We start from the raw sequence: 57,671 nt of genomic DNA, 5'->3' as shown, positions 1-57,671 counted from the left end.
CAGCCCGATTAGAATCAATCCTAATGCATGCGCAATGTGATACTGCACACCTACCTCGTATACCTTCAGCTTATCCGGTGTTATTTTACTTTTCAGCGCATGTGCGCCGAACGCGCCAATAGCGACCGCGAGCACCATCAGAATACAACCGAGCAACACAAATGTTTGCATATGAATCTCTCACCTCATTTTTAAATTCGTACGTTTAGCATATCATGATTGTATGGGGGAGGGAATTATTCTCCTATGTTTCATCCCTTTAGACAGACGCACATTCCATTATTTTTGCCTGCGCAATAATTTCCGATTGATTTACCGTTGCCAGTGGAGTAAGGTAGTTTGGAACATCTTCAGGAGGCATCTACGTGAAATTCATTCAATCTACCGCCACAGAATGGCAGGGCTGGACCCGAAATATTCGTCTATTCTTTCTAGCAAATATGTTATATCAAATCGGTACGGGCATGTTCTCGGTACTCTATAATTTGTACATCCACGAGCTCGGTTACCCCGACGCCATGAGTGGTAAAATCGTCAGTATGCAATCGCTCGCAACGGCATTGTGCTTCATTCCTATTGGTTTGTTCGGTGATCGCGCCAGCCGCAAACGGTTGCTCGTCATTGGCGCTTTATGCAGCGGTGTCGTACTGGCTGGCCGCTCCTTATTTGAAACAGAGAGCAGTTTACTTACGATGGCCGTTCTGACAGGCTTATTTGCTGCTATCTTTCAGGTACTCGCCATACCTTTCCTTGCCGAAAATATAGCTAAAGCAGATCGGCTGCGCATATTCAGCATATATTCAGCGTTTGTGCTCGCCTCACAGGTTGCTGGCAGCCTTGGTGGTGGCGTCATAGCGGATGTTATGCAAGCAGCAGGAATAAATAAACTGCTCTCGTTTAAAATTGTTTTGCTCGTGGGTAGTATCGCGACTTTAGCAGCGTTTCTGCCTTTGCAAGCGATTAGGGAAGCAGCACGTACCCAGAAGGCTAGCGCTGAAGCATCTAACGAGCCGACCACTTCACACCAAGCAGCTCATTCAAATGGAGAAATTTCATTTATTATGAAGTTTGCCTCCATACAGCTTTTGATTGGTATCGGATCTGGACTTGTCGTTCCATATTTAAATTTATATTTCACCAATCGTTTCTCGATATCGCTTAGTGCGATGAGCTTATTACTTTCATTAGGTCAAGTCATGACCATTATCTCTATGCTCATTGGCCCGTCGCTCGCTAATCGAGTCGGACAAGTGAAAGCAATCGTTATTTTCCAAACGCTTTCGCTGCCATTCCTGCTATTAACAGGTTTTACGAATCTACTACTCGTGGCTTCTATTAGCTTTCTATTCAGACAAGCACTTATGAATGCGGCTAATCCGCTGCAATCGGCTATTCTAATCGATCGGGTCTCTGCAAAAAAGCAAAGTTTAGCTAATTCCTGCATGCAGACTGCCTTTATGCTAGGGTGGGCGACAATGGGACCGATTCATTCTCATCTCATTGCTACCTATGGCTATTATTGGGGATATGCCATTACGTTCAGCATAACTGGAGCACTTTATGTCACCGCATCTATGCTTTTCTTTATGCTATTTCGCGAGAAGCGGTCAACAGCGTTAAGATAATTTAAAAAAGATACGTAAAGACCCGAGAGACGAACACTTTATAAAAAAGTGTCTATCTTTCGGGTCTTAGATCATTTAAGACTAGTCAATCAGCCTCTTATGCACTATTACTTCAAAAAAAATGCTGCAATTTCTGCGATCTCCGCTCGTGTAATTGTATTTTTCGGACGAAGTGTTCCATCCTCATAACCTTTAATAACACCAGCCTTAACTAAGGCTGCGGCTGCTTCCTGTGCCCAGACTGAAATCTTACCTCCGTCTGCAAATTTCGGTTCAGCAGTGCCCGAAGCTACGACTAGCTTATCCTTCATTCCTCTGTACAAAATAACGAATGCTTCTTCTCTTGTCATATCTTGATTCGGTCTAAACGTGCCGTCTTCAAAGCCATTGATGATTCCTGCATCCGACAATTCGGTCACATACTTCGTATACCACTTATCGGAGCCTACATCTGTGAAAGACGGCGAATTCCCGGTGGAAGTTTTGAGTCCCATCAATCTATATACGACAGCTGCATACTCTGCCCTGTTCATATGATTATTCGGCTTGAATGTCCCGTCTGGGTAACCTGTAATAATCTGTTGCTCCGCAAGCTTCGCAATAGCTTCTTTCGCCCAATGCAATTTTGTATCTGTGAAGCTAGGTTTTTCAGTAGGTTCAGTAGGATCAATCGGCTTCACTTCTGTTCCTCCATTGCCGCCGTTGTTTCCACCCTCGTTCCCGCCAGAAGGAACATCACCAGTCGCAAAGCTCCAAATATCAGATAGTGTATAGCCGCTGTTAGCATCTTCCGCCACTACATACCATTGATAATAATGGTCAGCAGCTAGTCCTTCCCATACAGCTGATGCTTCGCTTCCGCTTGCCACTTTCGTCGCCTGTCCAATCTTCTGATCGGTATAAACCTTAACGCCGAAATAATCGGTAGCTACACGTTTCACCATGGTCGTAAGATCAACATCCAAGTCAAATTCGTCTTTCCTCGGGAATTCATTCGGATCATAATAATTATAATCATTCAAATAAGGGGAATACGTCTTCATATGCACCTGATTGTTCTGCAAGTCAAACTGCATTAGCCTAATATAGCCAAGTCCGCCTTTCTCTGCTCCTTGGTAATCGGCTAGCATTTGATATACTTTACGATCTGGAACACCGTCACCATTGTCATCAATTTCGTCTACCAAAGTCTCTGCATCATGGTAATGACCTGACAAGGTCGCAATCACATTCTTATTTGGAACAACCACACGTTCAAAAATTTTGTCTGCTATAGGAGCTCGATTATTGGATACGAGCATATACTCATGAAAAGCTAATATAGCTTTCCGATCCGGATGATCCTGCACCACTTGATTAATCCAATCGATCTGCTCATCATCAATATTCCAACCCATATATACGATGATGAAATCTACGCCTCCAGCAGAAATTAAATCAAAGTGTCCGCGATTGTTCTGATAGGACCCGCCGTAAGTTGGCTGGTTTTTAAACCGATCCTCGCCATAATGCTTCCAATAATAAGAGTAGTCTCCTGTTTGATGAGAGACGTCATGATTGCCAGCTAATACACCGTAAGGTATGCCGGAATCATCAAGTACCTTCATGCTTTTATTCGCATTTTGCCATTGGAATTCTTGATCCGCCTTATCGACAATATCACCAGTATGGATAACATACTTAATGTTCATTGCCTCTTGCTGCTCAACAATCCATTCCACATTTTTCTGATAAATTTCCGGATAGCTCTCTGAATAGTATTGCGTATCAGACATCCAAATGAAAGAAAAGTCATAGCTGTCCTGCTTCACAGGCAGCTCATCCTGCACCATAACGTTAATGGTTCCGCCGTTGTTATACTCACCTGCTTTTACGGTTGCCCCTAAATCGAAGTCTTCTTCTCCTGCAACTTTATAATCGAGCAATGCCCAGCGACTGTCCTTCATGCTCCAAGCGTATATGCTTACCTTTCTGCCCTCCAGTGAATTACCTTTCCACTGAATATCGACACGATCAGTTGCCTTCACTGTCTCATCCAGTTGAATGGTGAAGCGATGATACGGGAAGCCGTCAGCAGAATCATTTACAAGGTATTCGCCATCTGCCGCTTGAATCTTACTATAGTCCGCCCCATCCATAACGTCATCGCCGTCTGGCTTAATTTGCTTCGGAGGCTCGATATCCGATACTCCTTTATAAGCCGCAAAGCCTGACTTACTGGTTGCGTCATAATTAAAACCTTTCATGAAGGTTAGATTCATGATATCTTCCGACGGGTCGCTTGCCTTGACCGTCAGCTTAACGCTGTTGCTTCCCGACAGAATATCACCCTTTAGAGGTGAAACCAACTGCGGCTTATCTGGATTCTCATTAGGAACAATGAAGCGAATCGTTTTTTCTGCCTTATTTCCGGCTTTGTCCGTTGCTTCAATAACGAACAGATGCTCTCCGCCAGTTAGTTTTCCAGATGTTGTCTCATAAGGAAATTCGATAACTGAACCATCAAGTGTTGCCTTAGTGGAAGCTAATCCTGCAAGTACATCGGTTACATTCGCAGCAAGCTTAATCGTACCGCGATAAGTCTTGCCATCTTCCACGCTCGGTACAATAACGGGAGCCGTGTTATCGACAGTCACCTTAGCGCTAACCTCTTTGCTTCCATCCTTCACTGCAATGGTATGAACACCGTCCGCCAGCGCTTTCGTATCCCAATCACTTGCTTTCGCATGCATTTTGTCTGCTGTTAGCGGGAATTTAAAATCAATAAATTTTGGCTTCGTAATAGAAGAGTCACCAATTTTAATATCCTTGTTCTTATCTGAATAAGCTGGATCATAAATGGTTGTGCCATCAGATAAGACGAGACGGACATTTCTCACCTGGAAATCGTCTCTGTTCTCCTCTGGACGATCATCGAAAGGTCCCGTCTTCGTTCCCGCTCGAATGGCAATTGCATTAACACCTTCCTTCAGTCTTGCGCTATCGATGGAGTAGCTTAACGTTTCATACGTATTGATAGGATCCATAAAGGTATAGAGGATTTCATCGCCAACCGTTACCGCATTTTTAAAATAGTAATTCACCTCAGCCGCTTCGAATGCAAAGTACGCATCATTCTCCAGTGCCCGGTAAGAATTATCCAACTGGTTTCCGTCAACCGTCAGTTGCAGTGAATCCGTATCTGCGCTCTCTGCTGTGCCTTTCAGTACATAAGTGCCGGAAACCACATCGTCATTTTTCACATTCAAGCGAAGCTCAGAGCGATCAGGTCCACCCGTTACGGATACACGCTTTACGCTAGACTTGCTTGTATGCGTACCATCAGATGCTTCAAAATAATAGTCAACATAAGTTTTGGCTATTAGATTCGGAGATGCCAGCATGTAATGGTACATCGTATCGCTATAATCTTGATACAAATAGTGTTTGGTATACTCCGCATCCATGTTCGTCTTGAAATAAACGGATACAGATTTGATATTCCGATCATCTTGCGCATCCGCAATTAATTCCAAATGGCTTGATTGGTCGATCTTCTCCTGGCCCGTTACATCTGTAATCGTTGGAGCAATCGTATCCTCTTGCACATCGATCGGCTCAGAAGGTACTTGAGCCTTGTCTACTTTGCCCGGTGTCGCATTTTCCACACCTACATTGTATTTGATCAAAGTTGTTGAGCCGTTTACTGGGTATTTATAGAAAATACCCTTGCCTGCAGCAACGTCCATTTTATTGGAACCGTCATAATAAACAGAAGCGATTTCCTTATGTGTATTCGTACCAACTACTACGCCTCTCTTGCTTCCATTTGCCATACCATCGCTGTAAATTTTGACGATATCTTTGTTCTCAACAAGCTGCGTTCCATATGATGCGTTAAAGTCTGCGACCGTCTGGTTTTTGTTTGCACTGTTGATTACCCAAAATACCATCGTGCTTTGAGCGGGTATCCGAATATCCTCTCTATCCGTCGGCCAAATGACATCTGCATCCGGACCGGAATCGGGGTAACGATAATAAATTTTATAATCACTGAAATTGATTTCCTTATTCGTATTATTATAAAGTTCGATAAATTCACCGTCATCACTTGAAAGACGATTAACACTATCCGGTACTAGCTCTGTTATGAGCAGCGGCGGTACTTTTGACGAATCAAAAGCAGGCAGTCCCTCCATACCCACTGTATAAGTAGAAGTCGTAACCGTATTGTCCTTGTCCTTCGCCTGAATATAGTACTGCAGCTCCGGCTCAACCATAGCTGATTTTCCGATCAAACCTTCAAAGTTGAAGCCGCCAGCAGAAGAACTCATGCTAGAAGCGGTAAAAAACTGCTGCGAAATCGTTTTGTAAAAAAGCGTTGCCGTTACTGGATCATTTTTGTCACCGTTTTGGCTCTCATCATTAAGGATTTCAGCCATAATCGCAAGATCACTTTGCACGCTTGCTGACATCACTGGAATATGATTAATAACCGGAGGAGCGTTAAAAGTAGGCAGCGTTATTTGCTCGGAAGTAATGCTTCCCGGTGTTGCTGGCAGTGTGCCTGCACCTTCCATCATCATCATTTCCGTTGACCCTATCGACGTTGGGATTTTATAGAAGATTCCTTTATTCTCTTGGGTTTGAGCATCCGTCTGATAGGTTGCCTGAGATATTAATATTCCGGAGGCATCCTTAATAGCTAGAGACCTCGGTCCCGCGTTGGACATACCTCCGCTGATAATAATGCCTTCACTGTCTTTCACCGCCTCAAATCGGAATAAATCCGAATTTACAATAAGGTCAGTGCTGTAGTTCTTGTTAAAATCAGCAGCAGTCTGACTGCCATTTTTAGCATTCATTACCCATAGAACGATAGCTTTGCCAGGAGGAATAAGTATGTCCTCTTTCGTGGAAAGCGGCCATGCTGTCGTTACTTTATCATTCACATAATGGATACCGTAATCTTTGAAATTAATAGTATCCTGTGAATTATTATATACTTCCACAAATTCATATCCATCTGCCCCGCCAACATTGGCACTGTCCGGTACTAGCTCCGTTATCAATAGCTTTGGCGTCGTCACTGTTAGACCTTCCATAGCTGCTGCAGATTCCGCCATCGGAACTGTACCGAACAGCAGACTGCATAGTAATAACCATACTATGGTTTTCTTGTTTCCTCTCCTCATTACGCACCTCTTCTGTCAGATATTGTTATGTACAAAGGAGAATTTTATCATCGGATTATACGAGTAAAATTAAAATCATATAAAGATTGGGTAAATGTGACAGCAAAATAATAAAATAAGAAACAAAAAGAGACTGTCTCAAAAGGTCAGAAATGACCGTAGGACAGCCCCTTTTATGGGATTGGTATAATAATCGCCGTTTGGAAGTGGAGTATTGGAGCTGCTTCAAGATTGAGGCTTGCTCGGTTTTAAATGATAACGGTAGGCTGATGGCGGTACCCCATAGTGTGCTTTAAAAAGCTTGCTGAAATGATAAATGTCCGTGAACCCAAGCATATCAGCGATCTCTGAAATGGATAAAGGGGTTTCCGTCAGCAATGTCACGGCTCGTTCCAGCCGCAGGCGGGTTATGTTTTCTTTTAAGGAGTAGCCGGTGTTTAACTTGAAAATATGACTGATATAACGAGAGTTCAAGGTGAATGCCTCTGCTAGTTCGTTATAATCGATTCGCTGATCGATTCGGTCTTTCACATAATTCATTACACCTTGGATGATTTTCTGTTGACGAAGCTTGGCTTCACTCCATTCCATCTGAGAAGCATGTGCCTTATATAAGAGTAAAAGGATATGCTTCATTAAAGAATGGAACTCTTCCTCGACCCAAATGTCCTTCCGTTCTAGAATGTTCAATAGTTGATTCAATTGTTGCTCGAACCCAAAAGAGTCCTGTACCTGAGTCATCCTGGGGGGTAACTCCTCGGAACGAAAAGCCTGATGGGTGAGTGAATGGGATACGCTAAAATGATGGTAGATAACGGTGAGCCGATCTTCGAGATTTTGTGTGGCATAAATACGATCGCCAGGACGGGTTAGGAAACAAGTACCTTTGTTTACTGAAAAGCATTCGTCATTAATATGCATTGTGCCGGTGCCTGAAATGACGTACCAAAGATCCCAATCCTGTGGAAGAAGACGGGGATGCCAAGACCAGCCTGGCTCACATTTGACCTTCCCTGAGTTATAACAGGGCTTGATTAACGCGTGGTGGAGAAAATCAAACGGTGGTTGTATCTTCATATTCCGGGCCCCGTTTCAACTTAATTTCCATCATTTTAACAGATTACGAAATAGTTCGATATGCATTTAGATACAAATTATATATGACTTGGGATATTTGGTTTGGAAACCTCAAATGGTATATTTGGCATATAGAAGGTTCATAAAAGGAGTCGATATAAACGATGAAATGGCAAACAGAGGAAGAGATTTCTAAGTTCATGTACATGTACGACAACACATACACACCTCTTCAATCTATTTATGATTTTTCGGATAATCAGGTAGTTGAGTACAAAGAAACTGGATTTTTTGCTATTGATTCTCTGTTTAGCTCTAAGGAAGTTTCAGATGCATCTGAAGCACTAAAGAGCATATTGTTGAAAGATACTAAGGGAGCTAAATTACAATTTGCTAAGCCGCAAGACCAACTGCATACTGACCTCGATAGGGAGCTAGCCATTCGTAAGATTTATGATCTCGTAGAAGTAGAGGAAGCCATGCAGGCGATTGCCTATCACCCCACCTTATTGAGGATCTTGGAGAAAATATTAGGTGAAAAACCAGTTCTTGTTCAGAACATGGCATTGATGAAACCGCCCCATGGAGGTGGTGAAAAACCATGGCATCAGGATATGGCATATGGACCTCTTGCTTTTAACAAGTCAGTAATAGGAGTGTGGATCGCAATAGATGAAGCAACGATTGACAACGGATGTATGCACGTCATTCCGAAGTCACAAAAGGAAGGGTTCGTTCCACATTATGCCGAGAGGGATTGGCAGCTCTGTGATAGCAGTGTGCAGGTAGATAAAGATGTCGCGGTGCCCTTATCACCCGGTGGAACGATGTTTTTCCATGGTCTGATTCATCATGGCACGCCATCCAATCAGTCACCGAAGGGTCGCCGTGCACTGCAATTTCATTATTCTCCGGAATCAGCAGTAAAGATGTCGGCGCAGGAATATAAACGCGCCTTCACCAACGAAATGACTGATGCGCAATGCTAAATTAGTATAATTCATGTTTCAATTAAAAGGAGAAGGACCCCTTGGCCCTTCTCCAGCATGACGATGTTTGATTAGACACTCTTTGTTCGAGGCTCGAATTCGATTATAATCTCCGCACGACCTATCAAGAAATATTCTGCTTGATATCCACTCATGTTAATCGCATAAAATCTTATTTCGCTAATCTTCCCGCATGTAATCTTTTCAAAAAATCATTTAATTTTTCCGTACACAAGAGCATCGCAATGGCAAATATAATAATAAACCACGGAAAGATACTAATAGTTATATTTGAAGCTAGCAAGCCCAGAAAAGGAGGCACTAACGTACTACCCGTATAAGCAGCTGCCATTTGAAAACCCATGATAGACTGAGCATTCTTTTTCCCAAATCTTGCAGGCGTTTCATGCAGCATACACGGAAATATCGGGGCTAATCCGAGTCCTACAATCATAAAGCCGACAAGCGAGAGGATAGGTGGGAACGGTAACACAAGTACTACTGTTCCGACTAAAGCGATAATCTGACCGTACCTAATCAGCATGCGACTACTCATTTTAAACGTGATAAATCCGGTAATCATTCGACCAACTGTAATTCCTACAAAGAACCAAGAAACCCATTGTGCTGCTGTGGCTGCAGGCAAGTTTTTTATTTGAACAAGAAAGCTGCTTCCCCATAATCCCATGCTTGCTTCAATTCCACAGTAAAATAAGAAGGTTAGCATTGCGAGTTTAACCCCTTTGACTTGCCATGGCTTTGTTGTCTCAGAATTTTGCTCTAATTCTTGATTAAGCAACTCATTTTGAGCTTCAACATTTATTACATGACTACTTCTAGCAACTTTATCCCATAAAGGAAGAGAAACGAATAGTATGATGACTAGAATAAATTGAATACCCGCTACAATGAGATAACCATGTCTCCAAAGGTTTTGACCCGAAATAGACGAAGCCATAATAATTGGACCAAGGGTAGCTCCTACTCCCCAAAAACAGTGAAGCCAGCTCATATGATGAGCTTTGTAATGAGTAGCAACATAGTTATTTAATCCTGCATCTACGCTTCCCGCACCTATACCAAGTGGAATGGCGAACATTATTAACCAGATTATTGAAGGAGACCATGCAAACCCAAGTAAAGCTCCTGCTGTCATTATACAGCTCACAAGTGTTACTTTCCCCGTGCCAAAACGTTGCAGTACTGTACCACTTAACAAGCTCGACACAATCGTACTGCCTGCAATAACCATGGAGAGAATGCCAGCAGTTCCTAATGAAGCATTCAGATCCTCTCTCATCACAGGCCATGCCGATCCGAGCAATGAATCTGGCAAGCCTAAACTAATAAAAGCCAAATAAATAATAATTAAAAAGAAAGTTGCCATAGCTATTATTCTCCTTGGTGTTCATCATCTTTTCGTTTGTGAAATCCGTCCCTGCTATGATCATAACAACTTATTAAACATCTTTAATAAGTCATTATGATCATAGCAGGAATAAGTCTTACTGACAAGATAATATGTATAATGCATTACTATCGATATAACATATATTACCTAATTCATTTAATCGTCCATTAACAAATAAGCTTTATACTGACTGTAATGCTTCGCACTATACAATAAATACAGAAATAGAAAGGATGCATGTCATGGGAATTCATACGTATTTTCAATCACTTAACGATCTCGAACGTATCATTCGTTGTCCAGGTAAATTCAAGTTTGAAGAGCACAGTGTATCCGCTCATTCTTGGAAGGTTGTTCAGTACGCCAAAACATTAGCAGATATTGAAGAAAGCAACGGCGTCGCGATAGATTGGAAGAAGCTTTACGAAATTACGAGCAGTCATGATTATGGTGAAATATTTATTGGAGATATTAAAACACCTGTAAAGCATTACTCACTAGAACTGCGCGGCATGCTGCAGCAAGTAGAGGAAGGTATGATTGCTCTTTTTATAGAGGAGAATATTCCTGAGGAGTTTAAGTCTATTTTCCGCAGACAACTGCGCGAAGGCAAGGACGATTCCGTCGAAGGTCTAATTCTTGAAGTGGCCGATAAGCTTGATCAAGTTTATGAGGCGCTAACTGAATTGCAAAGAGGCAACACAGAGAAGGAATTTATCGTTATGTATCGCGAAGCGCTCGTCAAAATCAAAAAAATAAAGCTTCATTGTGTAGATTATTTTCTTGCGCATATTTTACCAGACATCGTTAAGGATAGCTCCAATTGCCCTGTCGATATCCAAAAGATTACGAAAGAAGCGTTAGAGCTGTAATCTTAGCTTTGGCTTCAACCATTTATAACCTCATAACTAAATCCCCTTTTTCGTGCAACTAGTCAGAAATCGTTGAATGGCTTTACTCCTCCCTGTTTTTCACCTTCTTCGCGTGAAGCGCTCCCCTATGTTTTATTTCATTATTAGGATTTTATCCTCAGGTGGTGTTCACCATAGAGAAGGCGAACTGTGGCAGTGCCCAATCACAATTCGCCCTCTTAATTCCTAGAATCAATATATCCTTCTCTTTTGCTGACTCAGTTCCCGCTAGAGATCGCCTTTTTCACTTCATTTCGTTTCATAAGGGTGTTAATCGTAGATGTAATACCAATCTCGTATGGGGTCATAGGGATCGGTCCAACAAGCCGCTCGTATTTTTCACCACTTAATATGAATGGTTCCTCTGTTAAATACAGCATTTCGACGACCTCCTTCATAACAGATGAAAGTAGTCCAATTAGTGATAAGCCCATTTTGCCAAGAGGTATGACTGGTTTTGACGTACCTGCTGCCCTCTGAGCTATCTCTACAAAATGTCGGCCAGAGATCACACCTGATCCTGGAATATGCCAATTTTGCTCGTACGCATCCTCCCTAATGGCCAACTCTACAATCATAATTGCGGCATCCGGTAAATATACAAACTCGCGAGCAACCTTCATTGTTCCAATAAACACCGTCGGCTTGGCAGCAGCAATCCCATCTAAAGTTGACCCCAAATAGGATGCTTGGTTAGCTGATGGGCCATAATAGTCTGGTAGACGAACAATCATTTTACGCGCCTTATTCCATCTTGGGCTAAATACCATTTGCTCGTACTGTAGTCGAACCTTGCCTTTTTTCGTGTGCGGATTCTTAGGGTGATCCTCCGATGCGTGATCAGTAGTTCTCCTACCATAGGGATAAATGCCATCCACAACGATGATTTTTGCACCAAGCTGATTCGCTGCCTCCATAACTGCCTCTCCCATAGGAATCAGCTTTGTATGCATGTCATTGTAAGGCACATTCGCACAGTTAAAAATAACCTCGTGGCCTTCGCAAGCAGATATCAGTTCCTTTATATTAAACACATCTCCAACTTTAAGCGATAAATGCTTAGGATAGCCCAAATCCATTGAAAGTTGATCCAGCTTTTGATAAGAGCGCCCGAATGCCGTAGTCTCGATTCCTCTCTTCAGAAGCTCCTCTACAATAGGAGCTCCAGTCCCCCCGGTAGCACCTAATACAATTGCTTTTTTCATTCTTAATCAAACTCCTCTCATTTTGTAATTGATTAATCACTAACTGAACATTTCACCTATTTATTGATTGATCAATTACAATGATGTATATAAGAGCCGAAATATCAGCTCTAATACATTAGTTCCGGCAAAGACAGAGCCATGGAAACATTGCATAACATACCTCTAGCCAAAAATATAATGGTCTTCTCCTTGGGATTTTCAAGACCAGCTTGCTGGAATGCGTTATACACTAACTGCTGCACCTCACGGTATCCATTTTGCATGACCTCGACAATAGCTTCATCTTTTATCGTCTGAGCCTGCATTTGCAGAAGGGTTTCATTCTGATACGATTTCATTATCTGTATATAGACCTCGACAAGTTCCTTCTCAAGCTGATCAGGTCCCGCTGTCTCGATAACGCTGCGGAATGCTTCAACGATACGGGTCCATGATACTTCTAAAGCTTCCTTTAACAGAATCTCCTTCGTTGCAAAAAACCGAAAAACATACGGCTGTGAAATTTGAGCTCGTTCAGCAACCTTTGCCGTTGTGGCGCGATAATATCCAATTTCAGCGAAAACTTCAATCGCAGCAGCAATAATATCTGTACGTCGGTTAACTGACGCTGCTGTGTTTTTTTCCATTGTATCTTCCACCTTTAAGGTACCCATTTAGTTAGTAATTGATCAATCACTAACTAAAACGATAATAACTTATCACTCGTCGGATTGCAATATTTATTTTATTTAGGATACGCTAGCTATTGGATGGAATAGGCGGATTGGGATTCCTCTGTCTTCTCTATACGTGCTTAATGGTATACGATATGATTATATATTATAAATGATATGGATTCTCACTAGTAAAAATAATGCAATGGAGTCCGTTACGGGGTGTAGTTATGGAATGGCCTGAAACCATTAAAATATGGAACCAGACGCCGGTTAAAGTACTCGACATTCGGCATTTGGTAATGAAGGCAGGAGAAGAGCTGCAAGATTACCGCCTTCCAGCTAGTGCTTTTATTTTCGCTAACCAGGGCGAGGCCAGATTGAGTCTTGATGGAATGGAAACCGTATCAGCCAATTTTCAAGTCCTGCATGGCGGCAAGGGCGCATCGCTGAATATCCGCTGTTTGAATCGTCCATTTGACTATTATCTGATTTTATATAAACCTGTTGATGGCTTATCCGGTCAATCTATGCGCAGACGAGTGGAGCGACTGGCTCCTTTTGGGCGACAATATACATTTCAAACAAAACAACCATTATCTTTGCTTGTTCTTCTAGAGTCTTTGTATCAGAAGTGGACGACAGGTGAGGATCTAGACAGACTGCAAGTGACAGGACTGTTCTATCAATTTGTGTATGAGCAGTTTCGTCAGCTGTTACTCGCCGATGCTGAGGCCTCTGCACCAGATTTGGCTACACATATCGCTCAATATATTCATGCGCATTATCGTGAGACGATTTCCATGGAGATGATGGCTAGTTTATTTCATTACAGTGCACATTACCTCTCCAGGGTGTTTAAACGCAAATATAAGTGCAGCCCAATTGAATATCTCATTCAGACTCGGATGAATCGGGCTAAATTTTTGCTGAATAAAACGGATGTGACCATTCGCGATATTGCTGACAGTGTCGGGTATACAGATATGTATTACTTTAGCCGCCTTTTCAAAAAGCAGACCGGTGTAACACCCGCGCAGTTTAAAATGTATAATCTCGGGCTAAAAAGTTCAATTCGTACGAATGATATGCCCGAATCGTTCATTGCTCCGCCAGCAGAAGAAGGTTATATTGTTAATAGTGATAATCATTATCAACAAGATACTTGGAGAGTGAATGAAATGAATTTTGGTTTTAAGCCTTCCTTTGCTGTGACGCTCTTGTTTAGCCTATCTCTGCTGCTGGCAGCTTGCGGTGGTGCAGGTTCAGATGTGCAACAGGCTGCAGACAGCACTAATAAACAGCAAAATAATAACACGGATACGTTGCCGGCAGAGACAAGATTGTATAAAGATGCGCTGGGACGGCAGGTGGATATTCCGGTTAAACCGAGCAAGGCTGTCGTTATTACATACGGCGGTTATTTGCTTCCACTTGGACTAGAGCCGGTAGGAGCCGACCAAGGTACACTTGATAAATATCCAGATGAAATGGCAAAGGTCGATAGCATCGGCGATGGACTTGGCAATGTAGAGGCTATATCTGCACTTCAGCCAGACGTGATTATACTGCCAGACTATCATAGTGCAGAAATCTATGAAACTTATCAAACAATAGCCCCGACGGTTGCCGTAGCATGGGGCGGTGATCCCGACGTGGTGAATACGCTGCGTGCGATTGGCGATGTCATGAACCGAAAGCAAGAGGCAGAAGCGTGGATTTCTACATTTGAGGAGAAGCTTCAGCGTGTCCGAGATGAGCTCCATATTAATATTAAAGAAGGTACAACGGCAATTACGTTTATCCTTCATAAGGGAGAAGTGCTTTTGGGAGGCAAGGGTGGTACTTTGGGTAAACTAATCTATGAGGATTTTGGTTTCCAAATGCCAGAACAGTTCGAGAAATTTGCAGATGGCGGCGCTGCTTTGTCGATGGAATCTTTGGCTGATCGACCTGCCGACTATTTCTTCACACAGATGACAGACGAAGAGATGGTAGAGATGACGAAACTGTTCCAAGAGCCTCTCTATAAGGCGATTCCCGCAGTAAAAAATAATCACATTATTAACGTAACCCGTGATAAATGGAATTATGGACCTTACCTGGTGGATGAAGCGGTTGATGCGCTAATCGAACAGGTGGAACAGTCACAGAAATAAGATACTTATCCATATGAAGCGAAAAAATGTAGTGTAATTGCTTAAACAAATATAAAGCCAACTTGACGCGAAGGATTTGCGTTGAAGTTGGCTTTTTATCGTGTGATTTAATTTTCAACTTGTTTAGTATTCCGCACTGGCTGCTATTCCATTCACCAGGCACGTCTACACATCATAACATGAGCATGAGGTAAAATAACCTTTTGTATTGGAAAGGATAAGGGTAAATTGACCATGGAATTTAAGCTAGCTGCCGTAGGAGATATTTTAATGATGGGCTCTCTCCTAACGTCAGCCAAACAATTAAATGAAAACAAATACGCATTTGAACCCATATTTCAAAACGTCGCTCCATTGTTAAAGCAAGCCGATTTGGTGATCGGCAATCTAGAGACACCGCTTGCAGGAACAGAAGTTCATTATACACAGTCGAACCCTCGCACAGGCTTCTCGATGTTCAACTGTCCAGATGATTTAGCTTCCGCTTTAAAAAAAACCGGTTTCAACGTTTTGACTACAGCCAACAATCACTGTATGGATCGCGGTAGGAAAGGCCTCGTTCGCACGCTGCAGGTTCTCGACAAGCTTGAGCTTGCACACACTGGCACGTATGCATCCGATCCGCGGAACGAGAACCATCTAATTCTAGATGTAAAAGGCATCAAAGGTCGGAATAGTCAGCTATTCGAAAGGAACAAACAAAATCCCTTTGTCTCCTGATGAAGCTTGGATGGTAAACCAAATCGATCCTACAAATCACAAAAAAGTCGCCGATCATATACGCAGGCTTGCTCGCAAGGTCGATGTTGTCGTGGTTTGCCTCCATATAGGAAAGGAATGCCGTCATGTTCCCCTGAAGCAATCGCAGCGGTTAGTGAACTTATTGCTTGCTAACGGTGCCCATATTATTTTGGGCCATCATCCTCACGTCATACAACCGGCCTCTCCCACCAAGGATGACCGCTTTGCCATCTATTCGCTTGGCAATTTTATCGCTACACGCCTATACCGTAATCCGGCTACCAACTGCGGTGTCATTGTCCAGTTAACAGTTAAAAAAGAAACGGACGGAAAGGTTAAAGTGACTGAAACCAGTTATACTCCTACCTGGTCCACACGACTTAAAACAGCGAACGGAGTGAAATACCGAATTCTGCAGATTCATCAAGCGCTGTCGAAGCCAGTTCCCGGTCAATCCGCCACTGATCATAAATTGATGCGTAATGTTTGGAAGCGTATCAGACCGCTCTTGATCGAGAAAAAATCCACAACATGAGCAAAATGGACCCTCTTTCTAACTACACTCGTAACAAAAGCAGCCCGCCCTCTGATGAGGAACGAGCTGCTTTTTAAGTTTCAACATTACAATTACAATTTAAACATTTATCGGCAGGCAGCTTTTATGCACGGGGCCGGCCTGTCGACTCCCGTACGATCAGCTTCGTTGGCAGCAGCAGTTCGGTGAATGGCTGATCCGGCTCGCTCATTCGCTCCATCAGCCTCTCAACAGCTTTTGCAGCGTATAATTTCAAGTCGATATCTACCGTTGTAGTCGGAGGTGTAGAGATTTGGGATAAATACCCGTTGTCGAAGCTGATGATAGACATATCATCGGGCACTTTCATACCGAGCTGCTGCATAGCAGAGGTTAGAAAATAACCAAGGCCGTCGTTCACACAAAACCACGCTGTAGGCTGACGCTCAAGCCCCCTCGTATAATTGGAAATAAACGCATGGTCCTCTATCGCTTGAGAGCAAATCCATTCTTCCTTAACCGACAGCTCGAATTCCCTCATCGCCATCCGAAAGCCATCCAGTCGCTCTTGATAACTTGGAGAGAAAGAGGTATCGCCGACAAAGCCGATCTCGCGATGCCCGTGATGCGCCAGATGCCGTACGGCTTCATAAGCAGCGAATCGGTTATTTGTCAGAATGCTGTCCACCTGTAGATTCGGATGATGATGGTCAATCATAACAGCAGGAATTCCTGTGTCTAGCATCATTTTCGTATAGGCCGTTGTGATATGAGACAAGATAATAATCCCGTCAACAGATCGGTTTAGGAGAAAAGGAGGAAGTCTTTTCTCATCAATTGCTACGCGGTCAATGGATTGAATTACGAGCTCATACCCTTGCTGCTTAGCTTCCTTCTCTATGATTAAATAAATTTCACCGAAAAAGCTTTGCATACTGAAAGCAAAGTCAGACGCGATAAGCGCTATGGATCCCTTAAGTTTAGGTTGTTCCCCGAGAATGGCGCCTGACTTCTTCGTCTTTGTATAAGAATAGCCCATCCGGTGCGCCGTATCCATAATCAACTTCCGTGTAGCTTCGCTTACGCCGTCCTTGCCGGAGAGCGCTTGGGAAACGGAGTTTTTGGACAGCTTCAGCTCATCCGCGATTTGCTGCATGGTAACTTTATCTTTCATTCCGAGCATCCTTTCCCGCTGCATCCATTTATACGGTCATTATGCCCTTAATTGTAACGTTACAAGATTATAAAGTAAACAGGGATCGGAAAAAAACCTATGTTTCCCTGTAGTTGTTACTTGACATAGCATTACAAAACGTTAATAATTAGTGACATAACCACTTAGTATTTAATTTTGTAACGTTACAAAAAGAGTGACTGTAAATGCACATTTTGTTATCTTATTTAACATCTAAGGAGGATTTACGTACATGAAGAAGCTAGTATCTACGCTTTTGGTTACTGTCATGGCAGGCGCTATGCTTGGAGCTTGCGCGAAAGGCGGCGGCAACACAGGAACCGGCAGCGCTGCATCAGACGTTACGACGATTGAATTTTGGGCTGCCCCTCACCCGACGCAGCAGGCTTATTGGAAAGAGCTTGCGAGCGCCTACATGGCAGAGAATCCGAAGGTCAAAATCAATGTAAGTGCGATTAAAGAATCACCAAGCTCCGAAGCGAGCATTCAATCGGCCATCGCAGGCAAGAGCGCTCCGACTATTTCTGAGAATATTAACCGGGGTTTTGCCGCTCAATTAGCCAACAGCAAAGCGCTCGTGCCGCTTGAGACTTTGGCGGGCTACGACGAAGTTGTCACTAACCGAAACATGAAAGCTACAATCGAGCCTTGGAAGTTTTCTGACGGCCATCAATACGTAATGCCCATTTACTCGGTTCCCATGCTCTTCGGCTGGCGCATCGATATCTTGAAGGAGGCGGGCATTGACACGCTTCCAAAAACCTACAGCGAGATGCTGGAGCTGACAAAGAACTTAAAAGCGAAATTCCCGGACAAGTATGTATGGGCGAAGCCTGATCTTGCCGATTCAACGTTCTGGAAACGTTGGTTCGACTTCTATATGCTGTATGATGCGGCTTCGAACGGCAACAAGCTGGTAGAGAACAACAAGTTTGTTGGCGATGATAAGGCGGGCATTGAAGTGCTTACCTTCATGGACAATCTTCGCAAAGAGAAGGGTATCTTGACGCAAACGGTCACAGATCCTTTCGAGAATGGCGTGGGTGTATTTACTGACTTGGGTCCTTGGACGTTCAGCTTGTGGGAAGAGAAATATCCGAACATGAAAATTAATGAAACGTTCGCACTCACGATGCCTCCTGTACCGGATGGTATAGATCCCGCAGCAAGCAAGACTTTTGCCGACACGAAAGGACTCGTCATCTTCGCGCAAGCGACAGAAGCCGAGCAGAAAGCGGCATTCGAATTCATTAAATGGGTGTATTCCGATGCGAAGAACGATGCGAAATGGTTCGAGCAAACGAAGCTTCCTCCTGCCCGCGACGATCTGACAAGCAATGAATCGTTCAAAAGCATTTTAGAAGCGAATCCAGATTTGAAACCTTATGCAGAAAATGTACCTAATGCGGTGCCTCCAATGGACAACGCTAAATATGTCGACCTACAAACGCTGATCGGCCAGGAAGCGTTTAATAAAGTTGTACGCGGCGAGCTTGCTCCAGAGCAGGCTTGGACGAATTTGAAAAAAGCCATTGAAGGCGCCCTTCAGTAAAGGGAGATTATTCCATGGATCAGAAAAACAATCGGTTGGGCTGGTTATTCACCAGTCCCTACCTTATTTATTCACTCATTTTCTTCTTCGGGCCGTTGATTTGGTCCTTCTACCTGGCCTTCACGGATTGGGATCTCATTGCGCCGGAGTTTAAAATGGTCGGCTTCGACAACTTTATGAACGCACTCAAGTCACCTGCTGTGCATTCTTCGTTCTGGGTCACATACAAATTTATGCTCATCTTTGTCCCGCTCGTTACGGTGATGGCGATGTGTGTAGCGGTTGTTGTACACAGTTTACCGCGGATGCGAAGCTTGTTTCTCATCGGATTTTTCTTGCCGTACCTGTCATCGGGGGTCGTATCGTCCCTCATCGTAAAAGGGCTTCTGTCGTATACGAGCCCTATTAATACCATGCTTCGCAAGTTCGGCATTACGATCGACTGGCTGGGCTCTCCGATGTCAGCTTTATTCGTGGTCGGCATGATTCTGGCTTGGAAATTCACAGGCTACTATGCGCTCATCTTAACGTCCGGACTGTCGAGCATAGACAATGAAGTCTATGAAGCAGCCGCCATAGATGGTGTAACGGACAATCAGCGCTTCTGGCGCGTGACGCTTCCGCTCATGTACCCAGCGCTCTACACGACGCTTATTCTGTCATTCGGCGTCACCTTCGGTATTTTCACCGAGGTGTATCAACTGACAGGAGGCGGACCGAATTTTGCAACGAATACGTGGCAAATGGAGATCTTCAAGCAGGCATTCATTAATCTGAAGGCCGGCTATGCATCAGCGGTTGCTTTGCTCGCATCAGTAGCGACGTTCATCTCAATCTTTATTATTCGAAAACTGCTAGAACTGTGGGGGAAACGTAATGGTTGGGTCTAATCGCAATAGAACAAGCCGATTGGCGTTCCGCTATGGCTTAGCAGTCATTCTTCTGATCTTGATGGTCTATCCGTACCTGTATATGATCTTGCACTCGTTCGCGGATTGGAGTCAGGTGGACCGCAAGTTGCTGCCAAACTCCTTCTCGCTAAAATCGTACGAGTGGCTGTTCTCAGGCGGGGAGACGGGTATGTCCCGTCCATGGCTCACCGCATTAATGAATAGTGTTATCGTCTCGGTTTCTTCTACCGGTTTGATGATGATGTCCGGCATTATGGTTGCTTATGCCTTGTCGAAGCTCAATTTCCGGGGACGCGATACCGTGAACAATTTTGTGCTGTTCCATATGTTTTTCCCAGCGATTATATTGCTGATTCCGACGTTCCTGGTCGTGCAGCGCGTCGGCTTGTACGATACCTACTTGGGGATGATTATTCCGAAGGCCGTCAGTCTGTGGGCGATCTTCATGTATACTAACTTCTTCAAAGCAATTCCATCTGTCTTTATTGAAGCAGCTAAGCTCGACGGCGCCACCGATTTCAAAATCATGTATCGGGTCTTGCTTCCGATGTCGCGTTCGATTACGACCGTCATCTTCCTGTTCCTACTGATGGAGCGTTGGACGGAGCTGCTTTGGGATATGATTATCGTGCGCAGCGACCATATGTTGACCTTGAATGTACTGCTTTCTCAAATGTTCGGCCCGTATGCCACCTATCCAGGTCCTCTGTATGCCGCATCGGTGCTGTTGACATTCCCGATTATCGTGCTGTTTTTTATTTTCGGGAAGAAGTTCCAAGATGGCATGCAATTTAACTTAAAATAACTCGGCAAACGTCTAAAGGAGAAGAGGTTATGAGTTTCGTCAGTACAGATGTAAAAACATGCGCCGAGCTGCTCGGTGCCTATCAAGCTTCGGGAAAGGTTGCTCGCGAGGCGCAGAAGATCCATTTTGTCGGTACAAGCGTAGAGGGTAAGGACGTTTACAATATTTCTGCTCCGTTCATGGATGAAGGGGTTCCCGTCATTGCCGGCCGGGTGGAATCGCGTGACAGCGAGCATTCCGAAATTATGTTTTTCATAGAACAAGGTGGCGAGTGGATTCCCCGCGAAGGGGCGCCGGTGCTCCGCCTTCAGGATCCGTTCTTCACACGCATCGCAGGCCAGCTTGTGCTGGGAGGTGTAGAAATATTCCCGCATCCCGAGAATTCAAACATGCTGAAATGGCGCACCGTATTCTACCGAGGCGAGGGAATTGCTTCATTGAAGCCTTTCTTCAAAGGGCCAGACGGTATGAAGGACATACGTCTCGTGGAACTTAGGGACGGTTCGATAGGCGTATTCACCCGTCCCCAAGGCGATAAGGGAGGACGTGGCAAAATCGGCTATACGAACGTTGCTTCACTTGATGCATTGAGCGTTGAGCTCATTGACGCTGCACCGCTGCTCGGCGGTCAGTTCATCGATGCTGAATGGGGCGGAGCGAATGAAGCGCATCTGCTGGTGAATGGCTTGGTCGGTGTCCTTGGACATATCGCTTGTTATGATGATAGCGGCGACCGCCATTATTATCCGATGGCATTTGTCTTCAATCCAGAGGACGGCAAGTTCTCTGATATCGAGTTGATCGCCGTACGGGCAGACTTTCTGCCGGGGCCGTCGAAGCGTCCGGATCTGCAGGATGTCGTGTTCAGCGGAGGCCTCGTTCGTCATGCAGCGGAAGGCGTGGCAGTTCTCTATGCAGGCATTAGTGATGCCGATGCGCAGAAGCTAACGATTGCTGATCCTTTCCGCAAATTCGAAAACTAAATGTTTATAAAGGGAGTTATCTAATCCGTTATGAAAGTATATCGCTACGAAGAAAATCCTTTGATCACACCTGCAGATGTAGTCCCTCACCATGAGCAGTTCGAAGTTATCGGCGCGTTCAACGCCGGCATCGCTGTCTATGGGGATGAGATTATTATGCTGCTTCGCGTTGCGGAGCGTCCGATCAGCCCTGACCCCGAGAAGGTGCTGGCGCCGGTCTTCAACACGGATACGCAAGAACTTGACCTGATTGAGCTGCGCCTGGATGACGAGCGTTATGATTTCTCTGATCCGCGGGTCATTCGCAACAAGTCGCAGAGCGCGACTTTCGAATATTTGACGTCCCTCTCCTACCTGCGAATTGCCCGCAGCAAGGATGGACATCATTTTACAGTGGATGAGAAGCCGTTTCTCTACCCGTCGCAGAAGCTGGAAACCTTCGGGATCGAGGATCCGCGCATAACCCAGATCGGTGACATCTACTACATTTATTTCTCTGCTGTCAGCCCGGTGGGCGTCGGTGAGTCTATGGTATCTACAACCGATTTCGAGAAGGTCAAGCATCACGGGATGATTTTCGGCCCGGATAACAAGGATGTGCTCATCTTCCCGGAGAAGGTGAACGGTAAATACTACGCACTGCACCGCCCGACAACAAAGAGCACGGGTAATCCGGAAATGTGGATTGCCGAGTCTGACAATCTGCTTTACTGGGGTAACCACAAGCATCTGATCGGACTTCGTTCCGGGATGTGGGATGGAGGCCGGATGGGCGGCGGCTGCGTGCCGATCAAGACCGAACGCGGATGGCTGGAGCTGTATCACGGGGCAACGGCGGAGCATCGCTACTGTATGGGCGCTGTGCTGCTCGATCTGAATGATCCGTCCAAGGTGCTTGCCCGTTCAAACAAACCTATCCTGGAACCGGAAGCCGAGTACGAGAAGAATGGCTTCTTCGGCGACGTCGTATTCGCATGCGGCGCGATCGTAGACGGTGACATCGTGAAAATGTACTACGGCGTAGCGGACACGTCGATGGCGGGCTGCGAGCTCAGCTTGCAGGCGATTCTGGATAGCCTTGAGCCACTTGAATAAACAATACGATGTAAATGATAAGGAGGCTGTTTCAAAAGTGATTCGCTCACTTGAGAGACAGCCTCGTTATCATTGATTATTTTATTCTTCAAACCTCACTCTGATCGCGCTATTTTAGTTTCATTCTTCGTTTTACTATCTGCTTCTTCCTCTTCAATCAACACCTTCGTTCCAGAACGAAACTCACTAATCGTTCTACCGAGCGCTCTCCCTAGCTCTGGCAGCTTCTTTGGTCCAAACAGCAGCAATGCAACCAGTACTAGTAATAAAATACCTGTCGTACCTAAACCACCAATCATGCCTTACTCAGCTCCCCTCTGCAATGCAGCTTCCAGAGCAAATCGCTCTATCGCCTCCACCACTCCTTGACCATATGCTTTTTGGCAAATATAATCAGCAGCTTCTTTCAATCCCTCTCGTCCATTGGCAACAGCAACCCCAACAGCCGATGCTGAATACATAGGTAAGTCATTCATTTCATTACCAATCGTCATGATTTGCTCTCGGCTAACGCCAAGCAACTCTGCTACAGTAGTAACTGCGCTTCCTTTACTGCATGATTTATCTACAATTTCAAGATAGTTATATTCCGATTGGAAAGCTCCAAAGTGATCACCTAGTGTACTCTGATACTTCATCCATAAAAATAATGATCGCTCAATATCACCTATTAGCATAACCTTCTCTGCTTGCTTCTCTACCCACTCCATCCCCTCTAAGGAGATTACGGTACAAGATATCTTTTCCTTTTGCTCGTAAACTTTTGCATCTGCTGTATGTTCAAATATAAATACATTAGAATGGTGGAAGAGAAGTATCGTCAGCCCTTGGTTATATGCCTCAATGAGCAAATGGCTAAGCTTAGCTAAAGAAAAACAATGCTGTTCCACAATATGACCATCCTGGGCAATGACCGCTCCATTACAAAGAATAACGGGAAGCTCGATATTTAGCCTTTGAAGTATAGGTAAGGCTGTAATTAGTGGTCTTCCTGTCGCAATTGTAAATTGTCCACCTGAGGCTCGAAACCTTTCAATACTATCGAGTACCTCCTGCTCAAGTTCATGCCTCTCAGACAACAGTGTACCATCGAGATCACTTACAATTAACTTAATACTACACATCAAGATATAATCCCAGCATTTAATTTATTCTTAACAAGGTTCATGGACTGCTTCAGCTGCTCTAGATTTGTTCCTGGGGCATATTCAAGGATTGGTAGACAACCGTTCACTTCACGCAGCTCTGCAAAGATAGGCTCCCAATCAATATTGCCACTGCCAATTGGTAAATGACGATCACCATCTGCAAAATTATCATGTAAATGAATAGAGCAAAGACGATTTTTTGTCGCTCTAATTAGCTCAGGGATATCCCAGCCATTCAGATGAGCATGACCCGTATCAATTAAATAGGCTGCATTGGCATCCAAACCTGCAACAAATTCTACGTATTCCTTCTGTGTAAATAATGAGCTGCCGTTATACCCAACATTCTCAATCGCTAATCTTATGCCAAGCGGTTCTGCTGTCTTACATAATAATGAGACAAGCTCATATGCACGCTGCTTTGCAAGCTCCTTATCAAAGCCAGGTGAATAACAGAAACCAGGATGGATGACAACATGTTTTCCACCAATCGCATACGTGAACTCAATGGCTCTGCAATATTCCACATAGGTTGCTTCACGAATACTTTTATTCTCACTTGATAGATTCGTATCCCAAGCAGGTGGATGAACACTGAATTTCAATCCAGATTGGCGTAAATAAGGTGTATAATTAGCATAACTCTGTATCGTATCATCCCAAGCTTTACCGTCAACTAGCAACTCTACATCGTTCACTTCCATTTCTTTAAGTGCTTCTATTTTCGTTTCGAGAGTCTCGGAAAGTAATATTAAATCTGATATACAAATGGTATCATTTGACATAAAATCAACTCCTATAGGTTATATATTGGTAAATATCTGGTTTAGGCTTCTGTGTAAACTGGAGTACCGCTATTGCTTACCGTCACTCGATATCTGTTACCATTTGGACTATGCATATAAATTCCTTCAAAATTAGTACTTCCCTCGATACTTACTCGTCCGCTCTTACCCTCAAGTCTATTGTCTGCAACCTGAACATTGATGCAGGTGCTCGTAACTTGAATACCATATTGGTTTTTATTACCGACAGCCGCTGGGATAACCGCATTGCCAGCTATTCTTCCCTCACTCGCAGCACTGCTCACAGCAATTCCTTGCCTTGAATTATCACTTTCTATTCCTGCTGCTTCAATCATATTGTCATTAACCTGAAAATGCTTCAGTGCTCTTAAATTAATTGCGGATCGCCCGCATTGCTTTAGAGTATTGTCTGTAATTCTAATATTGGCAGTATGACCAACGCCGGCATACTCGGTATCAGGCTCCTCAATAAAGATTCCTTCTACCTTAATATCGGACATATGGTTTCCAGTAATGGCAACACTGGTTCCATAGGCAAGATAGATTCCACGATATACATTACGGAACTGATTATTTAAGATCTGTGCGTTATTTACCCATTTCATCGTAATACAAGAGTTATTAGCAGAGTTTGTATCAAAGATATTATCTGTAATGCTTAAAGCTTCTACCTTTGCATACACGCTATTGCTCTTCGGCCAACCAACACAGTAAATATTATCCCCCGTCGTTCCCTTGAACACATTACAGTGAATGATTACATTATGACTTGACTGCGGAAGCCCTGATTGCACCCCAGCGGCATCCTTGGTTGATTCTGTATTGGCTGCAGGGTTAGAAAGCATAATTCCCTTATGACAGTTTAAAAATGTATTATTCGCTACAATAAGGTCAGCAAATTTAAAGCTGCGAACCCCAGAATAGGTCATACCATCAAAGGTGTTCCCTTCTATCACAATGTTCGAATTGTATAGATTATGAACCGCATAATGATTGCCTACTCCTGAAGCCCATGGTCCTGTACCTGCCGTACCGCTCGCTCCAAAATAGCAGTTCATGATCCTTACATTACGAGAAGGCGTGCCATCAAAGGATCCCATATCGTTAAATCCTGTCTCTGTATGGTTAGCGATTTGAATAGCTTCGGCATAGTTTCTTGACTGATCGCTTGTTCCATCGCGATATCCTAGAAAGCGGCAATTTTCAATCAAGATGTCCTCACAAGCATTCATATCTATGGCATGCGCAGAGACGACATCCCTTACTTCTACATCTCTAAACACAACATTGCGAGCTCTTGCAAGTCCAAACCAGTTGAACATATCTGGATATTGGTTGATATTCCCATCCCATACGCCCCCCTCAACGATAAAATGACCTTGTCCATCATAGCCTATATAATTAGCATTCCAGTCACCATTAATTAGGAAGGAACGATCATGATTACGTACCATTGTAGTCCCTTGATCTAGCTTCAAGTGTGTTCTTGAATAGATTCGTAGAGTATCTTTAACAAGGTAGGTCCCCTTTGGAATAAACACCATGGAAGCTTTGCCTTCCACTCCTGCAGCGAGTGTAAGGGCAGTTTGGATGGCATCCGTATCGTTAGCAATACCATTGCCAACTGCACCATAATCTTTCACATTGTAGAAGGAGATAGCTGCCATAGGGAGTGCAGCTGGCTCTGTTGGTTGTACCGCTTCCGCTTCCGCTGCTGATGCTGTTGAATAAGCATTATTAATGAGAGCAGAGCCTGCTGCTATCGATAACATCGAAGCCCCCATAACCTTAAGCATTTTTCTCCTACTCATCTTTCCTTTTTCCATTAATCCATCAGACATGATATCCCTCCTAAAAAGTGTCATAAAAAAAAGAGATGCTGAAAAAAGGCAGCCTAAAAAAACGTCTTGTTTTTTGGGCTAGGTTTTCTCATCATCTCCACCTGCTCTTACCATCTATTCAGTTGCTTGCTTACCAAAAACTTGGATTACTTAATGAAACATAATCTGCTCCATGATCAAACGCTAATTGTATTTCTTCCCTACTTTGAATTAAGCCGCCTACGATAAGCTTCTTGTCCCACTGGGATCGAATTTCCGTAATAATTCTTGGCATAAGGCCAGGCATAAGTTCAACCTCATCAGGCTTAGAACTATGAAACATTTTATGTGCCGTTTCAATTGCAGCCGTATCGATGGCAAATATACGCTGCGTAGTCCCAATACCAGCTTGCTTAGCCGATGCTATGGCATTACTTTTCGTAGAGACAATACCATCAATCTTAAAAACGTTAGCTAAGTAATGAATCCCACTACTATCCCTGCTAATTCCATTTACCATTTCAATATGAACATAGAGCTTCTTATCCACTGCATGTACACGTTCAACGATAGATGCTAATTGCGAAATATCTCCTGTCATTAGATTGATACGCTTCACCTTACTGTTAAGTGCTGCTTCCATCTGCTCTGGGCGTGTAACCGCAGCAATTAGAGGGTAATCAAGATGTTGTTTACTCATGTTATACTTCCTCTCCTATCCATTCAGGTCATTATATATAAGCGTAACAAATAATTTTATGGAGTTTCCCAAACGCAAACTAATGATTAATCTTTCTTACGCTTTAATACCTGTCATAGCAATTCCCTCAATAATGTGCTTTTGAGCAATCAGATAGACAAGCAAAACAGGAATTACTGAAATCATTGTACCTGCCATAACAAGTGACCAGTTTGTGCTATATTGCCCTTTAAAGGCATTAAGCAATAGCGGCACAGTGAACAGGCTACGATCACTAAGATAGAGCAGCGGATAAAGAAAAGCGTTCCAATTGCTTAGAAAGGAGAAAATAGTTAACGCAGCTAGTGCAGGTCTTACAAGTGGCAGCATGATTTGTGCGTAAATTCGCGGTGGAGATGCACCATCTACCATAGCCGCTTCCTCCAGCTCTGCAGGAATTCCCATCATAAACTGACGCATCATAAATACACCAAAAGCCCAGAAAATGGAGTTGGGAATAATCAATGCCCAATGTGTATCAAGCCACCCTAGCTTACTAATGATGAGATAAGTTGGAATCATTGTAACCTGATGCGGTACCATCAACATCGCTAAAATGGCTATAAAGATAAACTCGCGTCCTCGAAACTGGATTCTAGCAAATGCGTAGGCTGCCAATGTACATGTCAAAAGCTGAATAAGTACGATTGCAATGGTAATGTAGGTACTATTCCAATAGGCTAAGTCAAAGGGCATAGCGGTCAAGGAATCCAAATAATTTTTGAATAGCAGTTTCTCAGGTAATAGTACTGGCGGATAGGCAAACATCTCTGCCATTGATTTAAATGAATTGCTTAAGGTCCATATAAATGGCAAGATCATAAGCAAAGCACCTATTGCCATAACAATATGCAAGAATAGAGTGGGTAAGTTTCGAATAAGCCTACGTTTTTGGCTAGGCACAGCTGAGATATTCAGCTCATTTCGATTAAGATTCATAATGCACCCACCTTTTTGAAGCAACAAATTGAATTAGTGTAATGATTAATATAACAGCAAACAGAATCATCGCAACGGCTGAAGCTCGTCCCATATTAAATTCAACAAAAGCTTGATTATAGATGAGATAAACGAGAGTATAGCTGCTCTTACCAGGACCGCCACCTGTCATAACATAGGGCTGATCGAATACCTGAATAGAATTAATAAGCGCCAAAATCGTGACAAATAGCGTTGTAGGCGATAATAATGGTAATGTAACATGCCAAAACTGCTTAAATCCCGAGGCTCCATCAATTTCGGATGCTTCGTAGTAGCTCTTAGATATTCCTTGTAAACCTGCCAAAAAAATGATCATATCCTTACCCAGCGTAGCCCAAATACCGACTAATGCGATGGAGGGAATGACCCAGCGCTCATCAATTAACCAGCTTGGACCCTCAATGCCAATAACAGATAATACATAATTGATAATGCCAAGTTCCCCGTTCAGCATCCACACCCAAATGACACCCATCGAAATGGTGCTTGTAATAACCGGCATAAAATAGAACACGCGATAGAACCTCTTACCCTTCATTACATTAAGAGCAAGCGCAACAAGTAAGGCTGTTGTTACACCGATCCCTACGGTTAGTAGGGCGTAATAAGCTGTGTTGCGCAAGGAACCCCACAGCTCATCATCCTTAAATAGACTGTAGTAGTTGTCAAAAGCAATAAAGTTATTACGTCCAAAGCCATCAAAATCTGTGAAGCTAATATATCCAGCCCAAATTAAGGGAATGATATGAAATACAATCAATCCGATAACCTGAGGGAGTATGAATAGATAGCCCCACATTTTTCTATTACGAAAATGCAAGTAATCTCCCCCTTGTAAACAGCGAGAAAGCAAGAAGGGGACAAGCCCCTTCCCTTCCATCTATTTCATCATTTCATTTACTTTTCCAGAAATCGTTTCTATTGTTTCAGATACATTTTTCTTCCCTGTAAACAGTAGTTCGTATGCTGCTTTCATTTCTGCATCTAGACCAGAATAATTGTATTCGTTCATTTGCGGTCCACTTGGTGCGAATGAAATTTTACGCATATCAAGTAAATGGCTTGCATGAGCAGGTACCGTAGCTTCTTCGATCAGAGACTCTGCTCCATTTATTGAAGGCACGGCATTACCACCTGCTAGACGAGTTTTTTGACTTTCAGCAGAAACATAGTACGATAGGAATTTCATCGCTTCATTAGCATGCTTGGTTTTTGCATTAACCCCTAGAAATGCAATCGTTGTTGCAACTTCTTCAAGCTTTTCACCTGTTTTCGTAGGGAATGGAATATAGTCGAAAGTAGTAAATTTATTTGTGATAAAGGTTGGTGTTATCCAGCGTCCAGAAGCATTAAATGCAAGCTGATTGGACATCATCAACGATTCAGTAGATATACCCTCCGTCAACGTACCTGTAAAGATTGCGGCTTCGTCCTTAATTAAACTCTCAAGGAAAGTAAGGGCCTCCTGAGCTTCATTATTCGTATCCAGCACATATTTACCGTTATCATCAAATACACGACCACCGTTAGAGAAGATCCAGCTATGAACAGTAGCCCAGTATGTATCAAGCGTATAACCCTTCTTGCCTGATTCCACTACTTTCTTACTTAGCTCTTTAAACGTAGCCCAACTCCAGTTGCCTTCATTGTAGTATTCCTGTGGAGACTTCAAGCCTAACTCCTCAAAAATAGCAGTATTATAGTAAATCACCATTGGATTAACATCCACGGCTACGCCATAAATTTGTTCGTTTACCTTTGCGCCACCCCAGAAGCCTGCTGGAAAATCTGTTGCCTTTACATAACTTTCTGTACTAGCTAAATAAACTGACAAGTCCAAAAGAGAATTACTATCTCGCATTTTAGCCAACGTCTCAGGTTTTATATAGAACACATCAGCTGCATTATTACCTGCTAGCTCAGTCAGCATTTTTTGATTATATTCTGCACGAGGGAAAGACTTTAGCTCAACCTTGATACTTGGATTTAAACTTTCAAATGAGTCAATCGCCTTTTGATAGATCGCGAGCTCCTCATCACTACCAAATGCTGCAAACGTTAAAGCAACTTTTTCATCTGGTGTTGCTGTTTCCTTAGCATCCTGCTTCACATTACCACTACCAGCGCTGTCTGTTGTGCTGTTGTTTGCTGATCCGCACCCTGACACAATCAGCATAAATGTAATGAGTAGAAATAATCCTTTACTGAAACTTTTTTTCAACATAATCCTACCTCCAAGTTTTTCTATGATGAAAAAAGGACATGACAAAAAGCCTAAATCCACAGCCCGAATTAGAATATCTATTCTATAGACTGCGAATTTAGGGTTTTCTCATCATCTCCACCCAAGCTTCACTTGTCCGAACCTTATTCATCTAAAATGAGTATATATCCCAACTATCAATAGATTGTTAGTGTGATGTTAAAATTATGTAAAATAGGGAATATTCATGAAAGGTATATCATTTATATAGAACAAAACACAGAAAAACCCCGACCTCTTGCGGTCGGAGTTTACATGGTGGAGGTGAGAGGATTTGAACCCCTGTCCGAAGATCACACCAATCTTACATTTAGGATAATCGTAAAGCTTGTCTTCTCATCCACATCGTTGCAACCCACTTTTCCCCTTTGATCACTGGTGTACCAGCATGCAAGGTGAAATCGTTTAATTCATGATTACTGTAAAAGTATTCGAAGTAGACCGCCATACCTTTGTTAGGAGAAACAGAAAAATTAAGCATGGGAAACGACGTTTCTCCGCCTTCCTCCACATCATTCAAATACATCACGAGCGTACTAATTCGATTGTTGGCACTTGCTCGACTCGTTTCTGCGAAGAAATCATAATGAGGTTGATACTCTTGGCCAGGGGTATACAGCAGAACTTGCAAGCCATCACCATGTTTGATAGGAATATTCATAATTTGAGAAAATCGCTTCTCGATTCTAGTCGTCATCTCATTCTCTTCAGGGAACACTCCGCTGCTCGTTCTAATTTGATTGACTGCACGATCTCCGCCTATTTTTGAACGTTGCAATTGTTCCCTAGAATGTTTAATTAGCTCATCGCATTCCTCATCGCTAAGCACATTTCCTAGTACAACGACCAGTGGTTCATCATACTTGGCAAGAATTCGAATCTCTCGATCTTCTGTCTTGATCGTATTTCCAGTATGATCAAATATCGTCCGCTCTTTCTCTTTCGAATCCCCTATCATCCTTATACAGCCCCTATGTTATGACATCCACCATAAACGATACCATAGAATGAAATCGTTTACTCTTTTAATTTCAGAAAAGTAAAAATATACAAACTATCTGTAATCCTAAAATAGGATAGGAAAACAAGAGAAACCCAGTAACCAAATGGGCTACCGGGTTTCTAAAAAAATGTATTCTTATATTAAGTTGTGCTGAACTAACACTGGTTTAAAAATTCAGGGTTAGTTCACGCTCAACTGCGCGAAACGTGATGCCGTCCGCAGCGGCGGAAAAACTGGCTTGAATAATCTCGTTAGAGGGAGCGGACTTCTCATGCGTGACACAGGATGACGGCTGCGCGCCGCTCAACTGAACCCGATACGGGTGACCATTAAACACATATTCGATCGCGCTCGGTCCAAACTTCATCTCCGGCAACTCGGAAGATTCGCCCCATGTCAAGTAAAGCCCCCAATCCGGCCTGCTTGCTGAGAAGGTAATACGCTGCTCCGAGCAGCGTATGCGGAAGGTATCCTCGCCCTCCAGCCGAATCAGAATCGAAAGTTCCCCAGGCACGGATTCGTCCGTTTCTAACGAACGGACAACCAGCGTTACCGCATTCCCTTCTTCATCATAGGCGACGGGACGAAGTCCGGCTGATGTGCGGCTATCACTCCAGCGGGCACTGTCCACGACTGGCAGCGTATCATAGTGACTATTCTTATCTGGACATGCCTCCTGTAAGTACCGCTCCACATAGCGCTCGTCGAAAAGGTGAATGTCGCGAATCCAGAGCTCGCCGTCATTATTCAAAAGGTTGAATCGGTAAAAGCGGTTGTAATACCACACGGATTGATGGCCTTCCTTCCTCCAATCCGTAAGTGCACAAAGCGAGGAGGCCGGCGTGAGAGGATATTGGCTCTTGAACCATCGGCCTGATTCCGCCAGCGATTCGACTCTCAATACCCCTTCCGCTTGCTTGCTTGCAAGCAATTCGACTTGATCAATCAGGCCATTCTTCATCAATGGCCAACCGAAGGAATTCTCCTGACCGACTTGCGCATAGCCAAACGAAACCTGCTCCTGACGGAAATTGACGTCAAAGAACCATCTCACCCATTCCGGAATGCCGCCTCCGCCTTCATCTCCTGAATAAACAGGCTCCAAGGTAATAACGCTCTGTCCATTGCTACCAAGCCGGGCATCGTATTGGTAGATTGGATCGCTCCCCAGCATACGGAAGACGGGAACCGGTATTTGACATTCCTCGGTTTGTGCTGGCATAAAGCCGTTTAAGCGGCTCGGGTAGTAGGCTTGATTGTAATAGCCTCCCCAGATCGTATAGCCATCCGTTCCCCACTGATCCTTGCAATTGCAAGAAGCGGTAATATTATAGCGGTCGGAAAAATAGGCAAGCACATGCGCATCCATGAACCAGGAACCCACCGACTGCGGGTAGTAGCCGAATTTGTCGCGGAAATCCTCCATGATCACATCTGCTAGCCGTTCCCGTTCCTGCGGCGTATACCCAACGGAGAATGCAATATGCGCATGCGAGTCCCAGGAGAAGCGCCCTCTCCAAGGGATGCCCGCTTTTTCTGCCAGCGGCTGCACGATCTCAAACCAAACGCCGATCTCTTGCGAAGCGTTCGCCTCACGAAGAAGCAGGTCGGTGAAGTCTGGATTAATCAGTGCATCATACTGGAGCAGCCAGGTTGCCGGCAGCCCGTGCTTTTGCACGAGCGCCAGCTGCTCATGTAAAGGCTCGATCAGATCAATCGGCTCTCTCGGCTCCACGCCGCGAATAAAGTTAATAATATTGACACGATTCGGATAGACCGGTGCAGCTTGATTCATAAGTCACTCTCCAATGTTTACTCCCCGATAATAACCGGCTTGTCGCTATAGACGTTGCGAGGGAGCGTCTTCTTAATTTCGACCGTAATTTTGCCTGCCGGCGTTTCGCTGTAAGCCTCGTATTCCTTCTTGAACTCGGCGATGGTCTCCTCATCGTGACCACGAACCTTCATCTCATTCAAAAATTGGTTATAAGTCGTTTCAAAGTCTTTATCGTTTTTCGCGAGCAGCATCTTCGCATAATATTTCAGACGAATGTCGCTCTGTACAGGGCTGTATTTCTCCACCGCGCCTCCGATGGTCGGCTTGATGCGCGTTGCTTTAGGCGTAAGTCCGAACGTTCCCTGCTCATGATTGATTTCCTCGGCTTCATAGAGCATGGCGTTGTACGCCGGCCATGGCGATTCCATTGTTTTAATATGCGAGCTGCCGACACTTCCGAGGTTTTTCCACCACCAGAAACCGTATTGTGTGACGCTTGCCATTCCTCCGTTGTCTCCACCCCAGAACTTAGGTCCCCGGAATACATCGTAGTTTTCGACGGCGGCACCATCCTCGAGCTTATAGGCGCCCATTTCCTCTGTGCCATACTCCATAAGAATGAATGCCTCATCAGTCTGCATCCAGTCGATGCCTTTCATCAGCCAATCCGGGTCCTTGACGTTCGCGCTGATTCCCGTGCCGTTAGTCCCGAACGGATTGTAGTTGGCATATTGGGCCAATTTCACACCGGGATTGGTCGGTAGAGACGTTGGGTAGAACCATCCCTCAGGGAAGCCCTGCTTTTCAAGTTCATTGTAAGTGATCGCCTCGGGAATGTTTTTGTTTTTAAGCGTTGTCACGTTAGGATTGTCCCATCCGCCAAACAGCATCGCACCAAAGCGTAGATTGTTTACTTTCTCCTTGAACAAATCCTTCTTCTGGAACGCCGTCTCCGGATCCAGCAGGCCGTTCAGATAAAGATGATTCAGCCATTGAAGCGCCTGTTTGAAGCCGGGCAGCTCGTAGTCTGGAATAACCGTGCCGTCCGCTTGCTCGTTGAAGCCATTGTCCAAGCTTCGAACGCCGAACATCGACATGACAATCTCCAGGCCGTTAAAGTTTTCACCGCCAAGCGACAGCGGAATAATGTCGCGTCCCTTTTCGTCCTTCATGCCTTTGATGGCGTTAAGGTATTTCTCGAATCCATCTACCGTCCGCAGATCTTCGCTTGTCATTCCTGCTTTTTCCAAGAGCGTATTTTGAACCCACAGACCCTGCGCATTGCCCTGCCAGGCGGACGGCACATCAATTACCGGCTCGTATGCGGACGGCACGAAGTAGATGTGTCCGTCGCTCGCGCGCCAGTAATCAATAATTCGTTTGTCGATTTTAGCCAAATTTGGGTACTCTTCAGGATTGTTGAAGTAATCATCGAGCGAAAGCAGCTTCTTCTCGCTAATTAGATGCGACCATATGAGACTGTCCGATGGCAAAATAATGGCGTCGGGGAACCCCCCGGCGACGAGCTTAAGGTTGATCTGCTGGGATAAGTCGCCGCCGTTTCCGATCTCAACTTTATCCCAATTGACACCCGACCTCTTCATGACTTCTTGTGTAATCGGTCCGTCCAAATTGATTGGTGTCGTCATTGCGGGTGCATACAAATTGTAATGCGTAAGTTGTTCCGTGACTGCAGCAGAGCCTGAGTTTTTACCAGTTTCCCCGTTTGTCGGCTTGATCTCGTTGTCCTTGTTTGTGCAGCCTGCGACCAGTGCAGCTGCCAGCGTTACGGTAAGAACCGTTTTTACGCTGATCCTCCATCCATTAATCATAACGGAAACCCCCTTATTAAAAATGCCTTGCGGATATACAGACTTCGTACACGGATCTTTTCTATGTCATCAAGCGAACATCGGAGCGCTGACGGCCGAACAGGATAAGAGAATCCTTTCTCTCACAGCGCGCTCTGTCGTTCTTTTGCTGCACAGACAAAAGCTACTCTTTTACGGAACCGATCAGCACACCCTTCACAAAATAACGTTGAACGAACGGGTAGACGAATAAAATCGGCAATATCGTAATCATAATGGTCGCCATTCGGACTGACTTGGGTGTAATAGCGTCCGGATTGTACAGCCTGGTTTGATTGAGGGTCGTCATCTGGCTGGCGCTGATCATTTGGCTGGCTTCGATCGTGCTCATCATACGCTGCAAATAAGTGGGAAGCGGCTGCAGATTGATATCGTTGATGAAAAAGGCGCCTGTAAACCAGTCGTTCCAGTGACCCACGGCCGTAAACAAGCCCAGCGCCGCGAATAAGGGCATCGAAAAGGGCAGCACGATGTGGAAATAAATCCGAGTGTAGCCTCCTCCGTCAAGCTTGACCGACTCTACCACGCTTTCCGGAATGTTGCTTTGGAAGGAGGTTTTCATCACGAACAAGTTCCAAATGCTGAACAGAGAAGGAATAACATACACCCAAAAATTGTTAATCAGCCCCAGGTGAATTAATTGAATATAGTAGGGTATGAGCCCGCCGCTGAATAGCATGACGAATAGAAAAATGAACAACAGTGCCTGTCTGCCCGGCAGTTCTTTGCGAGATAGGGCATAGGCTACCAAAGAAGTGATCAACAAGGAACCGAATGTGCCTATGACGGTACGTTCTACCGTTATCCAGAAGGCGTTGATAATCGTATCGTCGGACAGCATAACCCGGTAGTTGTCCAGCGTGAATACCCGTGGCCACCAGTAAATACCGCCTAAGCTCGCATCCATTCCTTCGTTTATAGATAGAACCAAGATATACCACAGCGGATAGATGCAAAAAAATGCCAACACGGAAAGAACTAATGTATTTCCGATTGAAAATGTACGGTCTCCCAGCGTGGAACGTCTCATACTCTCACCTTCCTTCTACCATAAGCTGTCGCCGCCGATACGTTTGGAAATAATATTGCTCAGCACGAGCAGCACGGTTGCGATGACGCTCATCACAAGCCCAATGGCGGTTGTCTGGGAATATTGGGCCTGCCCGATGCCGAGCCGCAAGACATACGTATCAATGACCTCCGCCACGCCAATGTTTGCTGGGTTGATCATCGCGTAAATTTGGTCGATCCCTACGCTAAGCAATCCTGGAACTGTCAATATCAGGACGATGGATATAATCGGGACGATGCTGGGCAGCGTTACATAGCGCATTTGGGCGAAACGTCCAGCTCCGTCCATGACCGCGGCCTCGTAAAGCACCGGATTGATGCTGGAAATGGCGGCCAAATATAAAATGGTACCCCAGCCCACTTCCTTCCACATGCTGCTGAGAATAAATATGGGACGGAACCACGTCTCCGAGCCCATAAACGCAATCGCCTGCATGCCGAAGCTGCGCAGCAACGAGTTCGCGCCGCCGCCGTCGATTGACAAGAAGGCGTCGAGAAATCCGACGACTACGATCCAGGAAATAAAATGCGGGAGATAGCTAAGCGATTGAACGACACGCTTGAATCGAAAAGATCGGACCTCATTAATAAGCAGGGCGACGATGATTGTCGTCGGAAAAACAAAAAGCAGCCTGAGAAAGGTTAGCAATAAGGTGTTTCCGGTCGCTCTCCAAAAATCAGTGCTCGCTACAAACTCCTTGAAATTCTGCAAACCGATCCACGGACTCCTCCAAATCCCGTCGCTGAAGTTATAATCGCGAAAAGCAATTTGCAGCCCCAACATCGGAATATAGTTGAACAGAACGATAAGTGCGATGCCCGGCAGTATAAAGACATATAACGGGAGGTAACCCTTCTGTTTTAGCATCCATAAACGGTTCAAATGGCCTTATCTCCTTTCTTTTCCTTTTGTAGTGCTTATAACTGAATATAGAGCATCGCTAAAGCGCTTACAATAATCCTAATGCACGATTACTGTTGCTCAGGCACTTTCATGCTTTCAAGTTCCACTAAAAGAAATGGAGCGATGCACAATGTATGCATCGCTCTGAAAATCGAATCAGTCAGGAGTCGAAAACCCGAGAAATGACCGATACTCCTTGGGGCTAAGGCCCGTAATTCGTTTAAATAACCCGGTAAAATAGCCGATGTTTTGATAACCGACGCCTTCCGCAACCTCATACAGCTTAAGATGCGATTGCTGCAGCATTTCCTTGGCCTTCTGGATCCGGATTTGAATGAGCTGATCGGTAAAGGAAACCCCGAGCTCCGTTCTAAATAATGCCCCCAAATAATTGGGGCTCAAGTAGACCGACTCCGCGACCGAACGAAGAGATAGGTTTTCCCTATAGTGCTCGTTCATGTACTTGAGCGCTTTCTGAACTACGATCTGGGTATGGCTTTTTTTTCTTGCTGCTATAAAATCGCATATCCCGTTGATAATTTTCACCGTCTCCGGCAGCAGCTCTGGTTCTTCCCAGCAATCGAGGACTTGTTCCCATAGCATTTCCTCCGGGCCTAAGCAACGGTTTGCGTCGCCGATTTCTGCCGCTGTACGATAGGCGCCGCTGATAAGCTGCAGACATAAGCTTCTCAGCTTGGAGCCTTGAATCTGAATATTCCCGGAGATGCTGCTCAGGATCTCACCCAGCAGGCTCAGACTGTTCTGACTGTCTCCTGCGCCAAGCACTTCAAAAAAATCGCCGATCAGCACTTCCATGTTCTTCTCCGGCCTGATTTCCTGCTTCATCAACAGCTTCCAGCTAAACGTACGCTCATCCCCGCCAAGCAGTCTTTGATTGACCGATATTTGTGCCAGCCGGAAGCTCTCGCTTAATTGACTCAGCGCCTTCACGGACGGTCCGATCCCGATGCTAACTTTACAGGAATCCATTCTCCCAGCGTCCAGGCAGAGCCGCTCGATGAACGACTCCGTTGCAAGTTCGAAATCCTCGCCCTCGCGATCCTGCAGGATGAGAACAATGTTTCCCCGCTGCGTCGTCGTCTGTTCCTCGAGCAGCGAACCGCGGGCGGTCGCCGCCGATTCAGCGAGTATGCCCTTGACGCGCCGAACCTGCTCTTCCTTCGGAAGAGGCGATGCCGATTCCATGTCGATAATGAGGAGCAAGACGCGCCGCAATCCCTTATGCGCAAACATGCCAAAGGCGCCCGCGCGAGCCCGTACCACGTCTTCACCAACAATAAGACCGTGAATAACCTCTTGAAGAAACTGTTCCTGCGCAATGGGCTTGAAGACGTCAAGCTGCTCTTTCAAATGCATTTCTTCAATGCTTTTCGACTGTCCCATCCATTCCGTTTGATAGATCCGCTCCAGCACGGCATTTAATTCGTCAAAAATAATCGGTTTGACCAGAAATGCATCCACGCCGATATCAAGCGCCGTCTTGGCATATTCGAACTCTTCAAAACCTGTCACCATGATGATGTGAATACGGGGATTAATCCTTTTCATGCGGGAGGACAGCTCGAGACCGTCCGTACCCAGCAGGCGAATATCCGTAATCAGCAAATCGGGAGGATCCAGATTAGCTGATTCGAGTGCCTGAGCAGCATCCTCCGATTCTCCGATTACACGCATATGGTATCGCTTCCAATCGACGTGTCTGACAATGGAACGCCGCTGCCGTTCCTCGTCATCCACCACGAACACTTTGATTTCCATCCGGGTATCCTCCATTTCAACCTGCCGGAGCCATTTGCCCGGCTTTTTGCTTAATGAACAATTGAACCGATGTGCCATCTCCCGGCGCGCTTTGAATGACTAAACGAAAGGATTCTCCATAGTGCCGCTTTAATCGCTCGTTTACGTTATAGAGTCCAAAGCCCTGATGCTCTATGGCGCCGTTTGGGTTATCTAACAAATGCTGCAACTGCTCGGGCTTCATGCCTGAACCGTTATCGGCAATTGAAATACATAGCGTATCTTTCTGCAGCCGCGCCGATATTTGGAGACGTCCTCTCCCTCCAGTATGCACGAAGGCATGAAGCAGAGCATTCTCCACGATTGGCTGCAGGGTAATTTTCACTATTTCACACGAAAGCGCATCTTCCTCCACGTCGAATACCGTCATCAGCCTGCCAGGATAACGCGATTCGTGTATATCCAGATAAGCCTTTACATGCTCCAGTTCCTCTCTTAAAGTCAGCATGTCGATGCCGCGATTCAGCGCCAGTCTGAAAAATTTGGCGAGGGCATCCACTGTTCTACTGATTTCGGTAGACCCTACATCCATGGCCATGCTTTTGACTAACGCCAGCGTGTTGTAGAGAAAATGAGGATTGATCTGTGCCTGCAGCAGCTTTAACTTTTCGGTCTCGGCCCGGCTCCTGGCTTCAGATATTTCTCTCAGCGATTTTTCCAGCCGAATGGACATATTATTGAATTCCTCTTCGACATCGGCCAATTCATCTTTTCCATGCACTTTTATGGTAAGGCCCATGTCACCGCTGCGGACTCCTCTCATGCTTCGAATGAGGGAATTGAGGCGTTTGGTAATACGTAAACCGAAACCGGTGAGCACGGAAAACGTCAGGACCACGAACAGAATGCTGATCGATATGGCCGCTTTTTTAACAAGCTGCAGCTTGTTCCAAAATTCCTCTTGGCTCACAATCGTAATGACCTTCCATCCCAGCCGGTTTGTTTCGTAGACGACCATGCTCTGCATACCGTTAATTTTCGTCGAATACCAGCCATTATTCGCCTCGTACACCTTCTTCAAATATGGAAGCTTGCTGATGTCTCCACCGTCTTGATAATCCATATAATTAGCCAAAATCTTTCCCTTGTCATCCGCTACCACGAACCCACCTTTCTTTAAGGCCAACGGATTTGTAATCTGATCGAACAGCGCCCGGTTCGTCACCTCAACATGGATAATGCCGAACTTCTCATTCAACAAATAGTCCACGAGCCATTTGCTTATATGAAGCGAAGGCTCGGAATGATCCTCCTTCCATTCGAAATGCCAATAAAAATTCTGATCCTTGTCCTCCATCGCCGGATACCAGTCCTTCGTTTCCGCTCTTTCCATATTCAAGACGGTTCCTCCGTCTTCATGCAGGCTTGAATTGCTTTTGTAAAATTGAATGGTTTTCATGGGGAAGTAGGTTCGGATGCGACTGACGGTGGAGTCGATCCGTTGAAGGCCCATCACTTCTTCCTGAAGCGATTGATATTGTTGTGTAAGCGTTGTCGTAATTCCGGAATCTAATGAAAGCTGCATCAATATATTTTGGTAACCAACAATCCGATATTCGATGTTCTCATTCAACTGGTACGCAACCTTCTCCAGCATCTCGCGGCTTTCCTTCTGCGCAAGGGGAATGCTGGTCGAAAATAAATAGTACCCAATGATCAGAACGGGAAAAATCAGAAATAAGATCACGATCAAAATTAACTTCTGCAGCAATCGAACCCTGTTCCAGTAACCAGTGATCATATCCCTTCTCCTTTCAACATTGTGGGTTCAACACAATCTTTATTGAAACATAACACATCTATAAAAACATCGAAACCTCAACTTTGTTACCTATAATTATAATATTTTGGAATAACCAGTAGGCGCTACCCTTAGGTGTATTCATGCAAAAATGAATGGTTATCAAGGGATGCAAGAATGGTGCCATCCTCCGTTATTCTTAAGTGAAAATCAAACATAATCTCTCTAATGAACGGTAATTTAATTTCTTACGCGGATGGCTTAAATGTTAATCTTATTATGATTAACCATGGGGAGAAAATACAAAAAAAGACACCTATATCGGTGTCTTTTTGCAACGTACTGTTGCACGCTTATTTGTAAAACCTATATTTTAGGCCCCTAAATCAGGCTGATCAACAAAAGTTACCGCATGATCGGAAGCTCCGTGCAGTTCAAAAATCACAATTTCATTGTCGCCTTGTTGCAATAGAGGTCCCGGCACGTACAATCTTTTCTGCGGTCCTATATTCCAATAACGCCCCAAATTGAAGCCATTAATAAACACGACCCCTTTGGTCCATCCTTCCAAGCTAATAAATGTATCACATGGCTCATCCACAACTAAATTTCCTCGGAAGAAGCTTGGATCCAATTGTTCCGAGACGCCTCCGAATTCCAGACCCGATAAGTCCGTTAGCGGTAATGTATACGTCGTCCAATCCGACAGGAACTGACGTCCAAAACGTACCCCTTCGGTAATCCCTTTCCGGTCTTTCATATAAGGTCCGTAATTTACGCGGCCTAGATTCTCAACAAGTAAAGAGACCTCTACTCCTTCAGCAGGCACTTCAAATTCTATTTTCACGTCTGTATGGACGCGATCCAGAACACCAGCCGGCTGTCCGTTAAGGAAAACTTGTGCACGGTCATGCACGTCTTGCAAGAAAAACTGATCTTTAGGACGAGGTCCGCTTATAAACGTACGATAGTGGATAAATCCGTAATCCTGACCCAATTTCTCCATCGTCTCCGGGTAAGCGGTATGTATCGGTGTCGAAATACGATCCAAATTAGCTGTTAATGACGCTTGTTCGGTCATTTCCACCCGTCCATACGCTTTCTTAGCGATTGGTGCTGGCAATTCACATTCACCTAAATCCACATATTTGGAGATGACATCGCGCACGGCATAATATTTAGCTGTCGGTTCGCCGGATTCATTCAACAGGGCATCATAATCATAACTTGTAACCGTCGGCTCATAGCTATCCGCTGTATGACCATTCGCTCCATTATAGAAGCCAAAGTTCGTTCCACCATGGAACATATAGAAATTTACGGAGCCGTTTAAACGAAGCATTTCATCCAATACATTTGCGACATCCTCGGCTGGGCGGGTATGATGCTCCTCACCCCAATGATCAAACCAACCGTTCCAATATTCCATACACATAAATGGCGCATCCGGTTGATATTCTTTAAGCTTCTCAAAAGCTTCTTTTGCCCGTGAACCGAAATTCACTGTTGCCAGAACACCATCAATCATACCGCCTTGCAGCATTGCATCTTCAGGTCCATCCGAGGTAAATAACAGCACGTCCATTCCTCGAGCGATCATGCTTTCTTTTTGATGAATCAAATATCGTTTGTCATTGCTATAGCTTCCATATTCATTCTCGACCTGCATCGCGATGATCGGTCCGCCATTGGTGCATAAGAGTGGTTTTAATTTCGGAAGCAGCACATCATAATAAGCATCTACATGATCTAGAAACGGCTTATGGTAGCAACGGAGACGCATATCCGAATCTGCCAGCAACCAAGAAGGCAGTCCGCCAAATTCCCATTCTGCACAAATATAAGGCGCAGGCCGAACAATCACATGCAGCCCGAGCTCTCCAGCCAGCTCAATAAAACGAACGATATCTGCCATGCCTTCAAAATGAAATTGGCCCTTCTTCGGTTCGTGAAGATTCCATGGGACATACGTTTCAACGGTATTAAGCCCGCAAGCTTTTAATTTTGCAAGACGATCTTGCCAATGCTCGGGTACGGTGCGAAAATAATGAATAGCTCCTGAAAGGAGGCGTATGGGCTGATCATTATAATAAAATGAAGATCCTGAATAATTAAATGTAGTCATCTAATCCCCGCCTTATAAAATAATGAAATCATTAAGCATAATGACTGGCTAACGCCTGATTAATTCTCTCTCTTGTCGCTAACAACCATTCTCCACTGCCTTTCGGATACACAGAGAACGTTAATGGCTCTGTTAAACCCTCTTCCAATAGCTTTATCGTCTGTTCTTTGCCAATCTTCTGCTCAAGCAGCTCTAATGCGCGTAAGTCTTGCATCGCCTCATAGAGAACTTCCAAGCGAATAGATTCAATTGGGCCCTCTTCACCCGGATAAACCAAGTAGGAATCTCCCGAAGGAAATCCAAGCTTTGCATCCGTTGACCGATAGGGATCGAGCTTCTGATCTATGGAATACTGCGAATACCAGAAGTTAAAGCCCCAATGCAGAAAACCCTGTAATCCAAACTTATACAACTGAAGTCCAATAATCCGGTTTCTAGAAGAAGGCATGTTAAAAAAACGATTAGATACTTCTTGATGCTGCGCACAGCAATAATAGGTCCATAAATCTGGAACGCCATGCTCCAGGAACGGTTCGATATGATTGTTTCCTGGAATCGGTCTCTGCACCAGTCCCCGCTCATACATATCCAAATCAGATAGCGCGTCCATAATAGGGTAATCAGATAAATGCTTACGCACAATTTCGCTTGCAGCTTGATAGGATTCCAAATGACTGAGATCCGGCTCATCCGAAATATGGAACCAGCTTTGCTGATCCAGTCCATTTTCTTTCAGGTATCGATCAAGACTAGGCAGGAATTGATCCAAGAAGCTGCGATAAGCTTCTGAGGATGCATCCGTCTCCCAGCCAAATAACTTTTTCGCTTCTCCCTGTACCGTTCCTATAATCTTTGGAGCACACTTTGCCCCCCATTGCGTAAATAAGTGTGAAAACTCAAAGTACTTCACGTCTAGCTTCCTACACATGGTTACCCACCGCGTAAGCTGATCAAAGCCAAATGTATACCGATCTCCCTGGACATCAACTTGCACCAGTTGAACCGTTGGACGTTCTCCTCCAATGAGGGTATCGAGCGGCGGTGTAAATAGTGGCGTCAATATCATGTTCATGCCATGCTTGACCATCGAGTCCACATAGCGTTCCAGAAGTGTCCAATGCGCTTCACTAAAGACTTCGACACCATACTGCGTCGCAATACAATCCACATGAAACCATTCCGTATGAATCAATTTTTGCGGAGGTAATGCAGCGGGAATGACAGTCAACTGAAATACATCAGATACCGCTAAAGTCTCTCCTTCATCGGATAGGAAGGTGATTTGAATGGAATGAAGACCCGCAGAGACAGATTCATCAAGCAATGCGCTCACCCAAATGGAACGCCATTGCTGGGGAACCGCACTAATGGATTGCTGATTCAGCTCATATAACGGATCTGGATATAGTCCCGGTGTCGTACGCAAAACGTTATCATCAGGATTTTGGAAACAAGGCATCTCCGAAGGAACAAGCCCAACAGATCTAATCAAAATACGGTCTGCAAGGGATGATTCTATGTTTACATTTATATTTTTTAAGAGCGTATCTGAAGTGTATGCGACTTGGAATGAATAGGTCTCGCCGAAAAGCGCAGATGCGCGGTTAAAGGCTTGTTCGGTTGGCGTCTCATCTGCGAATACTTTTGTCAAAGAGCTTAGTAATTTCGTCTCAAAATGGATTGGCTCATTCATTACTCTTTCACCTCATTATACTAAGATGCTTTTTGCAAAATCTTTGAGATTAATACTATTTCCATCCATTCTTGATTGCTCCGCCGCGAAAGCCATTAAATGGCTTTGGACCGATTGACTTGCCGAGGTTAGGCCCTGACTCTTGCCGTCTTCTCTTACCAGCTTTAAGAAATCTTTGAGCAAACCCATATCGCCGCCGCCGTGGCCAACGTGACCTCCCATATCTTCAAAAGAGATCCGCTCAACCTTGCCGCTGCCAAAATGAATCACTTCAATTTCATTCTTCTCCATAGCACCGCGGATTTCCCCTTTGGTTCCCATAAGCTTAATTGTACGGCTGACATCTCTAGTAAATGCGCTCATCGTAAATGCTACCGTGACGGAATTAGCAAATTCCATATTTACAACCTGGTGGTCAACGACATCATTGTCACAATGATAGACGCATCTGCCATAAGGGCCTTCCTCTAGCGCCTTATAGCGCGCACTGTAGCTCAAATCATCGCTAATTGCCGATGTAGGCCAATTGGTATCCTCTGTTAAATAGTGCTTAGGCGCATAGTAGAGACAATCATCTGCCACTGGGCAACCGTCCAAGCAGCGCAGCGGCGCTCCAGCCGGCGCTTGATCGGAGGTAAAATGAGAAAGCGATCCAAAGGAGGATACACGAACACATTCTGCGCCTGCCAACCAGAGCAAAATGTCTAAATCATGACAGGACTTCGCGAGAATCATTGGACTGGAGTCCTCTTTCCGGCTCCAATTTCCTCTCACGAAACTATGTGCTTGATGCCAAAATCCTACATTTTCATTATGAGTGATAGACATTAAATTACCAATTGTTTTATTTTCTAATAGTCCCTTAATCGTAGAAAAGAAATTCGTATACCGAAGCACATGACAAATCGAAAACACACGGTTTAACTGAGACGCCTTTTCTCCCATAAGCAAGCATTCTTTGGCATCCGGAGACATCGGCTTCTCAAGCAGCACATGATAGCCAGCCTCAAGTGCTTTCATTGTCGGATCAAAATGCTGTTTATCTTGGGTGCAAATGAGTACAGCATCCGCGAGCTTCGGCATTGCAAAAAAATCATCCCAGTTCTCAAAACACATATGATCCGGAATACGATGCCTAGCTTGGAAGCTCTCCCGGCGCTCAGCAACCGGCTCAGCAACGGCTACAACTTGCAGCTCATTTGGATGCTGAAGAGCATACTCCAAATAGTTGACTCCCCGTAATCCCGCTCCAATGATGGCAACAGTAACTTTTTTCATGACTGATCTCTCCTCGTTGTTATAAGTCTATCTATTCCTTGACACTTCCTACGGTCATGCCTTTAACAAAATACTTTTGCAAGAACGGATATACGAGCATAATAGGCAAAGCACCCATAAAAATTTGCGCATTTCGAAGTGTCTTCTCACTTAAGTTGTCCATCACTTTTAGCTGCTCGATAGACATGGAAGACATTTGGGCATTTATCGACATAATTAATGTAGAAAGATAAGTTTGCAGTGGATACTTTTCCGGTGAATTCAAATAAAGAATACCGTCGAACCAAGAGTTCCAATGCCCGACAATCGTGAACAATCCAATAGTTGCAATCGAAGGAAGCGATACAGGCAAATAAATTTGCCAAAGCACTCGCCAATGTCCTGCACCGTCAATTGTAGCTGCCTCATCCAGTTCTCTCGGAATGGATCTGAAGAAATTCAGCATGAGCACCATATTCCAAACATTCAAAGCACCTGGCAAAACGAGTGCCCAAATCGAATCAATGATGCCTGTATTTTTTACAATGATATAAGTAGGAATTAATCCGCCGCCGAAAAACATCGTAATCGCAAAGAACCATACATAGGGGGTTCTAAATTTAAACTGATTATTTGATTTAGCGAGTGGAAAAGCTGTAATAAATACAAGCAGCATATTGACAGCTGTCCCAAGCACGACCCGCTGAACGGAAACCCCTAGGGAACGGAAGAACTCTACCTTCTCTCCCAAGTATTGATAAGCATCCAAGGAGAAACCAACAGGCCAAAGCTTTACTTCCCCTGCCATTGCTGCCGTATTCGAGCTAAGTGAAATAGAAAGTAAATGAATAAACGGGATAATACCGAGCAACGTGATTGAAGTTAACAACAACGTATTGAACACGACAAATAGCTTTCTGCTGATGGATTGTTTGTGTATCACCGTATTACCTCCGTCCTAGAATATTCTGTAATTGTTAAGTTTGTAAGCCGCATAGTAGGTAATGGATACTAGCCCTAATGATATGACCGATTTAAAGAGGCCAATTGCCGCTGCTGGTCCGAATTGTTGACTAAACATCCCTAGTCGATAAACGAATGTATCAATGATATCTGCACCTTCATAAACAGTCGGGTTATACATAATTAGAATTTGTTCGAAACCCGCATTGAGAATGCCGCCTAAACTTAATACGCCAAGCAAAATAAGAATTGGGGCAATGCCTGGAAGCGTAATGTGCATGACTTGCTTCCATTTCCCTGCTCCATCAACCTCTGCCGCTTCATAAAGTGTTGCATTTATGCCTACAATGGCGGCGAGCATAACAATCATATTGTAGCCCATGCCTTTCCAGACATCTGAGCCAATGATAATACCTCTAAACCAGTCATTGTCGAGCATAAACATAATAGGTTGAAATCCAATTTCGGTTAACAAGCCATTAATAGGTCCGCTCAGTGAAAATAATTCAATAACGACGCCGCCAAGCACGGTCCATGACAGAAAGAACGGAAGGAAGATGGCAGACTGAATGAAGCCTGAAAACCATTTTCTTGTAACCTCATTTAGCAACAGCGCAAGAATGAGTGGAACAAGCAGAAACAGGACCATTTTGAAGATCGCGATAATGATTGTATTCCAAAGCACCTGAGTGAAATCCGGTAAAGCAAATACATAACGGAAATTCTCAAGGCCAACGAATTCTGATTTAAAAAAACCGGATAATGGTTCAAACTGTTGAAAAGCCATGACAAGACCAGCCATAGGACCGTATGCATAGATCAAAGTAGCGATAACACCAGGCACTAGCATCAAATGAAGCACATATTCTTTTTTCAGCGTTCTCATAGATGACCCTCCTAACCAGCTGCAAATTTTAAAGCGGGAGGAGTTGTCGACTCCTCGACTCGTCTCTCCCGCTTTTTTAAAATATAAGAATTTATAAGTTTGTTAGCTTATAAAGGGCTTATATTTCTCCGTCAAAGCTGCTTCAGCATCCTGAGGACGCTGAAGGCGCTTTTGCTTGATTTAAGATTTAATTTTTGGCTTGCTCGCTATACCATGCATTGACTTCTTCTGTAATATCATCGCCGCCTAGCGACTTCCAGCTTGCAACGAACTTATCAAATTCATCAATCGAGCCGCCCATAATGATTTTTGTAAAGGATTCCTGCATAAGCTTATCAAGCTGAGCACCCTTCTCTACTTGTGTTTTTGTAGGAAGGCCAAAGAATTCATTGTTTACAAACGCTCCGCTTTCTTTAATCTTACGCGTCGTTCCCCAGCCGCCATCTTTTGCTGCACGGCTATAGTATTGCCCCCAATTTACACCTTTTGAAGCATCTTTTGTGTTTCCTGCAAGGAAATCGGTTCCTGCTTTGAAAACATCCGCTACATTCTTGAAATTCTCGTCATCCAGCGTAATCTCAGTCTGTTTAGCGTCTAGCGCCTTGTTCACTTCTGTATAGATGGTTTCAATTTGAGCCGGGTTGTAGATACGTGGATTAAACCAGTTATATACATAACCATTCTCTGCTTTGTTTTTCTCTAAATATTGTTTGTTGCCCATTTCGATATAGAAATTGATCATTTTAATAGCGGCTTCTGGATTTTTCGCTTTTTTGTTTACAGCGAAAACCTTGCCAGCGCGAATTTTCGGAACAAGTGATTTTGCTGGACCGTCTAGCCCTGGAATTTGAACGGCAATCCATTCCGCCTTCGGATCATTGTCAATATTTAGATTAAGCGGCCAGTTTGGGTACCACCATTCTCCGTAGGAAATACCAACCTTGCCCGAAGTAAGATCTTCTACTGCTTTGTTCTCATCCTTCAGAGCAAACTCTTTATTGATAATGCCATTTTGGTACCAAGACTGCAGCTTACTAAGCGCCGTCTTCACTTCAGGTTGAATCAGACCCGGTATTAGTTTATCTTCACCACTTTTGATCCAAGCCGTCTGAGCATCACCAATGGATGGGTAGGCACCGAATCCGTTAAATAATCCTCTTACATCAAATCCCCAGAAAAACAGCGTTTTCTGCAATGAAATACCGTAGGTATCATTTTTGCTGTTTTGATCCGGATCATTTTTCACAAATGCTTCTGCGACCTTTTCCAGCTCATCGATCGTTGTTGGCGCTTGTAAGTTCAAATTATTAAGCCAATCCTTCCGAATCCATAGCAATTGAGTGGATAGGAACGGATCTTCAAAAGCTGGAATCGCTAGCTGTTTGCCATCTGCGTTATAAGTCTTCATTGCAAAGCCGCCATCAGATTCCATGTATTTCTTAAGTGTTGGCGATGCGTATTGCTCATAAGCTTCTGTAAGATCAGCGAGCATATCCTGCTTTTTCAACTTCTCAAAGTTCTTCGGGTCCAGCTCTAAAATATCAGGCAGGTCTCCCGATGCCATCGCAAGTGAAAACTTTTGTTCGAATTGGCTGGACGGCACGGTCCATTTATATTTCACATCGATGTTCATCATCTCTTTGAGATCTTTGAAGTAAGTATTCTGATCGGGTGTAATGCCTTTTGGTGTTCTTGAATCTTCAGGTGGATTAAATCCAAGTACTTGTGTAACCGTGACCGTTTCAGGGTATTTACCGAATGGATCTGGCGGAGTGACTTCAGCTTGGTTGTTCTCTGTTGACGGTTTAGAGTTTGGTGTGTTTTCCTTGTCATTTCCTTGGCTTGAGCATGCTGTAATGGTTGAAAGAGACAGTGATAACAATAAGATCATTTTCATTTTTCTATAATTTTTCATATGGAACACTTTCCCCCTTTTGATAATGTTAATAGCCCTGATCCCTGTGTTTATTATATTTCGAGAGGGAAAGCGGTTTCAATTTCACTTTTTTTACATTGCTTTTGATTTTTTTACTTATTGTGAATTTCGATACTCTTGAGGTGATAGACCCGTCATTTTTTTGAAAAAAGTCGTAAAGTATGAAGGCGAATCAAAACCCGCCTTACTCGCAATTTCATTTAATTTCAAGGATGTATTCATCATTAGATCAATGGCAACGGTCATTTTCGTGGATTGAATATACTCTAATAGATTATGTCCCGTGATCTGCTTGTAATAGCGAGACAAATAAGATGGATTAAAATGCACCTCATCCGCAATAGCCGTTAGGGACACATCATTGGACAGATTGTTCTGAACATATTGATGAATTTGTTCAATGAGCAATTGTTTAAATTCTTCTTGTCTCATCTCTCCGCTCATATCGGATTCACAACCGGTCGATTTTTCGTAATCAACAATAACCATTTTTTGACCGAATGCCGCTCTTTTCTGAATCATTGCACGAACGGCTTCCACTTGGAGATGGAGCGTATCCCACTTTCCTAACAAATTCCCAGAAATGCCGAATGAAACCGAAGCGTCGATCACCTGGGCACATTCATTCTGCACAAGCTCAAGAATGCCTTTCATATAGGATGCTATGCCATGCTCATTCGCATCCGCATCTGGCCCATTCCCTCTAAAGCGTCCCAATAATTCCTCATCCGCTTGAAGAAGCCACAGAAGTGAGCTGCCATTGTAGACAGCTTTCTCCCGGGCTATGGAAGCCGGCAGATGATTGTCAAAAATCCGTTGTACCGATTCCAGCACCTTTAAATTTTGAACCTCGAGCCGATCCACTTGCCCTACTAGGAAGAAAGAGGGGCGCCGAGCAGCAATGGTAAAGTCCACTTCTGCATAAATGGACTCAGTCAATAGAGAAGGAAGCGGCACCCCGCTCAGCATAGCTTCCATCAGTTCTTTTTTAAGATAAGGCTCCGCGATTTGAATATGTCGCTGTGCTTTTTCCTGCTGCAGCCTATGACACTTCTCTTCTTCCAGTTTACCTATTACCTCTTTAACCGCTTGGAAAATCGGCTCAATTCCTTCTGTTTTTAAAATATAGTTTTCTACGTTTTTCTTTAACGCTTCGTATACATAATTAAATTCACTATACCCCGTAAGAAAGATAACCCGGCATGAGGGCCAATAGTATACCATTTCATCCACTAATTGCAGACCATTCTTCTGAGGCATACGAATATCACTGATCAAGATATCCAGCTTCGTTTTCTTTGCTATTTCAAGCGCTTCACCGGAAGAATATGCTTTACAAATATCCAGCTCAAAGTCTTTGTTTCCCTGAAAAAGCTGTACTAGGCCATTTACAATGACAGGCTCGTCATCTACGATTAACAATCGGTACATTATTATGCCCCCTTATTCTCAAGATGTATGATAAGCTCCACTTTCAAACCGCCGTATTGACTTCGAGAGACGAATAAGCCGCTGCCCGCTCCATAAATTAATTTTAGCCGATTGCTCACGTTAATTAATCCCGTTTTCTCAACCTGCTTAGATCTGACTGCAAGCTGCTCCTGCAATTGCTCTATTTTATCATCTGTTAATAACCCGCCGTTGTCTTCTACTGTGATGCGAACCACATCGCCCTGATAGCTGGCTCCAATATAGACAACTCCGTTCATCGTACCATCTTCAAAGGCATGATCAAATACGTTCTCAACGATCGGCTGAATGATGAGTCTTGGAACGTAAACGGTATGCAATCGATCCGAAATCTCGGTGTATTCATACGAAATTCGATTGGAAAAGCGAATGCATTGGATTTCGCAATAATCAAGTGCGTGCTGAAACTCCTTGTTAAGGAGCACTTCATCAGAACCGCTTCTTGTAATGTACTGATAATAGCTTCCCAGCTTTTGGGAGAGCTCAGCGGCACTATCAGAATCTCCTACTTTACACATCATATAAATATTAAAAAAGCTGTTGTATAAAAAATGAGGGTTGATTTGAGATTGCAGCTGCTTTAATTCCGAATGCTGCAGCGCTATTTTTTGTTCATAGTTTTCCTTTATGGAAACTTTCAATCGATGTGCCATCCGATTAAAGCTTTGAAATAAATAATGAAATTCATCCTTTGTCTTGGATTCGATGACTAAGTTTAGATTATCTGTTTCTATCATTCGAAATGCCTTGCCTAGATTGGACAATGGACGATGTATCATGACATTAACCGAGAACGAATAGAGCAAAAGAATGATAATGGTAATGCTGAACAAGAGGTAATACAGCGTATAAAACTGACTTAATGATCTGGTGATTTCGTTCTGATTCACATACATAATTAATGACAAATTCAATGAGCTGACAAAATTATTGATAACAAAATAACGGATGCCGTTCACTTTCTCCATTTTAGACAGATTGTCAGCTTGATCACTAGGCTCTTTAACCAGCTGATGCTGTACCGTAATGGCTTGGTCATCTTCCGTCGTAGAAAATACACTGCCTAGACTTTCACTCCCAAGCAATACCTCTGATTCCTGATATAAAGTCGTAACTTGATGCAGTTCTTCGAGCAGCTTTACTTTCGAAAGTTCAATATACGACCAAATCCCGTCATTATTTGCCGTCTCAATAAAGAATATCCGATCTTTATCTCTATAAAAGGAAGGCTTGATTGAAACTCCTAATAATGTAGAAATGAAATGATATTCGTCATTTGGCGTATCGGTAACACCATTCGAAATCGAGATGGTTTTACCTTCTGAAGCAATATAAACCCCTGCATTAATTACATATTCACTCGAATTCATGAGAAAGCTCAATCGATCTCTCACTTGTTCAATGAGTTTAACCTCTTCATATTTCCCAAGGCTTCCTCCCCTAAAGCTAAGCTTTTGCAAATCCTCACCGTTAATAAACCCCAATTGCTGACTGCGAATAAAATACATTTCCTTATCCAGCTGCTTCGCGTAAAAGGAAGCTCCCGCTTCGGCTGAATTCAGCATCGTATTTTTTGAAAAAGACATGCCCTTATAATTGACCCAAATGTTCATCGAAATGAGAGGAACAAGAAACGCAATGAAGACGATTACAATTTTCTGATAGACGAACCATTTTGCTTTGCCGGCAGCCTGCAATTTCATAGGATATCCCCTTCTTCATCATCATCTTGGTACTATTTTAAGATTTCATTTCGATGTGTCTATTATTCAGTCTAACTTTACGATGCTGATTAATATAATAACAGAGACTTAGCTCAGAGTGTTTAACATTCACCTTAGCAGACGTTATGTAAGTGGCGCACTCTAGATTAGCAAATACACTTAGTTAACTACCGTGCACCTCATTACAAGAGTTAGCTAATCGAGCTAACATGTCTGTCCCTCATTTTTCTTATTTATTCAAAAAAACGACTGGCTACTCGCCAATCGATTACTATTTGTGGCTCAAAATACAGCTAGCCTGCAGTATCGTAATACACGAAAGGGATAACTTCCCCCTTCCAACTCCACGCTACTTGGCAAACTGGAACAGTCAGAGCAGTATAAGTCTCTGACAATACTCAAGCGACAAAAAAGGTACAGCCTCTTCAAATTTCTTGAAGGACTGTACCTTTTTTTCTTGAGGTGTTTTGCTACATTTCCAGGTGCGCTGTAAAAACAAAATACCGCTAGCTCTCTTATATTGTCCAACTAATGGCCTCATAACAATCTTTGTATAAACCAATAAAATGCCAGTACAAAAATAAGGCAAGACGTTGAGATCACCATTTTACGATACCATGGGAATCTTTGCAGCCATATCAAGCATGGAAGCAATAGGCATAGGATCATTAGCTGACCCGCTTCTACACCCAAATTAAACGTCAAGAGCGAGCCAATCAGATTGTGCTCCGGAAGTCCCCTTTCGGCCAGCGCTCCGGCGAAACCCATTCCGTGAATCAGGCCAAATACAGCTGTCAATATCCACCGCCATTTTGCCTTTTGAACAAACAGATTTTCCACTGCTACATAACAAATCGACAGGGCAATCAAGACTTCAACCCAAGACGGGATGACGTGCATGCTGCCTGACGCCACCAAAAAAAGGGTGATGCTGTGGGCGATTGTAAACGCGGTAACAATCTTTAACGCATCCTTAAAGCGAGGTGCAATTAAGACTAGGGATAACAAAAACAGCAAATGATCATAGCCGATTAAAATATGTTCGATGCCAAGTAGAAAGTATTTCCACAGAACAGAGCCCATATCGGACTGAGCAGAGGAACCAGTCTCGGACTCAGGCAAGGTTACCTGAATATCTTTTCTACTCATTTCAAAAATATCCTGATAGAAAAAATCCCCTGAACGGACTGAGAGTATACTCTTATGAAAAGGCGCATCTTCATACACTAGATTGTAATGCAGATAAAATTGTTCGATCGCTTCATCGGCGGAAAATTCTAGTTGCAGCACTACGCCTTTTGTGGCGCCCTTCGTTATCGCTTCCATCGAAAGCAATTCCATCGTCAAGGGCTGCGAATCGACATCTATTCGAAGATCTTTCTGTAAAAACGCCTCGATACCTTCCTTTTGCGAGGACAGTTCCTCGTTATCCATATTGTTATCCTTGTTGGTATCAAATTGCACAAGCAAGTCTCTTTGATCAAAAAATAGTTCAAAGTTAATCTCGTTTCCTTTAACGTTTATTGACGAGTAACCCATGCTTTCCGAATGCGCAAATGCAGGTGTAGAAGTCCCGAAAAATAATACGATGATTAACAAGGATAGGAAAGTTCGTAAGGTCATCTGCTGTGCCTCTTTTCATAGAATGGAGCAAGTCTATGAGAGGAAGACAATAGATCTTCCTCTCATAGACTTTTTATCCAAACATTTTCAAAGTGATTTTATTGCAGTATCGCTTTTGCTACGATTTTAAGGTCGACTTGATCAACCTTACCGTCATGATTCACATCCGCATTTTCATTCCAGTTCGCTTGACCTTGTTGCCCGCCGTGTACCCCTGAAACAATAGCCAAGTCTCCAACAGAGCGTTTTCCGTCTCCATTAACATCTGCGGTGATTATCTGCTTGTCAAACTCTTGAATGGCCGCTTTCAATGCCGCTTTCGCACTATCAACCTGCTCCTTAGTAGCATTCGAATCGTTTGCTGTCGCATTGGCTGCATCGATAGCCGACTGCAGTTGTGTTTTGGAGCCAGCCGCATACAGACCATCCTCATTGCCTTCCAAAGCTGCATCGTGCTTGGCCCGAGCGCTGTCGATTAGGCTCTGTAACGTCAGATTTAGCTCTACTGTCACATTCGTGGAAGCTGTAAAACTTCCATCAGCAGTTGTGACCGTCACTATTGCCTTCCCAGAACTATGGCCGATTAGCGAAGCGCTGCCGCCTGTTGCGGTTACAGATACTACAGCAGGATCGCTGCTTACCCACGAAACTTTTGTATCGTTCGCATTAGCCGGCGTAACTGTAGCCGTTAAGGTTCTGGTTTCGCCTTCAGTCATGACGACGTTCTGTTGATCAAGCGTCACCCCGTTAACAGGGACGTGTTCAACGACTTCGAATGTTTTGCGATCCACGATCTCATACCCGTCATCGAGCATAAAAAGCGCATCATACTTACCTGGGGCCAGCCCATTGCTTATACTAGCTTTCCCATCCCCAGACTTTAAATAGCCCCAGCTCAACGATACACCCGCACCTGGTGGAACATCTCCGGTTTTGTAGACGCCAACCCAATCTGACCCGCTTGCGCCAGCCCCTGTGTACGACAGGGTGATGGCTTCCCCTTTGAGGTACTGGAGTTTGTCCATTGTTAAAGTCTGGCCGCCAGCTGCTTCAACGGCTTGAATGGAAGATGCAGCGGTCAAGTTGAAAATCAACATCATGACTGACGCAAAACAAACGATTAGATGCAACATTTTCCGGTTTCGTTTTTTACTCATTTGCCAATCCCCATTTCTACTATATTTACTTCTCAACATAATACATCTACTTTTAGAGGACAGGAATGCCGACGAAGATTTAGTTCAAGCCCTCCAAAAGTGTTTTCACTTGAGGGTGAAGGTTCAAAGCATTCAGAACGATTGTAAGTGCCTCCGCACGTGTAGTGCCGCCCTGAGGATCGAATACGCCATTGCCTTTGCCGCTGACGATACCTGCTGCCGCAGCATCCTTGATTAGATTTGCCGCATACGGGCTTGCGCTTGCCATATCCGTAAAGTTGCCTTTCGAAGCATCTTTGTCCACTTTACTTAAATCCACAATACGGGACAGAATGACGACCATTTCTTCGCGGCTGATCGTATTGTTAGGCTTGAAGGTTCCGTCTTCATATCCGGTAATAACTCCTGCGCTTGTAAGCTTATTAATCGCGTCTTTAGCCCAATGACTATTAATGTCGTTCAGTTCAACCTCTTGATTAGCGCTGCCGATGACATCGAATACGCGAGAGATGATCGTTGCAAACTCGGCGCGTGTGATTTTACCGTTTGGATGGAACGTTCCATCCTTATACCCAACGACAAAGTTCATTTTCATGAACGCAACAACGGTCTTTTCGGCCCAGTGTCCTTTCATGTCAGCAAGTTCAATCTTAATATTAGATTTATTGGCTTCCTCTACCTTGGACTCGATAGCATGAATGAAATCTTTTTCATTGATAATATTGCTGTTGAATACATCATCCGCAGGTTCAGGCGTTGGCGTTGGCGTCGGCTCTGGTTTTGGCGTCGGCTCTGGCGTTGGCGTCGACGTTTCACTTTGAGTGCTTGCAATGACCTGAGCACTCCATTCACTAGCTCCTGCCGAATTTTTAGCCCTCACCTCATAGGTATGGGTTGTATTTGCTGCAAGACCTGTGTGTGCGAACGGACTTGAAAGGTCCGTTTGAATAACTCCATCCACCATCAAGTCATAACCCGTTGCGTCTATTGAACTGTTCCAGGTTACGTTTATCTGTGACGGACTTACTGCCGTTGCTGTCAAACCTGTAGGTACAGCTGGAATTTTGCCGACTTGGTCTGACACTTTGATATCATGGGAGGCATTACCTACCTGCAGCTCATTCCCCTGTCCGTTTGCAATCACGACATGATCAAGAGAAATTGTTGTCTTATCGGTAGCTTGAGTTACCTTTTTCGCCGTAAATTTGAACGCAAGCAAATCACCTTGGGCAGGCACGTTTGCACCCATGCTGGCAGCCATAATCCGGATTTGTCCCGGCGCTGTCTCTTTTTGATCGATGACTTGGAAGCCGTCCTTAAGAGATTTAATCGAATCGAGCTGCAAAATCTCTGGATCATAGTGAAGCGTCAAATCTTGGGCATTCACTGACTGGTATACACTTTGCGTAACGTCGGCCAGCCCCATTGTTACATCAAAGGTTTGGCCTTGGTTCACCTGCTCTGCACCTGTCAATGTAGACTTAGATGTATCTGGCACCACCAGTTCCGGCGCGACAATTATCATTTCCGATAAACCGACATTCGAGCCGCCTCCACCAGATACCTGGAATTTGAACCATGTCGCCGTCTTCTCAGGGAAAGTTACAGCATAAGCGCTCCCGTCATTCGGAATTTCTGAAACCGTCAAAGTGCTTCCGTCACTGAAGGTAAGCGTTCCGCCGGGCGCCCGGTCAACTAAATTGGGCCGATCATAGAAGATAATCTTGTTGAACGTTTGATTCTCAGTCCAATTCACCTGGATCCATGGATTCTGTTCTTCCTTGGATGCCCATTCGCCGTTACCCGCTTGCCCTGTGATGCCATCGAACACTTTGTCGGGAGTATAATTGGCATTGAAATACGATGAAGCGGTTACTGTGGCGGTCTTCGTT

44 protein-coding genes and 1 pseudogene (2 of these 45 running past the window's edge) are annotated in these 57,671 nt (G+C 44.2%); 12 read left to right on the top strand and 33 right to left on the bottom strand.

What is annotated here, in order from left to right:
* Nucleotides 1-171, bottom strand: the beginning of a protein-coding gene (locus tag AC787_RS17775) for a DUF423 domain-containing protein (RefSeq protein WP_054026001.1). It extends 192 nt beyond the left edge of the window; 171 of the gene's 363 nt are visible here — the first part of the coding sequence; its start codon is at nt 169-171; its stop codon lies off the left edge, out of view.
* A 194-nt stretch (nt 172-365) separates the two neighbouring features.
* Between AC787_RS17775 and AC787_RS17770 the strand changes: the two genes are divergently transcribed.
* Nucleotides 366-1,625: an MFS transporter gene (locus AC787_RS17770; RefSeq protein WP_054026000.1), complete on the top strand. Its 1,260-nt coding sequence runs from the start codon at nt 366-368 to the stop codon at nt 1,623-1,625.
* Nucleotides 1,626-1,732: 107 nt separating this feature from the next.
* On the opposite strand, the gene AC787_RS17765 is transcribed toward AC787_RS17770, so the two are convergent.
* Nucleotides 1,733-6,799: an S-layer homology domain-containing protein gene (locus tag AC787_RS17765; protein WP_054025999.1), complete on the bottom strand. Its 5,067-nt coding sequence runs from the start codon at nt 6,797-6,799 to the stop codon at nt 1,733-1,735.
* Between the two features lie 225 nt (nt 6,800-7,024).
* Nucleotides 7,025-7,876: a helix-turn-helix transcriptional regulator gene (locus tag AC787_RS33320; RefSeq protein WP_082360818.1), complete on the bottom strand. Its 852-nt coding sequence runs from the start codon at nt 7,874-7,876 to the stop codon at nt 7,025-7,027.
* A gap of 164 nt (nt 7,877-8,040) precedes the next feature.
* Between AC787_RS33320 and AC787_RS17755 the strand changes: the two genes are divergently transcribed.
* Complete coding sequence (locus AC787_RS17755; RefSeq protein WP_054025997.1) at nt 8,041-8,865, top strand: phytanoyl-CoA dioxygenase family protein; 825 nt, start codon at nt 8,041-8,043, stop codon at nt 8,863-8,865.
* Nucleotides 8,866-9,037: 172 nt separating this feature from the next.
* Here AC787_RS17755 and AC787_RS17750 read toward each other — a convergent pair whose 3' ends face one another.
* Nucleotides 9,038-10,252, bottom strand: coding sequence for an MFS transporter (locus tag AC787_RS17750; RefSeq protein ID WP_054025996.1), 1,215 nt, complete (start codon nt 10,250-10,252; stop codon nt 9,038-9,040).
* Between the two features lie 266 nt (nt 10,253-10,518).
* Here AC787_RS17750 and AC787_RS17745 point away from each other — a divergent pair, with 266 nt between their 5' ends.
* Nucleotides 10,519-11,148: a YfbR-like 5'-deoxynucleotidase gene (locus tag AC787_RS17745; RefSeq protein ID WP_054025995.1), complete on the top strand. Its 630-nt coding sequence runs from the start codon at nt 10,519-10,521 to the stop codon at nt 11,146-11,148.
* 257 nt (nt 11,149-11,405) lie between these two features.
* Here the strand turns inward: AC787_RS17745 and AC787_RS17740 are convergent, their stop codons facing one another.
* Both AC787_RS17740 and AC787_RS17735 read right to left on the bottom strand, forming a co-directional pair.
* The gene (locus tag AC787_RS17740) at nt 11,406-12,392 is read right to left on the bottom strand and encodes an NAD(P)H-binding protein (RefSeq protein ID WP_054025994.1); all 987 of its coding nucleotides are present in this window, start codon (nt 12,390-12,392) and stop codon (nt 11,406-11,408) included.
* Nucleotides 12,393-12,502: 110 nt separating this feature from the next.
* Nucleotides 12,503-13,021 (bottom strand): TetR/AcrR family transcriptional regulator, encoded by a 519-nt coding sequence (locus tag AC787_RS17735; RefSeq protein WP_054025993.1) that lies wholly within the window; start codon nt 13,019-13,021, stop codon nt 12,503-12,505.
* A gap of 257 nt (nt 13,022-13,278) precedes the next feature.
* Between AC787_RS17735 and AC787_RS17730 the strand changes: the two genes are divergently transcribed.
* The 3 genes from AC787_RS17730 to AC787_RS17720 all read left to right on the top strand — a co-directional run bounded on the left by AC787_RS17730 (nt 13,279) and on the right by AC787_RS17720 (nt 16,483).
* Nucleotides 13,279-15,207: an AraC family transcriptional regulator gene (locus tag AC787_RS17730; protein ID WP_054025992.1), complete on the top strand. Its 1,929-nt coding sequence runs from the start codon at nt 13,279-13,281 to the stop codon at nt 15,205-15,207.
* A gap of 234 nt (nt 15,208-15,441) precedes the next feature.
* Nucleotides 15,442-15,927: a CapA family protein gene (locus AC787_RS17725; RefSeq protein ID WP_054025991.1), complete on the top strand. Its 486-nt coding sequence runs from the start codon at nt 15,442-15,444 to the stop codon at nt 15,925-15,927.
* The gene (locus AC787_RS17720; RefSeq protein ID WP_054025990.1) at nt 15,917-16,483 is read left to right on the top strand and encodes a CapA family protein; all 567 of its coding nucleotides are present in this window, start codon (nt 15,917-15,919) and stop codon (nt 16,481-16,483) included. Before AC787_RS17725 ends, AC787_RS17720 begins: the two co-directional genes overlap by 11 nt.
* A gap of 124 nt (nt 16,484-16,607) precedes the next feature.
* Here AC787_RS17720 and AC787_RS17715 read toward each other — a convergent pair whose 3' ends face one another.
* The gene (locus AC787_RS17715; RefSeq protein WP_054025989.1) at nt 16,608-17,636 is read right to left on the bottom strand and encodes a LacI family DNA-binding transcriptional regulator; all 1,029 of its coding nucleotides are present in this window, start codon (nt 17,634-17,636) and stop codon (nt 16,608-16,610) included.
* A 253-nt stretch (nt 17,637-17,889) separates the two neighbouring features.
* Between AC787_RS17715 and AC787_RS17710 the strand changes: the two genes are divergently transcribed.
* The 5 genes from AC787_RS17710 to AC787_RS17690 are packed head-to-tail and all read left to right on the top strand — an operon-like array spanning nt 17,890 to nt 23,003.
* On the top strand, nt 17,890-19,209 hold the full coding sequence (locus AC787_RS17710; protein WP_054025988.1) for an ABC transporter substrate-binding protein: 1,320 nt from the start codon (nt 17,890-17,892) through the stop codon (nt 19,207-19,209).
* A gap of 14 nt (nt 19,210-19,223) precedes the next feature.
* Nucleotides 19,224-20,099 (top strand): carbohydrate ABC transporter permease, encoded by an 876-nt coding sequence (locus AC787_RS17705; protein ID WP_054025987.1) that lies wholly within the window; start codon nt 19,224-19,226, stop codon nt 20,097-20,099.
* Nucleotides 20,086-20,925 (top strand): carbohydrate ABC transporter permease, encoded by an 840-nt coding sequence (locus AC787_RS17700; RefSeq protein ID WP_054025986.1) that lies wholly within the window; start codon nt 20,086-20,088, stop codon nt 20,923-20,925. The genes AC787_RS17705 and AC787_RS17700 overlap by 14 nt, the downstream gene beginning before the upstream one ends.
* Nucleotides 20,926-20,954: 29 nt before the next feature.
* Nucleotides 20,955-21,908: an MTP-1 family protein gene (locus AC787_RS17695; RefSeq protein WP_054025985.1), complete on the top strand. Its 954-nt coding sequence runs from the start codon at nt 20,955-20,957 to the stop codon at nt 21,906-21,908.
* Nucleotides 21,909-21,938: 30 nt separating this feature from the next.
* Complete coding sequence (locus AC787_RS17690) at nt 21,939-23,003, top strand: glycoside hydrolase family 130 protein (protein ID WP_054025984.1); 1,065 nt, start codon at nt 21,939-21,941, stop codon at nt 23,001-23,003.
* Nucleotides 23,004-23,098: 95 nt separating this feature from the next.
* On the opposite strand, the gene tatA is transcribed toward AC787_RS17690, so the two are convergent.
* From tatA to AC787_RS17575, 23 genes are all read right to left on the bottom strand, one after another.
* On the bottom strand, nt 23,099-23,302 hold the full coding sequence (gene tatA / locus AC787_RS17685) for a twin-arginine translocase TatA/TatE family subunit (protein ID WP_054025983.1): 204 nt from the start codon (nt 23,300-23,302) through the stop codon (nt 23,099-23,101).
* A gap of 3 nt (nt 23,303-23,305) precedes the next feature.
* Nucleotides 23,306-24,127, bottom strand: coding sequence for a Cof-type HAD-IIB family hydrolase (locus AC787_RS17680; RefSeq protein WP_054025982.1), 822 nt, complete (start codon nt 24,125-24,127; stop codon nt 23,306-23,308).
* Nucleotides 24,127-24,936, bottom strand: coding sequence for a sugar phosphate isomerase/epimerase family protein (locus AC787_RS17675; protein WP_054025981.1), 810 nt, complete (start codon nt 24,934-24,936; stop codon nt 24,127-24,129). The genes AC787_RS17680 and AC787_RS17675 overlap by 1 nt, the downstream gene beginning before the upstream one ends.
* A 41-nt stretch (nt 24,937-24,977) precedes the next feature.
* Entirely contained in the window at nt 24,978-26,798 is a 1,821-nt protein-coding gene (locus AC787_RS17670) for a glycosyl hydrolase family 28-related protein (RefSeq protein WP_054025980.1), read from the bottom strand.
* A 130-nt stretch (nt 26,799-26,928) separates the two neighbouring features.
* Complete coding sequence (locus tag AC787_RS17665) at nt 26,929-27,477, bottom strand: glycerol-3-phosphate responsive antiterminator (protein ID WP_054025979.1); 549 nt, start codon at nt 27,475-27,477, stop codon at nt 26,929-26,931.
* Nucleotides 27,478-27,573: 96 nt separating this feature from the next.
* On the bottom strand, nt 27,574-28,455 hold the full coding sequence (locus AC787_RS17660) for a carbohydrate ABC transporter permease (protein ID WP_082360813.1): 882 nt from the start codon (nt 28,453-28,455) through the stop codon (nt 27,574-27,576).
* Nucleotides 28,445-29,296, bottom strand: a complete 852-nt coding sequence (locus AC787_RS17655; protein WP_054027121.1) for an ABC transporter permease subunit — start codon at nt 29,294-29,296, stop codon at nt 28,445-28,447. Before AC787_RS17655 ends, AC787_RS17660 begins: the two co-directional genes overlap by 11 nt.
* Nucleotides 29,297-29,377: 81 nt before the next feature.
* Nucleotides 29,378-30,721, bottom strand: coding sequence for an ABC transporter substrate-binding protein (locus AC787_RS17650; protein ID WP_054025978.1), 1,344 nt, complete (start codon nt 30,719-30,721; stop codon nt 29,378-29,380).
* A gap of 349 nt (nt 30,722-31,070) precedes the next feature.
* Nucleotides 31,071-31,718, bottom strand: a complete 648-nt coding sequence (locus AC787_RS17645) for a 2OG-Fe(II) oxygenase (protein ID WP_054025977.1) — start codon at nt 31,716-31,718, stop codon at nt 31,071-31,073.
* A gap of 211 nt (nt 31,719-31,929) precedes the next feature.
* Nucleotides 31,930-33,558, bottom strand: coding sequence for a hypothetical protein (locus AC787_RS17640; RefSeq protein ID WP_054025976.1), 1,629 nt, complete (start codon nt 33,556-33,558; stop codon nt 31,930-31,932).
* A 17-nt stretch (nt 33,559-33,575) separates the two neighbouring features.
* Entirely contained in the window at nt 33,576-35,372 is a 1,797-nt protein-coding gene (locus AC787_RS17635; RefSeq protein ID WP_054025975.1) for a hypothetical protein, read from the bottom strand.
* 163 nt (nt 35,373-35,535) lie between these two features.
* Nucleotides 35,536-36,441 (bottom strand): carbohydrate ABC transporter permease, encoded by a 906-nt coding sequence (locus tag AC787_RS17630; protein WP_054025974.1) that lies wholly within the window; start codon nt 36,439-36,441, stop codon nt 35,536-35,538.
* A gap of 15 nt (nt 36,442-36,456) precedes the next feature.
* A complete protein-coding gene (locus AC787_RS17625; RefSeq protein WP_082360810.1) occupies nt 36,457-37,365 on the bottom strand; it encodes an ABC transporter permease in 909 nt (302 codons plus the stop codon).
* Nucleotides 37,366-37,542: 177 nt separating this feature from the next.
* Nucleotides 37,543-39,165 (bottom strand): response regulator, encoded by a 1,623-nt coding sequence (locus AC787_RS17620; RefSeq protein WP_054025973.1) that lies wholly within the window; start codon nt 39,163-39,165, stop codon nt 37,543-37,545.
* A gap of 16 nt (nt 39,166-39,181) precedes the next feature.
* Nucleotides 39,182-40,945 carry a sensor histidine kinase gene (locus AC787_RS17615; RefSeq protein ID WP_054025972.1) on the bottom strand — a complete coding sequence of 588 codons (1,764 nt, stop codon included), beginning with the start codon at nt 40,943-40,945 and terminating at the stop codon, nt 39,182-39,184.
* A 373-nt stretch (nt 40,946-41,318) separates the two neighbouring features.
* The gene (locus AC787_RS17610; protein ID WP_054025971.1) at nt 41,319-43,070 is read right to left on the bottom strand and encodes a glycoside hydrolase family 35 protein; all 1,752 of its coding nucleotides are present in this window, start codon (nt 43,068-43,070) and stop codon (nt 41,319-41,321) included.
* Nucleotides 43,071-43,101: 31 nt separating this feature from the next.
* Nucleotides 43,102-44,763: a DUF4091 domain-containing protein gene (locus AC787_RS17605; RefSeq protein ID WP_054025970.1), complete on the bottom strand. Its 1,662-nt coding sequence runs from the start codon at nt 44,761-44,763 to the stop codon at nt 43,102-43,104.
* Nucleotides 44,764-44,778: 15 nt separating this feature from the next.
* Nucleotides 44,779-46,041: a Gfo/Idh/MocA family protein gene (locus AC787_RS17600; protein ID WP_054025969.1), complete on the bottom strand. Its 1,263-nt coding sequence runs from the start codon at nt 46,039-46,041 to the stop codon at nt 44,779-44,781.
* Between the two features lie 31 nt (nt 46,042-46,072).
* A complete protein-coding gene (locus AC787_RS17595; protein ID WP_054027119.1) occupies nt 46,073-46,960 on the bottom strand; it encodes a carbohydrate ABC transporter permease in 888 nt (295 codons plus the stop codon).
* Between the two features lie 18 nt (nt 46,961-46,978).
* Nucleotides 46,979-47,869 (bottom strand): ABC transporter permease, encoded by an 891-nt coding sequence (locus AC787_RS17590; RefSeq protein WP_054025968.1) that lies wholly within the window; start codon nt 47,867-47,869, stop codon nt 46,979-46,981.
* A gap of 187 nt (nt 47,870-48,056) precedes the next feature.
* Nucleotides 48,057-49,784, bottom strand: coding sequence for an extracellular solute-binding protein (locus AC787_RS17585; protein ID WP_054025967.1), 1,728 nt, complete (start codon nt 49,782-49,784; stop codon nt 48,057-48,059).
* Between the two features lie 117 nt (nt 49,785-49,901).
* Nucleotides 49,902-51,236, bottom strand: a complete 1,335-nt coding sequence (locus AC787_RS17580) for a response regulator (RefSeq protein WP_054025966.1) — start codon at nt 51,234-51,236, stop codon at nt 49,902-49,904.
* A 2-nt stretch (nt 51,237-51,238) separates the two neighbouring features.
* Nucleotides 51,239-52,978 carry a sensor histidine kinase gene (locus tag AC787_RS17575; protein ID WP_054025965.1) on the bottom strand — a complete coding sequence of 580 codons (1,740 nt, stop codon included), beginning with the start codon at nt 52,976-52,978 and terminating at the stop codon, nt 51,239-51,241.
* 212 nt (nt 52,979-53,190) lie between these two features.
* On the opposite strand from AC787_RS17575, the pseudogene AC787_RS35085 reads away from it, so the two are divergent.
* A pseudogene (locus AC787_RS35085) lies at nt 53,191-53,391 on the top strand (helix-turn-helix domain-containing protein); the annotation flags it as partial.
* Between the two features lie 145 nt (nt 53,392-53,536).
* Here the strand turns inward: AC787_RS35085 and AC787_RS17570 are convergent.
* The 3 genes from AC787_RS17570 to AC787_RS17560 form a co-directional block, all read right to left on the bottom strand.
* The gene (locus AC787_RS17570; protein WP_054025964.1) at nt 53,537-54,622 is read right to left on the bottom strand and encodes a HupE/UreJ family protein; all 1,086 of its coding nucleotides are present in this window, start codon (nt 54,620-54,622) and stop codon (nt 53,537-53,539) included.
* A 98-nt stretch (nt 54,623-54,720) separates the two neighbouring features.
* Nucleotides 54,721-55,779 (bottom strand): Ig-like domain-containing protein, encoded by a 1,059-nt coding sequence (locus tag AC787_RS17565; protein ID WP_054025963.1) that lies wholly within the window; start codon nt 55,777-55,779, stop codon nt 54,721-54,723.
* A 79-nt stretch (nt 55,780-55,858) separates the two neighbouring features.
* On the bottom strand, nt 55,859-57,671 hold the 3' end of the coding sequence (locus AC787_RS17560) for an S-layer homology domain-containing protein (protein ID WP_054025962.1). The gene runs 2,492 nt beyond the window's last position; the window shows 1,813 of its 4,305 coding nt (coding positions 2,493-4,305); its start codon lies off the right edge, out of view; it ends in the stop codon at nt 55,859-55,861.

This window comes from Bacillus sp. FJAT-28004, from assembly GCF_001280845.1.
In the GTDB taxonomy this organism is placed as follows: Bacteria; Bacillota; Bacilli; order Paenibacillales; family Paenibacillaceae; genus Pristimantibacillus.
Note: the sequence above shows the minus strand (reverse complement) of the source record. Positions and strands in the feature narration are given on the sequence as shown.

What these genes read in the sequence shown, in the direction of transcription:
- AC787_RS17765 (WP_054025999.1), bottom strand. Translation starts at nt 6,799, where the DNA reads ATGAGGAGAGGAAACAAGAAAACCATAGTATGGTTATTACTATGCAGT.
- AC787_RS33320 (WP_082360818.1), bottom strand. Translation starts at nt 7,876, where the DNA reads ATGAAGATACAACCACCGTTTGATTTTCTCCACCACGCGTTAATCAAG.
- AC787_RS17755 (WP_054025997.1), top strand. Translation starts at nt 8,041, where the DNA reads ATGAAATGGCAAACAGAGGAAGAGATTTCTAAGTTCATGTACATGTAC.
- AC787_RS17750 (WP_054025996.1), bottom strand. Translation starts at nt 10,252, where the DNA reads ATGGCAACTTTCTTTTTAATTATTATTTATTTGGCTTTTATTAGTTTA.
- AC787_RS17745 (WP_054025995.1), top strand. Translation starts at nt 10,519, where the DNA reads ATGGGAATTCATACGTATTTTCAATCACTTAACGATCTCGAACGTATC.
- AC787_RS17740 (WP_054025994.1), bottom strand. Translation starts at nt 12,392, where the DNA reads ATGAAAAAAGCAATTGTATTAGGTGCTACCGGGGGGACTGGAGCTCCT.
- AC787_RS17735 (WP_054025993.1), bottom strand. Translation starts at nt 13,021, where the DNA reads ATGGAAAAAAACACAGCAGCGTCAGTTAACCGACGTACAGATATTATT.
- AC787_RS17730 (WP_054025992.1), top strand. Translation starts at nt 13,279, where the DNA reads ATGGAATGGCCTGAAACCATTAAAATATGGAACCAGACGCCGGTTAAA.
- AC787_RS17725 (WP_054025991.1), top strand. Translation starts at nt 15,442, where the DNA reads ATGGAATTTAAGCTAGCTGCCGTAGGAGATATTTTAATGATGGGCTCT.
- AC787_RS17715 (WP_054025989.1), bottom strand. Translation starts at nt 17,636, where the DNA reads ATGAAAGATAAAGTTACCATGCAGCAAATCGCGGATGAGCTGAAGCTG.
- AC787_RS17710 (WP_054025988.1), top strand. Translation starts at nt 17,890, where the DNA reads ATGAAGAAGCTAGTATCTACGCTTTTGGTTACTGTCATGGCAGGCGCT.
- AC787_RS17705 (WP_054025987.1), top strand. Translation starts at nt 19,224, where the DNA reads ATGGATCAGAAAAACAATCGGTTGGGCTGGTTATTCACCAGTCCCTAC.
- AC787_RS17700 (WP_054025986.1), top strand. Translation starts at nt 20,086, where the DNA reads ATGGTTGGGTCTAATCGCAATAGAACAAGCCGATTGGCGTTCCGCTAT.
- AC787_RS17695 (WP_054025985.1), top strand. Translation starts at nt 20,955, where the DNA reads ATGAGTTTCGTCAGTACAGATGTAAAAACATGCGCCGAGCTGCTCGGT.
- AC787_RS17690 (WP_054025984.1), top strand. Translation starts at nt 21,939, where the DNA reads ATGAAAGTATATCGCTACGAAGAAAATCCTTTGATCACACCTGCAGAT.
- tatA (WP_054025983.1), bottom strand. Translation starts at nt 23,302, where the DNA reads ATGATTGGTGGTTTAGGTACGACAGGTATTTTATTACTAGTACTGGTT.
- AC787_RS17680 (WP_054025982.1), bottom strand. Translation starts at nt 24,127, where the DNA reads ATGTGTAGTATTAAGTTAATTGTAAGTGATCTCGATGGTACACTGTTG.
- AC787_RS17675 (WP_054025981.1), bottom strand. Translation starts at nt 24,936, where the DNA reads ATGTCAAATGATACCATTTGTATATCAGATTTAATATTACTTTCCGAG.
- AC787_RS17670 (WP_054025980.1), bottom strand. Translation starts at nt 26,798, where the DNA reads ATGTCTGATGGATTAATGGAAAAAGGAAAGATGAGTAGGAGAAAAATG.
- AC787_RS17665 (WP_054025979.1), bottom strand. Translation starts at nt 27,477, where the DNA reads ATGAGTAAACAACATCTTGATTACCCTCTAATTGCTGCGGTTACACGC.
- AC787_RS17660 (WP_082360813.1), bottom strand. Translation starts at nt 28,455, where the DNA reads ATGAATCTTAATCGAAATGAGCTGAATATCTCAGCTGTGCCTAGCCAA.
- AC787_RS17655 (WP_054027121.1), bottom strand. Translation starts at nt 29,296, where the DNA reads ATGTGGGGCTATCTATTCATACTCCCTCAGGTTATCGGATTGATTGTA.
- AC787_RS17650 (WP_054025978.1), bottom strand. Translation starts at nt 30,721, where the DNA reads ATGTTGAAAAAAAGTTTCAGTAAAGGATTATTTCTACTCATTACATTT.
- AC787_RS17645 (WP_054025977.1), bottom strand. Translation starts at nt 31,718, where the DNA reads ATGATAGGGGATTCGAAAGAGAAAGAGCGGACGATATTTGATCATACT.
- AC787_RS17640 (WP_054025976.1), bottom strand. Translation starts at nt 33,558, where the DNA reads ATGAATCAAGCTGCACCGGTCTATCCGAATCGTGTCAATATTATTAAC.
- AC787_RS17635 (WP_054025975.1), bottom strand. Translation starts at nt 35,372, where the DNA reads ATGATTAATGGATGGAGGATCAGCGTAAAAACGGTTCTTACCGTAACG.
- AC787_RS17630 (WP_054025974.1), bottom strand. Translation starts at nt 36,441, where the DNA reads ATGAGACGTTCCACGCTGGGAGACCGTACATTTTCAATCGGAAATACA.
- AC787_RS17620 (WP_054025973.1), bottom strand. Translation starts at nt 39,165, where the DNA reads ATGGAAATCAAAGTGTTCGTGGTGGATGACGAGGAACGGCAGCGGCGT.
- AC787_RS17615 (WP_054025972.1), bottom strand. Translation starts at nt 40,945, where the DNA reads ATGATCACTGGTTACTGGAACAGGGTTCGATTGCTGCAGAAGTTAATT.
- AC787_RS17610 (WP_054025971.1), bottom strand. Translation starts at nt 43,070, where the DNA reads ATGACTACATTTAATTATTCAGGATCTTCATTTTATTATAATGATCAG.
- AC787_RS17605 (WP_054025970.1), bottom strand. Translation starts at nt 44,763, where the DNA reads ATGAATGAGCCAATCCATTTTGAGACGAAATTACTAAGCTCTTTGACA.
- AC787_RS17600 (WP_054025969.1), bottom strand. Translation starts at nt 46,041, where the DNA reads ATGAAAAAAGTTACTGTTGCCATCATTGGAGCGGGATTACGGGGAGTC.
- AC787_RS17590 (WP_054025968.1), bottom strand. Translation starts at nt 47,869, where the DNA reads ATGAGAACGCTGAAAAAAGAATATGTGCTTCATTTGATGCTAGTGCCT.
- AC787_RS17585 (WP_054025967.1), bottom strand. Translation starts at nt 49,784, where the DNA reads ATGAAAAATTATAGAAAAATGAAAATGATCTTATTGTTATCACTGTCT.
- AC787_RS17580 (WP_054025966.1), bottom strand. Translation starts at nt 51,236, where the DNA reads ATGTACCGATTGTTAATCGTAGATGACGAGCCTGTCATTGTAAATGGC.
- AC787_RS17575 (WP_054025965.1), bottom strand. Translation starts at nt 52,978, where the DNA reads ATGAAATTGCAGGCTGCCGGCAAAGCAAAATGGTTCGTCTATCAGAAA.
- AC787_RS17570 (WP_054025964.1), bottom strand. Translation starts at nt 54,622, where the DNA reads ATGACCTTACGAACTTTCCTATCCTTGTTAATCATCGTATTATTTTTC.
- AC787_RS17565 (WP_054025963.1), bottom strand. Translation starts at nt 55,779, where the DNA reads ATGAGTAAAAAACGAAACCGGAAAATGTTGCATCTAATCGTTTGTTTT.